Here is a 57,671-nt window from a genome sequence, read left to right as displayed (position 1 = left end):
GCGTCGACCTGCGCGACCTGCACCACAACACCCTCGACGGGCTGCACATCGCCTCGCTGGCGGGCACCTGGATGGCCCTGGTGCAGGGTTTCGGGGGGTTGCGCGACACCGCCGGGGAGCTGTCCCTGGACCCCGGCCTGCCCAGCGGGATCTCCCGGCTGCGGTTCTCGGTGCGCTGGCGCGGCTGCACCCTGCGGGTGGACGTGCGCGGGCACGAGGCGACCTACGAGGTGGACGGGGGCCCGCAGGCGCGGGTGCGGCTGCGGCACGCCGGCGAGCAGGTCGTCGTCACCGGCGGCGGGGGGCCGGTGACCCGTCCCCTGCGCGAGCGGGCGCCGCTGCTGCCGCGCCCGCAGCAGCCGCCCGGGCGCGAGCCGGCGTCCCGCACCCCCGCGAGCCGCTGAGGCGGGAGGGGCCTCAGCCCCGCCCGGCGCGCAGCTTGACCGCGTGCCGGGCGGCGGCCCGACCGCGCCGGCGGTCGCCGGCGGCGTCGTAGGCCAGCGCCAGCCGGTACCAGGCGCCGGGGTCGTCCGGCGCAGCCTCGACCTCGGCGCGGTGGCGCTCGAACACCTCCTGCCCCGCGGCGCGGTCCACGCGGCCGGTGGCGGTGCGCTCCAGGTCGTCCTCGGGCAGCTCGCCGCGCTCGGCCAGCTCCCGGCCCAGGCGCTCCGTGGCCCGCCCGAACATCAGCTCGCGCACCACGGCCCACGCCCCCACCAGCGGCAGCACGATCACCGCGGCGCCCAGCAGGACCCCGGCCCAGCGCCCGGTGCCGATGAGATCCACCCCGAGGCGGCCGAGCAGCACGAAGTAGAACAGCAGCGCCGCGCAGGAGACCGCGACGACGACCTTGGTGCGCACGCCCGCCCCTCAGCCGAGGTCGAGGTAGTGCTCGAGCCCCACGGTCACGCCGGGGCGGGAGGCGACCTGCCGCACGCCCAGCAGCAGCCCGGGCATGTACGCGGCGCGGTCGTAGGTGTCGTCGCGCAGGGTCAGGGTCTCCCCCGGACCGCCGAGCACGACCTCCTGGTGCGCGGTCATGCCGCGCATGCGCACCGCGTGCACGTGCACGCCGTCGACCACCGCGCCGCGCGCCCCGGGCAGGGACTGCTCGGTGGCGTCCGGGGACGGGCCCAGCCCGGCCTCGGCGCGGGCGGCGGCGATGAGCTGCGCCGTGCGCACCGCCGAGCCCGAGGGGGCGTCGACCTTGCCGGGGTGGTGCAGCTCGACGACCTCGACGGACTCGAAGAAGCGCGCCGCCCGCCGGGCGAACTGCATGACGAGCACGGCGCCCAGGCCGAAGTTCGTCGCGATGAGCACGTTGCGCCCTGCCTCGCGCTGCCACGCCTCGACCTGCGCGACGCGCTCGTCGGTGAACCCGGTGGTGCCGGTGACGACGTGCAGCCCCATGCCCAGGGCGCGCTGGACGTTGCCCATGACGGAGCCGGGGACCGTCAGGTCCACCAGCACGTCCGCCCCGGCCGCGGCGGCGAGGTCGTCGCCGCGGCCCAGGGCCGCCACCAGCTCCAGGTCGGCGGCGGCCTCCACGGCCGCGCACGCCTGCGAGCCCATGCGCCCGCGGGCGCCGGCGACCGCCACGCGCAGCGGCGGGCGCGCCTCGCTCACCGCACCACCGAGCGGAACGGGGCGTCGTCGGTGAAGGGCCCCACGACCGTCACCGAGCGCGGGCGCGCCAGCAGGTCCGCCGCCATCTCGCGCACGTCCTCGGCGGTGACCGCGCGCAGGCGGGCCAGGACGCCGTCGACGTCGAGGAACTGCCCGTGCACCAGCTCCGCCTTGCCCAGGCGGTTCATCCGCGACCCGGAGTCCTCCAGGCCCAGCACCATCCCGCCGGCGAGCTGGCCGATGCCGCGCTCGAGCTCCTCCGCCTCCAGCGGCGCCCCGGCCAGCTTCACCAGCTCCTCGAGCATCAGCTCGGTGACCTGGCCGGCCTTGGCCGGCGAGCAGCCCGCGTACAGGCCCACGTAGCCGGAGTCGGCGTAGTTGGCGTTGAAGGAGTACACCGAGTACGCCAGGCCGCGCTTCTCGCGCACCTCCTGGAACAGCCGGCTGCTCATCCCGCCGCCCAGGACGGCGTTGAGCACGCTCAGGGTGAAGCGGCGCTCGTCGGTGGCGGTGATGCCGGTGGTGCCCAGCAGCACGTGCGCCTGCTCGGTGGCGCGCTCCACGACCAGCGCGCGACCGGTCCGCAGGCCGCCGGAGACCTCGCCCGCCACCCGGCGCGGGGCCGGCGCGGCGTCGTGCAGGTCGCCCGCGGCGCGCGACAGCTCGCGCTGCACCGCCTCCACGACCTCGTCGTGGTCCAGGCCGCCGGCGGCGGTGAACACCAGCGTGGCGGGGCGGTAGTGCTCGCGGTAGTGCGCCCAGACGTCGTCGCGGCCCACGGCGCGGATGGTCTCCGGGGTGCCGCCGATGGGGCGCGCCAGCGGGTGCTCGCCCAGGACGAGCTCGGCGAAGCGCTCGTGCGCGACGTCGCCGGGGTCGTCGTCGTTCATCGCCAGCTCCTCGAGGATGACCTCGCGCTCGGAGCTGAAGTCGTCCTCGTCGAGCACCGCGGAGGTGACCATGTCGGTCACCACGTCGATCGCCATCGGCAGGTCGGTGTCGAGCACGCGCGCGTAGTACGTCGTGTGCTCCTTGCCGGTGGCGGCGTTGGCCTCGCCGCCCACGGCGTCGAACGCCGTGGCGATGTCCATCGCGTCGCGGCGCTCGGTGCCCTTGAAGAGCAGGTGCTCCAGGAAGTGGGTGGAGCCGAAGTGACCGCTGGTCTCGTCGCGCGAGCCGACGCCAACCCAGCAGCCGATGCTCGCCGAGCGCTGCCCGGGCATCGCCTCGGTCAGCACCCGCGCGCCGCACGGCAGCACCGTGCGGCGCACCAGCGCCCCGTCCGCCTCGGACAGGGTGGTCGTGACGGGGCCCGACCCCGCCGCCTCCGTGGGGAGGTCGACGGGGCCGGGCGCGCCGTGGGGGACCGGCACGTCAGGCGTCGGTCGCGGCGGCGTCGGCGGTCTCCGCGGTCGCGGACTCCTCCTCGGCCACGACGGGCACCAGCGACAGCTTGCCGCGCGGGTCGATCTCGGCGATCTCGACCTGGACCTTCTGGCCGACCGAGACGACGTCCTCGACGTTGTCGACGCGCTTGCCGCCGGAGAGCTTGCGCAGCTGCGAGATGTGCAGCAGGCCGTCCTTGCCGGGCAGCAGCGAGACGAACGCGCCGAAGGTGGTCGTCTTCACGACGGTGCCGAGGTAGCGCTCGCCGACCTCGGGCATCGTCGGGTTGGCGATCGCGTTGACCGCCGCGCGCGCCGCCTCGGCCGAGGGGCCGTCGACCGCGCCGATGAACACCGTGCCGTCGTCCTCGATGGAGATGTCGGCGCCGGTGTCCTCCTGGATCTGGTTGATCATCTTGCCCTTGGGCCCGATGACCTCGCCGATCTTGTCGACCGGGACCTTCACCGTGATGATGCGCGGCGCGGTGGGCGACATCTCGTCCGGCGCGTCGATGGCCTCGGCCATGACGTCCAGGATGTGCAGGCGCGCGTCGCGGGCCTGGGTCAGCGCACCGGCCAGCACCGAGGCGGGGATGCCGTCCAGCTTGGTGTCCAGCTGGATGGCGGTGACGAACTCCTTGGTGCCGGCGACCTTGAAGTCCATGTCGCCGAAGGCGTCCTCGGCGCCGAGGATGTCGGTCAGCGCCGCGTAGCGCGTCTCGCCCTCGACGGTGTCGGAGACCAGGCCCATCGCGATGCCGGCCACGGGCGCGCGCAGCGGCACGCCGGCGTTCAGCAGCGACAGGGTCGAGGCGCACACCGAGCCCATCGAGGTGGACCCGTTGGAGCCCAGCGCCTCGGAGACCTGGCGGATCGCGTAGGGGAACTCCTCGCGGGCCGGCAGCACCGGCACCAGCGCGCGCTCGGCCAGCGCGCCGTGGCCGATCTCGCGGCGCTTGGGCGAGCCCACCCGGCCGGTCTCACCGGTGGAGTACGGCGGGAAGTTGTAGTTGTGCATGTACCTCTTGCGCGTCACCGGCGAGAGGGTGTCGAGCTGCTGCTCCATGCGCAGCATGTTCAGCGTGGTCACGCCGAGGATCTGCGTCTCGCCGCGCTCGAACAGCGCCGAGCCGTGCACCCGCGGCAGGACCTCGACCTCGGCGGACAGCGTCCGGATGTCGGCCAGGCCGCGGCCGTCGATGCGGACCTGCTCGGTGAGGATGCGCTGGCGGACCAGCTTCTTCTGCAGCGAGCGGTAGGCCGCGGAGACCTCCTTCTCGCGGCCGGCGAACCGCTCCGCGAGGGACTCGCGCAGCTGCGCCTTGATCTCGTCGATCCGGCCCTCGCGCTCCTGCTTGCCGCCGATGGCCAGCGCGCCCGCGAGGTCCGCGGAGGCGGCCTGCTCGACGGCGGCGTAGACGTCGTCGGCGTAGTCGGGGAACAGCGGGAACTCGGCGGTCGGCTTGGCGGCCTGGGCGGCGACCTGGGCCTGGGCCTTGACCAGCGCGGCGATGTGCGGCTTGGCGGCCTCCAGGCCCTGGGCCACGACCTCCTCGGTGGGGGCGGTCGCGCCCTGCTCCTTGATGAGGTTCCAGGAGCCCTCGGTCGCCTCGGCCTCGACCATCATGATCGCGACGTCCTCGGAACCGTCCGCGCCGGTGACGACGCGGCCGGCGACGACCATGTCGAAGACGGCGCGCTCGACCTCGGAGTAGCGCGGGAACGCCACCCACTGGCCGTCGATCAGGGCGATGCGCACGCCGCCGACCGGGCCGGAGAACGGCAGGCCCGCGAGCTGGGTGGACATCGAGGCGGCGTTGATGGCGACGACGTCGTACGCGTCGTCCGGGTGCAGCGCCATCACCGTGACGACGACCTGGACCTCGTTGCGCAGGCCCTTGACGAAGCTGGGGCGCAGCGGGCGGTCGATCAGGCGGCACGCCAGGATCGCCTCGGTCGAGGGGCGGCCCTCGCGGCGGAAGAACGAGCCGGGGATCTTGCCGGCGGCGTAGCTGCGCTCCTCGACGTCCACCGTCAGGGGGAAGAAGTCGAACTGGTCCTTGGGGGACTTGCCGGCGGTGGTCGCGCTCAGCAGGAACGACTCGCCGTCCAGGTACACGGCGGCGGAGCCGGCGGCCTGGCGGGCCAGGCGGCCGGTCTCGAAGCGGACGGTGCGGGTGCCGAACGAGCCGTTGTCGATGACGGCTTCGGCGGCGGTGATCTCAGGACCCTCCACGGGTTCCCTCCTCTTTCCGTCTGTGGTGCGGTGCCCGCCGCACCGGCGCGTGCCCGGCGGGGGTCTCCCCCGCCGGTCCGGCCTTCGATCGAGGCCCACGGGCGCTGAGCGCCCGGAGGCCACTACCGAGGACCGGCACGACGCTGCGCGGTACGGCGGCCGGGTGCTGCGGTCAGCACCCCGAGTCTGCCCGGAGTCGGGCGGTCGTGCGCGGCAGCGGCCCGCCGGGGCGGACGGCCGCGCACGAGCAGCAGGGGCGGCCCCGGGAGGGACCGCCCCTGCGCCGCGTCAGCGGCGGATGCCGAGCCGCTCGATGATCGAGCGGTAGCGGTTGATGTCCTTCTTGGCCATGTACTGCAGCAGGCGGCGGCGCTGGCCGACCAGCAGCAGCAGCCCGCGGCGGCTGTGGTGGTCGTGCTGGTGCGTCTTCAGGTGCTCCGTCAGGTCGCGGATGCGCTGCGTGAGCATGGCCACCTGCACCTCGGGCGAGCCGGTGTCGCCCTCGCTGGTGGCGTACTCGGCCATGATCTTCTGCTTGGTCTCGGCGTCGAGGGGCACGGTGCTCTCCTGGGTCTCGTTGCGCGGTGCTCCGGGGCTGATCCACCCGGGCTCTCTGTGTCCGCGGCCGTTCGGACGGCTCGTTCAGGCTACCAGCCGGGCCCGCGCCCCCCGTGACCGCACGGTGCGCGGACCGGTGCCGCGGGGAGCCGAGCGCTCAGGCGACGCCGAGGAGCTCGCGGCAGCGCTGCACGTCGCGCTCCATCTGCTCCACGAGCGCCTCGACCCCGTCGAAGCGCAGGGTGGGGCGCAGGTGGTGCAGGAAGTCCAGGGAGACGCGCTCGCCGTAGAGGTCCAGGCCGGGGCTGTCGATGCAGTGCGCCTCGACGCGGTGCTCGAGGCCGTCGAAGGTGGGGTTGGTGCCCACCGAGACCGCCGCGGGCAGCCGCTGGCCGGAGGGGCGGTGCAGCCAGCCGGCGTAGACGCCGTCGGCGGGCACCAGGCCCTCGGCGTCGTGCGGGGACAGGTTGGCCGTGGGGTAGCCCAGCTCGCGGCCGCGGTGGTCGCCGTGCACGACGGTGGCGCTGACGCGGTGCGGGTGCCCCAGCACGGCGGCGGCGCGCTCGACGTCCCCGGCCGCCAGGGCCCGGCGCACCGCGGTGGACGACCAGCGGGGCGCGCCGTCGGCGCCGGTGCCGTCGCCGAGGTCGTCCAGCGCCGTCACCGCGAAGCCGTGCCGCTCGCCCAGCTCGCGCAGGGTGGCCAGGTCGCCGCTGTTGCCGCTGCCGAAGCGCACGTCGTGGCCGACGACGACCTCCACGGCGCCCAGGGCGCGCACGAAGACGTCCTCGACGAAGCGCTCGGGGCTCCAGGCGGCCAGCTCCCGGGTGAACGGCACGACGAGCACGGCGTCCACGCCGCAGGCGGCGACCAGGTCCAGGCGGTGCTCCAGGCCGGTGAGCAGGCCGGGGGCGCGCTCGGGCTGCAGCACCTGCAGCGGGTGCGGGTCGAAGGTGACGGCCACGGCGGCCGCGCCGCGCTCGCGGGCGGCGCGCACCACGCGGTCCAGCACCGCCACGTGGCCGCGGTGGACCCCGTCGAAGTTGCCGATGGTGACCACCGACGGACCGAAACCGGGGTCCACGTCTGCCAGGTCGTCCCACCGCTGCACCCGGACACTGTGCCAGCCGCCCGCCGGGCGCGCGGCGCGCGGGTGCCTGGGGCCCCCGTCCGGGCCGCGCGGCGGGCGGCGCGGCGGGCCGCTCGCGGGCCGCGCGGTGGCCGCCCGCGCGGCGGCGCGCGCACGTGGCTAACGTCTCGTGCGGCACCAGACCGATGACGACCCGGGCCGGGAGCGCCCGGCCGCACGAGCGCTGGAGGCGACGCGTGAGCGAAGGACCCGTGGACCCGACGAGGACGAGCGCGTGGGAGGCCCTGGCCGCGCACCGCGCCGCCACGACCCCCGACCTGCGCGGCTGGTTCGCCGACGACCCGCAGCGCGCCGAGCGGCTGACGTTCGAGGCGGCCGACCTGCACGTGGACCTGTCGAAGAACCTCCTCACCGAGGAGACGGTGCGGCTGCTGCTGCAGCTGGCCGAGGAGACCGGGGTGCTGGCCCGCCGGGACGCCATGCTCACCGGCGAGCACATCAACGTCACCGAGGACCGCGCGGTGCTGCACACCGCGCTGCGCCGCCCGCCGGGGGCGCGGCCGGCGCTGGTCGTCGACGGCCAGGACGTCGACGCCGACGTGCAGCGCGAGCTGGGCAAGGTGCTGGACTTCGCCGAGTCGGTGCGCTCGGGGCGCTGGACGGGCGTGACGGGCAAGGCGATCCGCACGGTGGTCAACATCGGCATCGGCGGCTCGGACCTGGGCCCGGTGATGGCGTACGAGGCGCTCAAGCCGTACGTGCAGCAGGGCCTGGAGTGCCGCTTCGTCTCCAACATCGACCCCACCGACGTCGCCGAGACGACGGCGGACCTGGACCCGGAGACGACGCTGTTCATCGTCGCCTCCAAGACCTTCGGGACGCTGGAGACGCTGACCAACGCGCGCCTGGCGCGCGCCTGGCTGTGGGAGCGCCTGGGTGCGGCCGGCGTGCTCGCCGACGACGACGCGGCCCGCCGCGACGCGGTGGCCAAGCACTTCGTGGCCGTGTCCACCGCCCTGGAGAAGGTCGAGGCGTTCGGCATCGACCCGGGCAACGCGTTCGGCTTCTGGGACTGGGTCGGCGGGCGCTACTCGGTGGACTCCGCCATCGGCACCTCGCTGGCCGTGGCGATCGGCCCGGAGCGCTTCCGGGAGTTCCTGGCCGGCTTCCACGCCGTCGACGAGCACTTCCGCACCGCGGAGCCGGCCGCGAACGTGCCGCTGCTGATGGGGCTGCTCAACGTCTTCTACGTCAACCACTGCGACGCGCACACCCACGCGGTGCTGCCGTACTCGCAGCACCTGCACCGCTTCCCGGCGTACCTGCAGCAGCTGACCATGGAGTCCAACGGCAAGTCGGTGCGCTACGACGGCTCGCCGGTGACCACCGCCACCGGCGAGGTGTTCTGGGGCGAGCCGGGCACCAACGGCCAGCACGCGTTCTACCAGCTCATCCACCAGGGCACCCGGGTGATCCCCAGCGACTTCATCGCCTTCGCCACGCCGGCGCACCCGCTGGTCGACCGCGACGGCGGCGAGGCCGACGTGCACGCGCTGTTCATGGCGAACTTCTTCGCCCAGACCAAGGCGCTGGCCTTCGGCAAGACGGCCGAGGAGGTGCGCGCGGAGGGCACCGCCGAGGAGGTCGTGCCGGCGCGGGTGTTCTCCGGCAACCGGCCCACCACCTCGATCATGGCGCCGGCGCTGACGCCGTCGGTGCTGGGCCAGCTCATCGCGCTGTACGAGCACGTCACGTTCGTCGAGGGCGCGGTGTGGGGCATCGACAGCTTCGACCAGTGGGGCGTGGAGCTCGGCAAGAAGCTGGCGCTGGAGATCGCGCCGGCGCTGACCGGCGACGCCGCGGCCCTGGACGCGCAGGACCCCTCCACCGCCGCGCTGATCCGCTACTACCTGGAGCGGCGCAGCAGCTGACGCGCGCCGGGGCCCGGCGGGGGGCGGGTGGCGCGCACCCGCCCCCCGCCGGGCACTCTGGTCCCCCGCAGCCCCGGCTCCGCGCCGGGGCGCCACCGCGTGGAGGAGAGAACGTGAGCACCGACACCGCCGTCGAGGGCGTCGACACCACCGTCCCCGCGACCATGCGCGCCAGCGTCCTGGTGCGGCAGGGCGTCATCGAGGTGCAGGAGCGGCCGGTCCCCGTGCCCGCCGAGGACGAGGTGCTCGTGCGCGTCGCCTCGGTCGGCGTGTGCGGCTCGGACGTGCACTACTACCAGCACGGGCGCATCGGCGACTTCGTCGTCGAGCAGCCCCTCGTGCTGGGCCACGAGGTCTCCGGCCGCGTCGTGGCCGTCGGGCGCGACGTGCCGGCCTCGCGCGTCGGCGAGCGCGTCGCGGTCGAGCCGCAGCGCCCCTGCCGGCGCTGCCGGCAGTGCAAGGCCGGGCGGCTGAACCTGTGCCCGCACATGCGCTTCTACGCCACCCCGCCGGTGGACGGCGCGTTCTGCGACTACGTCACCGCCCCCGCCGACATGGCCCACGAGGTGCCGGACACGATGTCCGACGACGCCGCGGCGCTGCTGGAGCCGTTCTCGGTGGGCCTGTGGGCCGCGCACAAGGCGGGCACCACCCCCGGCGACCGGGTGCTCGTCGCCGGTGCCGGGCCCATCGGCGCGATGGTCGCGCAGGCGGTGCGCGCGCGCGGGGCCGCCGACGTCGTCGTCACCGACTTCGTGGACTCGCGCCGCGAGCGCATCACCTCCTTCGGCGCCACGCGCGCGCTGCACCCCGTGGACGACGCCGACGAGATCGCCGCGCTGGGCGCCGACGCGTTCGTGGACTGCTCCGGCGCCACCCCGGCGGTGCTGGCCGGCATCCGCGCGGTGCGCCCGGGCGGCGCGGCGGTGCTGGTGGGGATGGGCGCCGACGAGATGCCGGTGCCGGTGTCCCTGGTGGCCGCCCGCGAGATCACCCTGACCGGCGTCTTCCGCTACGTGGACACCTGGCCGCGCGGCGTGGAGCTCTTCCGGGCCGGTGCGGTGGACCTGGACGGGATGGTCACCGCCCGCTACCCGCTGGAGCGGGTGGAGGACGCCCTCAACGCCGACTCCGACCCGCTGAGCATGAAGGCCGTCGTCGTGGTGAACCCGACCGCCGGGGCCGCCGCGTGAGCGGGGTGCTGGAGCGCTTCGCGCTCGAGGGGCGGGTCGCGCTGGTCACCGGCGGCTACCGCGGCCTGGGCCGCGCGTTCGCGCAGGCGCTGGCCGAGGCCGGCGCGGACGTGGTCGTCGCCGCCCGCGACGAGGCCGCGTGCGTGGCCGCGGCGCGCGAGGTCGCCGGCTCCACGGGGCGGCGGGCGCTGGGCCTGCGCATGGACGTCACCTCCCGCGCGGAGGTGCAGGCCGCCGTCGAGCGCACCACCGCCGAGCTGGGCGGGCTGCACGTGCTGGTGAACAACGCCGGCACCTGCGTGCACCGGCCGGCGCTGGAGGTCACCGACGAGGAGTACGACGACGTCCTGACCACCAACCTCAAGGGTGTGTGGCTGCCCAGCCAGGTGGCCGCCCGGTGGATGGCGGAGCACGGCGGCGGCAGCATCGTCAACATCGGCTCCATGAGCGGGCAGGTCGTCAACCGCCCGCAGATGCAGCCGGTCTACAACGCCTCCAAGGCCGCGGTGCACCACCTGACGCGCTCGCTGGCGGCGGAGTGGGCGCCGCTGGGCATCCGCGTCAACGCCCTGGCCCCCGGCTACGTGCGCACCGACATGTCCCCCGTGGACGAGCCGCGGTTCCAGCGCATGTGGATCGAGGACGCGCCGATGCAGCGCGTGGCCACGCCCGAGGAGATCGCCGCGAGCGTGGTGTACCTGGCCTCGGAGGCCTCCAGCTTCTCCACCGGCGCCGTGGTCGTGACCGACGGCGGGTACTCGCTCTTCTGAGCGCAGCTCGCGAGCCGGGCCGGGCGGTGCGGGGACGGGCGGCGGGCGGTGGCCGCCGCCCGTCCGGGGGACGGCGGGAACAGACGCGGCCGGCGCGGGCTTGACGCCTGCGGCATGGACACCGGACGAGACCTCACCGAGCGGCTGCACATCGACCTGGGCCGGACGGCGAGCGCGGTCTAGGGGCGCTGCACCGCCCCCACCGCGCCACCCACCCCCACCCAGGAGACCCCCGTGTTCCGCACCCTGAAGCGGACGCCCTTCGGCGTCCAGGTGCTCGTCGGCCTCGTCCTCGGCGTCGCGCTCGGCGCGCTGGCGCGCTCGATGGGCGGCACCGACGAGGACCCGAACTGGCTGACCACCACCCTCGCCACGATCGGCTCCACGTTCGTCACGCTGCTGCGCACCCTGGTGCCGCCGCTGGTCGTCCTCGCCGTCGTCACCTCCATCGCCAACCTGCGGCAGGTCACCAACGCCGCCCGCCTGGCCTGGCGGACCCTGCTGTGGTTCGCGATCACGGCGCTGGTCTCGGTCGGCATCGGCATCGGCATCGGCGTGCTCACCGACCCCGGTGAGCGCACCTCCGTGGCCGCCTCCGCCGCCGCCGAGCCCAGCCGCACCGGCTCGTGGCTGGACTTCCTGCAGGGCGTCGTGCCCGACAACGTCCTGGGCCTGCAGGCCTCGGCCTCCGCGGACGGCGGCGTGTCGCTGTCCTTCAACGTGCTGCAGCTGCTCGTGCTGTCCATCGCCGCGGGCGTGGCGGTCCTCAAGGTCGGTGAGAAGGCCGAGCCCGTGCTGGCCGTGGCCCGCTCGGGCCTGGCGGTCGTGCAGACGGTGCTGTGGTGGGTCATCCGCCTGGCCCCGCTGGGCACCGTGGGCCTGCTGGGCGGGGCGGTGGCCACCTACGGCTGGGACGCGCTGAGCCCGCTGGCGGTGTTCGTCGCCGACGTCTACGCCGGCCTGGCGCTGGTGCTGCTCGTGCTGTACCCGGTGCTGCTGCGCGCCCACGGGCTGAGCGTGCGCCGCTTCGCCGCGAGCGTGTGGCCCGCCACCCAGCTGGCCTTCGTCTCCCGCTCCTCCATCGGCACCCTGCCGGTGACCCAGCGGGTCACCGAGGAGATGGGCGTGCCGCGCGAGTACGCCTCGTTCGCGGTGCCGCTGGGCGCCACGACGAAGATGGACGGCTGCGCCGCGATCTACCCGGCCCTGGCGGCGATCTTCGTGGCCGGGTTCTTCGGCGTGGACCTGTCGATCACCGACTACCTGCTCATCGCCTTCGTCTCCGTCGTCGGCTCCGCGGCCACCGCGGGCCTGACCGGCGCCACCGTCATGCTGACCCTGACGCTGTCCACGCTGGGCCTGCCGCTGGCCGGGGTCGGGCTGCTGCTGGCGATCGACCCGGTCCTGGACATGGGCCGCACCGCCGTGAACGTCACCGGCCAGGCGCTCGTGCCGGTCCTGGTCGCCAAGCGCGAGGGGATCCTGGACCTGGCGCGCTTCCGCTCCGGCGCGGAGGAGCGCGAGCTCGTCGGCGCCTGAGCCCCGCGAGCACCGTGAGTACCCGGACGCCCGCCGCCCCGCACCACGGGGCGGCGGGCGTCCGCGCGTGCACCGGCCGGCGACGGCCGCGCTGCCGCGGCCGGGGTGCCGCAGCCGCGGTGCCGCCCCGCCGCCGGGCTCAGCCGGCGGCGGCCAGGTTGAGCGCGGGCTTGGCCCCGCGGGCGGTGTCCTCCAGCAGCGCCACGAGCGCGCCCTCCGGGGAGAACGCCGCCACGACCCCCGGCGCGCCGGAGGCGGCGACGAACCCGCCGTGGCGCAGGGTCGCGCTCTCGGCGGCGTCGAGGTCGCGCACGGGGAAGAGCCGGCGGGCGACCTGCGCCAGGGGCGTCACCGACGGCTCCTGCTCCACCTGCTCCAGGGTGCGGGCCTCGGCGAGCGCGAAGGGGCCCGAGCGGGTGCGCCGCAGCGCCGTCAGGTGCCCGCCCACGCCCAGCGCGGCGCCGAGGTCGCGGGCCAGCGCGCGCACGTACGTGCCGCTGGAGACCTCCACCTCCACGTCGAGGTCCACGAACGGGCCCTGCTCGCGGCGGGCCAGCACCGCGAAGCGGGAGACGGTGACCGGCCGCGGCGGCAGGTCGACGGCCTCCCCGCCGCGCACCCGCGCGTAGGAGCGCTTGCCGTCGACCTTGATCGCGCTGACGGAGCTGGGCACCTGCTGCAGCTCGCCGGTCAGCGCCGCCACCGCGGCGGCGACGGCGGGTGCCGCCAGCCCCGTCGCGTCCGCGGGCTCACCCAGCGGCTCGCCCTCGGCGTCGTCGGTGCTCGTGGCCAGGCCCAGGCGCACGGTGGCGGTGTACGCCTTGTCGTGGGCGACCAGGTGCGTGAGGAACTTCGTGCCGCGGTTGGCGCCGAGGACCAGCACGCCCGTGGCGGCGGGGTCCAGCGTGCCGGCGTGCCCGACGCGGCGGGTGCCCAGCAGGCGCCGGCAGCGGCCCACGACGTCGTGGCTGGTCCAGCCCGCCGGCTTGTCGACGACGAGGACCCCGTCGCCCACGTCCGGGCGCCGCCCGTCCTGCGTGGCCATCCCCGCTCCCCCGCTGCCCGTCCCGCGGCCCGGTGCCGCGGGGACCGGCCCACCGTAGGGGGCGCCGGTGCGCCCGGGCGGCGGGGGTGGCGCGGGCGCGACGAGGCCCCGCGACCGTGCGGTCACGGGGCCTGGTGCGCGCTCCTCAGGCGACCGGGCGGTCCTGGCGGGCCGTGCCGTCGCCGTCGAGGTCGTCCCGCGCGGGGACGTCGTCGTCGAGGTCGTCGAGGTCGTCGTCCTCGTCGACCACGAACTCGCCGTCGTCCTCCTCGTCCTCGTCGTCCTCGAACTCGTCGTCGTCCTCGTCGAGGTCGTGCTCGACGGGCTTCTTGTACGGGTCCGCCTCGCCCGCCGGCTGCGCCGAGGCGGCCAGCGCGGCCACGCGCGCGTCCTGCTCGGCGGCCGCGCGCAGCAGGTCCTCGATCTGGGTGGCGGTCTGCGGCACCTCGTCGGCGGTGAACGTCAGCGTCGGGGTCAGCCGCACGCCGGTGCGCCTGCCGACCTCCGAGCGCAGCACGCCGGTGGCGCTCTTGAGGGCGATCGCGGTGCCGGCGCGCTCCTCGTCGCTGCCGAGGACCGTGTAGTACAGCGTCGCGTGCTGCAGGTCGTTGGTGACGCGCGCGTCGGTGATGGTGACGAACCCCAGCCGGGGGTCCTTCACGCGCTTCTCGAGCGCCTCGGCCACGACGACCTTGATGCGGTCGGCGAGCTTGCGGGCGCGGGTGGGGTCCGCCACGGGACTTCCCTCCTGGAGGTGCTCAGTCGTCCGACGACAGGAACTGCCGCCGGGTGGAGAGGATCTGGAACTCGGGGTGCGCCGCGACGAGGCGCTCGCAGCGGTCCAGCACGTCGCTGCAGCGGGCCGCGTCGGGGGCGACGACGGCCACGGCCACCTCGGCGCGCCGGTGCAGGTCGAGGGACCCGGTCTCGGCGGCGGCCACGTCGAAGGAGCGGCGCAGCTCGGCGACCAGGGGCCGCACGGTGCTGCGCTTGCCCTTGAGCGAGTGCACGTCGCCGAGGAGGAGGTCGAACGTCAGGGTGCCTGTGAACACGTGGAGGGGTGCGGCCTCCCCCGCGGGTGCTCGACGCCCCGTCCGCGGGTGCGGACGGGGACGGCCGGGGCGGGAGGGAGGTCCCGCCCCGGCCGTCGCTCACCGCGTCAGCCGCGCGGCTTCTCCCGCATCTCGAACGTCTCGATGACGTCGTCGATCTGGAGGTCGTTGTACGAGCCCAGGCCGATGCCGCACTCGAAGCCCTCGCGGACCTCGGTCGCGTCGTCCTTGAACCGCCGCAGCGACTCGATGGTGAGGTTGTCACCGTGCACGACACCGTTGCGCAGCACGCGCGCCTTGGTGTTGCGGCGGATGAGACCGGAGCGCACGAGGCAGCCGGCGATGTTGCCGAACTTGGAGGAGCGGAAGATCTCGCGGATCTCCGCGGTCCCGAGCTGGACCTCCTCGAACTCCGGCTTGAGCATCCCCCTGAGGGCGTTCTCCACGTCCTCGATCGCCTGGTAGATGACCGAGTAGTAGCGGATGTCGACGCCCTCGCGCTCGGCGTACTCCCGCGTCTGGCTCTCGGGACGCACGCTGAAGCCCAGGATGATCGCGTTGGAGGCCACCGCGAGGTTGACGTTGTTCTTGGTGATCGCGCCGACGCCGCGGTCGATGACCCGCAGCTCGACCTCCTCGCCCACGTCGATCTTCAGCAGGGCGTCCTCGAGAGCCTCGACCGAGCCCGCACCGTCACCCTTGAGGATGAGGTTGAGGGTCTCGACCTTGCCCTGCTCGAGCGCCTTGGTGAAGTCCTCCAGGCTGATGCGCTTGCGCGACTTGGCCAGCATGGCGCTGCGCTCGGCCGCGTCGCGCTTCTCCGCGATCTGGCGGGCGGTGCGGTCGTCCGGAGCGACGAGGAACGTGTCCCCGGCGCCCGGCACGGACGTCAGGCCCAGCACCTGCACCGGACGCGACGGGGTCGCCTCCGAGAGCTGGTTGCCGTGCTCGTCGAGCATCGCGCGCACGCGGCCGTAGCCGGTGCCCGCGACGATCGCGTCGCCGACGTGCAGGGTGCCGGACTGCACCAGCACCGTGGCGACCGGACCGCGGCCCTTGTCGAGGTTGGCCTCGATGGCCACGCCGCGGGCGTCCTTGTGGGGGTTCGCCCGCAGGTCCAGCGCCGCGTCCGCGGTGAGCAGGACGGCCTCGAGGAGGTCGTCCAGGCCCGAGCCCTGCTTGGCGGAGACGTCGACGAACATCGTGTCGCCGCCGTACTCCTCGGCCACCAGGTTGTACTCGGTGAGCTGCTGGCGGACCTTGGCCGGGTTCGCGCCGTCCTTGTCGACCTTGTTGACCGCCACGACGATCGGGACGTCCGCCGCCTGGGCGTGGTTGAGCGCCTCGATGGTCTGGGGCATCACGCCGTCGTCGGCCGCGACCACGAGGATCGCGATGTCGGTCACCTTCGCACCGCGGGCGCGCATGGCCGTGAAGGCCTCGTGACCCGGGGTGTCGATGAAGGTGATCGGCCGCTCGACGCCCTCGTGCTCCTTGGTGATCTGGTAGGCGCCGATGGTCTGGGTGATGCCGCCGGCCTCCTTCGCGACCACGTCGGTGGAGCGGATGGCGTCCAGCAGCTTCGTCTTGCCGTGGTCGACGTGACCCATGACGGTCACGACCGGCGGACGGGCCTCGAGCTCCTCGTCGCCCTCGGCCTCGAGCTCGGCGTCCAGGTCGATGGAGAACCCGGCGAGCAGCTCGCGCTCCTCGTCCTCCGGGGAGACGACCTCGATGACGTAGCCCAGCTCGGTGCCCAGCAGCTGGAAGGTGTCCTCGTCCAGCGACTGCGTCGCGGTGGCCATCTCACCGAGGTGGAACAGCACCGTGACCAGCGACGCGGGGTTCGCGTCGATGCGCTCGGCGAAGTCGGTCAGCGAGGCGCCGCGGCGGATGCGGACGACCGTCGAGCCGTCACCGCGCGGGACCTGCACACCCCCGACCGAGGGGGCCTGCATCGCCTCGTACTCCTGGCGCTTGGCGCGCTTGGACTTGCGCCCGCGCACCGGGCGGCCACCGGCGCGACCGAACGCGCCCTGCGTGCCGCCGCGGCCACCGCGGCCGGGACCACCGGGACGGCCGGCGAAGCCGCCGCCGCCACCGGCACCGGCACCGCCGGGACCACCGGGACGACCGGCGCCGAAGCCGCCGCGACCGCCGCCGGGACCACCGCGGCCGGGAGCACCCGGACGACCCGCCGGAGCACCCGGACGGCCGACCGTCGGGCGCGCCGGCATCATGCCGGGGTTCGGGCGGGGACCACCCGGGCGCGGGCCGCCGGGGCCGGGCGCACCGGGGCGCGGGCCGCCGGCACCGGGCGCACCCGGACGGGGACCGCCCTGCGGGCGCGGCATGCCCTGGCTGTTCGCGAACGGGTTGTTGCCCGGGCGCGGGGCACCGCCCTGCGGGCGGGGCATGCCCTGGCTCGTGGCGAACGGGTTGTTGCCCGGGCGCGGAGCACCCGGACGCGCACCGCCGGCGCCGGCGCCGGCGCCCGGACGGGCACCGCCCGGCGCACCGGGACGCCCGCCCTGACCGGGGCGCTCGCCGCGGTCGGGACGGTCGCCGCGCTCGGGACGCTCGGCGCGCTCGAAGCGCTCCGGGCGGTCGCCGCGCGGGCGGTCGCCGCCGGGGGCGGGGCGCTCGCCGCGCTCCGGCGGACCGGGACGACGCGCACCGGGGCCCGCGGGGGCACCGGGACGGGCGCCGGGAGCGGCCGGGCCGCCCGGACGCGCACCGGGGCGCGCGCCGGCACCGGGACCGCCGGCGGCGGGCGGGGTGGACGGGCGCGGGCCGCCGGGGACCGGGCGCGCCGGACCGGACGCCGCCGGCCGCTGCTGCGGCGAGGCGGGCGAGGCCGGGGACGGCGCGGCCGCGGGGGGCGCCTGGAAGGCGGGCGTCGCCGGCGCGGCCGGGGCCTGGGCCGCCGGGGCCACCGGGGACGGCGCGGGGGCGGGCGACGGCGCGGGGGCCGGCGCGGAGGGCTGCGGACCGCGCGCCGCGGGGGCGGCGGGGGGAGCAGCGGGGGCCGGCGCCGGGGCGGGCGCGGCGGGCGCCGCCGGGCGGGGGCCCGGACGGGCACCCTGCGGCAGGCGCGGACCCGGCTTCGCCGCCGGGGTGGGACGCGCGCCGGAGGCGCCGTCCGCGGGGAACCTGTCCTTCAGCCGTCGGATGACCGGCGGCTCGACGGTCGAGCTCGCCGACCGGACGAACTCGCCCATCTCCTTGAGCGTGGCCAGCACGACCTTGCTCTCGACTCCGAACTCCTTGGCGAGTTCGTAGACCCGGACCTTTGCCACATCTCTCCTGTCTCGGTCCGGGCTACCACTACCGGGCGCGGACCGTCGTCAGTCGTCGGGGTTCATCTGCACGAGCTCATCGGGTGCTCATCAGCTGTTCGACCCGTTCTCATCGGTGGTGGTGGACACGACCGCCCGGGCGGACCGGACCAGGAAGGACCGTACGCCCGAGGTGTCGAGGGGACCGGGGCGGCGCAGCGCGCGGGGGAAGGCCCGCCGCTTCTCCGCCAGGTCCAGGCACGCGCTGCTCAGGTGCAGCCACGCACCCCTGCCGGGGAGGCGCCGCTGCTCGTCGACGAGGAGCACGTCCCCGCCGCTCGCCGCGACGACCCTGAGCAGGGTGGACCGGGAGTCCCTCTGACGACAACCCACGCACGTCCTGGCGTGTTCCACGCCCGCGCTGCGAGGAGCGGGGTGGACGGCAGGGGTGGAGGATCGCCGAGCGGGACGACCGGCCTCAACGAGTGTCACGATGACGACAGTGTAGCGCCGCCACGCGCTCGGGCGGGTCGCGGGACGCCGGGGGCGCCCCGCACCACCCGCCTCAGGCGCCCTGCGGGCCGGAGGCGGCCGCCGGCTCCTGACGCTGCTCGGTGTCGGGGTGGATGTCGATGCGCCAGCCGGTCAGCTTGGCGGCCAGGCGGGCGTTCTGCCCCTCCTTGCCGATGGCCAGCGACAGCTGGTAGTCCGGCACCACGACGCGCGCCGATCGGGTGACCTCGTCGACGACCTCCACCGAGGTGACCCGCGCCGGCGACAGGGCGCTGGCCACGAAGCGCGCCGGGTCGTCGCTGTGGTCGACGATGTCGATCTTCTCGCCGCGCAGCTCGGCCATGACGGCCCGCACCCGCTGGCCCACCGGGCCGATGCAGGCGCCCTTGGCGTTGACCCCCGCGCGCGTGGCGCGCACCGCCATCTTCGTGCGGTGCCCCGCCTCCCGCGAGAGCGCGGTGATCTGCACCGTGCCGTCGGCGATCTCGGGCACCTCCAGCGCGAACAGCCGGCGCACCAGGTTCGGGTGCGAGCGCGAGAGCACCACCTGCGGGCCCTTGGGGCCCTTCTTGACGCTCACCACGTAGCAGCGCAGCCGGCTGCCGTGGCGGTACTCCTCGCCGGGGACCTGCTCGGCCGGCGGCAGCACGCCCTCCAGCGCCCCCAGGTCCACCTGCACCACGCGCGGGTCGCGGCCCTGCTGCACCACGCCGGAGACGATGTCGCCCTCGGTGCCGGCGTACTCGCCCAGCACCTGCTCGTCGGCCGCGTCGCGCAGGCGCTGCAGGATCACCTGCCGGGCCGTCGTGGCGGCGATGCGCCCGAAGCCGGCCGGGGTGTCGTCGTACTCGCGCACGACGGCGCCCTCGGCGTCGCGCTCGGCCGCCAGCACGCGCACCTCGCCGCTGGTGCGGTCCAGCTCCACGCGGGCGTGCTGCTGCGAGCCCTCGGTGTGGTGGTAGGCGATGAGCAGCGCCTGCTCGATCGCGCGCACCAGCGCCTCGAACGGGATCTCCCGCTCCCGCTCCAGCAGCCGGAGCGCCGCCATGTCGATGTTCACTGCTCGCCCTCGCGTCCCGCGTCGTCCTGCACGTCCGGCTCGTCGTCGTCCAGGTCCAGCTCGTCGTCCAGCTCGTCGTCGTCCAGCTCGTCGTCCTGCGCGCCCGCCCCGTGCGCGTCCGCGTCGGCGTCGGCGCGGCGGAACTCCACCTGCACCTCGCCGCGCACCAGCTCCGCGAACGGCACCTCGCGCGGCGCGCCGACGTCCCTGGCGCGCGGCGGGCGGCCCTTGACCGGCTGCGGCTCCAGCCGCAGCAGCACGCCGTCGGCGTCCACCGACTCCACCCGCCCCAGCAGGGCGGTGCCGTCGGCCAGCACCGCGCGCACCAGCCGGCCGCGGGCGCGCGCCCAGTGCCGCCGGGTCGTCAGCGGGCGGTCCACCCCCGGGGAGGTGACCTCCAGCGTGTACGGGGCCGCGCCGAGGACGTCGGAGGAGTCCAGCGCCTCGGAGACCAGGGTCGAGGCGACGGCCACCGCCTCCAGGTCGACCTCGCCGGGCTCCTCGCCCGCCAGGTCCACCACCACGCGCACCACGCGCCGGCGGCCGGCCGTGGAGACGGCCACGGACTCCAGCGCCAGGCCCGCCGAGCGGCTCCCGTCGGTGAAGACCGCGTCCAGCACGCCGGTCACGGCCTCGTCCAGCGACGGCACGACCGCCCCTCCCCTGCTCTCGAGCTCACGCGCCCGCCGGCCGGGGGCGGCAGCTGCACGGCCCCGCCCGCCGCTCGGCACGACGACTGCCCAGGGTATCCCGGCGCGCCACCGGTGCCCGACCACGCGCGTGGCACCATCCCGGGGTGCCCGCGCTCCCCGGTCCGCGTCCCGGCGTCCCCGCCCCGGCCGGTCGGCGCCCGCGCCGGCGCACCGCCCTGGCCGCGCTGGCGCTCCTGGCGTGCGCCCCCGCCACCGGGTGCGGCGTGCGCTGGGTGAGCGGCCCGGAGACCACCCCGACGGCGCGGCGGGGACCGGACGACGACGCCCGCGAGCGGGCCGCGGCCGACGCCCGGGCGCTGCTCGGGCTGGCGCTGCCGGTGGCCGGGGCGGCGACCGCCGCGAGCGGCACCGCGGACGCGCCCTCCGCGGCGGCGCAGCAGGCCGCCGCCGCGGTCGTGGACGCGTGCACCGCGCACCTGCGCGCCCTGGGCGAGGACCCGGCGGCCCCCGTGAGCGCGACGGTGACCGCGCAGGCGACCGGGGACGGCGCGGCGGGCGGCGAGGCGGGCGGGGGCGCCGCGGCGCTGGTGGGGGCCCTGGCCGGCGCGGCCGGGCGCGCCCTGGCCGCGACCGCGACGACCGGCGGCGGGCTGGCGCGGCTGCTGTGCTCGCTGGCGGCCTCCCGGGCGCTGCTGCTGGACGCGGCGGCCACCGCCGCCGGCGTCCCCGCCCCGGCGCTGGAGCCGCCCGCACCCGCCGCACCCACCGCACCGTCGACCCCGTCGGCCACCGGCGGCCCGGCCGGCGCCGGGGCCCCCGCCGACGCCCCCGCCGTGGCCGCGCTGCAGGCGGCGCTGGCCGGCGAGCACGCCGCCGCGTGGTGCTTCGGCCTGGTCGCCGCGCGCCTGGACGGGGACCGGCGCGCGCAGGCCCTGGCGGCCCTGGCGGCCCACCGCACCGCCCGCGACGACCTCGCCGCCGCCGTGGTGGCGCGCGGGGAGCGCCCGGTGGGCGCGCGGGCCGCCTACGACGCCGCCGCGGGCACCGCCGAGGCCGCCGTCCAGCTCGCCGCCGCCGCGGAGGAGCGCCTGGCCGCCGTCTACGCCGACCTGGCCGCCGCCTCCCGCGCCGACCGCGCCCCGGCGGCCGCCGGCGTGGTGCGCGCCGCCCGCGCCGCGCGCGCCTGGGGCGGCACCACCACCGGCTTCCCTGGGCTGCCCGAGCTGGGCGAGGACGGCCTGGCGGTGCCCACCGCGACCGGCACCGGCACGGCCACCGGGAGCACCGCCGCCCCCTCCGGCGGGTGAGCCGGCGCCCGGGCGGGGGCGCGCCCCCGCCGCCACGGGCGGCGGCGGACCCCCGCTGGCGGCCGGCGGGGCGGCTGGGAGGATGAGCGCGAGATGAGCGCACCCCTGGCACCGGCGGCCGCGGACGGACCGCTGCGGATCATGACGTGGAACGTCTGGTGGCGCTTCGGCGACTGGCGCGCGCGCCGCGAGGCCATCCTGGCCGTCCTCGCCGAGCACCGCCCGGACGTGGTGGGCCTGCAGGAGGTGTGGGCCACGCACGGCCCGGACGGGGAGAACCTCGCGCACTGGCTCGCCGAGCGCCTCGGGATGCGGGCCGCCTGGTCGCCCTCGCCGCGGCCGGAGCGCTGGCAGCGGCGCCTGGCCCCGCACGACCCCGGCTCCGGGGAGGTCGACTTCGGCAACGCGGTGCTCAGCCGGTACCCGCTGCTGGAGGAGCGCGTGCTGCCGCTGCCGGCCGGCGGGCAGCAGGACGAGGGCCGCACGGCCCTGCAGGTGCTCGTGGACGCCCCCCGGCGACCGCTGCCGTTCACCACCACGCACCTGAACTCCTCCCCCGCCGAGTCGGCGGTGCGCACCGCGCAGGTGCGCGCGCTGGTGCCGTTCGTGGCCGCCGGCGCGCGGCGCGGCGCGCACTACCCGCCGGTGCTGACCGGCGACTTCAACGCGCTGGCGACCTCCGACGAGATGCGCCTGGCGCGCGGGTACGAGACCCCCGGGCCCGTGGAGGGCTTCGTGCTCGTCGACTCCTGGCTGTTCGCCGAGCCCGGCGACCCCGGGCTGACGTGGGACCGGCGCAACCCGTGGGTGGCGCGGGTGCACCAGCCCAGCGCGCGCATCGACCACGTCCTGGTGGGCCTGGCCCCCTTCACCGGCGAGGGTTCCGTGCGCGACGTGCGCCTGGTGGCCACCGAGCCGGTGGACGGCGTGTGGGCCTCCGACCACGCGGCGGTGCTGGTCGACCTGGAGCCCTAGGGCCCGCGGCCCCGCAGGACCCCCCCGGGCGCGGGGCCGCGGGGCGCGCGTGCGTACGCCGGGGCCCGGCCCGACGATGGCGGGGTGAGCACCGCGACCCCCTCCCTCGGCTCCGCCGGCCGCGCCGGCTCCCGCGACGGCCTGCGCCGCGCCGCGCTGGCGGCGAGCGCCGTGCTGGCCGTGGCCGGCTCGGCGGTCGGCTCGGGGGCGCTGGGGGGTACGCCGATCGCGCAGGCGGCCGGCGGGGCGCTGTCGGCCTCGGCCACGCTCGTGGCGCCGGACGGGCCGGCGTTCGCGATCTGGGGCGTCGTCTACACCGGGCTGCTGGCGCTGGCGGTGTGGCAGCTGCTGCCCGCCCGGACGCACGACGCGCGCCAGCGCGCCACCGGGTGGTGGGTCACCGCCTCGCTGCTGCTGAACCTCGCGTGGGTGCTCACCGTGCAGGCGGGGTGGGTGGCCGCCTCGGTGGTGGTGATCGCGGCGCTGCTGGTGGTGCTCGTGGTCGCCTTCGGCCGCCTGCTGGCCGGCCGGCCCGCCGGCCCGCTCGAGGCCGTCGTCGTGGACGGCACCGTGGGGCTGTACCTGGGGTGGGTCGGCGTGGCGACGGTGGCCGACGCCGCGGCGGCGCTGAAGCAGGCCGGGCTGGACGCCGCCGAGCCGGCGTGGGCGGTGGCCGTGCTCGCCCTGACGGGCGCGGTGGGGGTGTTCACCGCGGTGCGCTCGCGCGGGCGCCTGGCGCCCGGGGCGGCGCTGACGTGGGGGCTGGCGTGGGTGTGCGCCGGCCGGCTGTCCGGGCCGGACGCCTCGAGCGCGGCGGCCGCGGCCGCCGGTGCGGCCGCGGCGGTGGTCGCGGGGACCACCGCCGCGGTGCGCCTGCGGGTCCTCAGCCGCGCACGGCGGCGGTGACGGCCGGCACGGCCTCGGCCAGCTGCACCTGGCGGGCCTCGCCGGTGCGGCGGTCGCGCAGCTCCACGACCCCCTCGGCCAGGCCCTTGCCGACCACGAGGACGGTGGGCACGCCGATGAGCTCGGCGTCCTTGAACTTCACGCCGGGCGAGACCTTCGGGCGGTCGTCGAGCAGGACCTCCACGCCGTCGGCCTGCAGCTGCGAGGCGAGGCGCTCGGCGGTGGTGAACACCTCGGGGTCCTTGCCGGTGGCCACGACGTGCACGTCCGCCGGGGCCAGGCCCCGCGGCCACACCAGGCCCTTGTCGTCGTGGTTGCCCTCGGCGATGGCGGCCAGGGCGCGGGTGACGCCGATGCCGTACGAGCCCATCGTGACGACGACCTGCTTGCCGTTCTCATCGAGCACCTTCAGGTCCAGCGCCTGCGCGTAGCGGCGGCCCAGGGCGAAGATGTGCCCGATCTCGATGCCGCGCGCCAGCTCCAGCGGGCCGGAGCCGTCCGGGGCGGGGTCGCCGGCGCGCACCTCGGCGGCCTCCACGAACCCGTCGCCGGTGAAGTCGCGGCCGGCGACGAGGTCGAAGACGTGCTTGCCGGGCAGGTCGGCGCCGGTGATCCACCGGGTGCCCTCCACCACGCGCGGGTCGAGCAGGTAGCGGATGCCGGAGGCCGACTCCGCGCCCAGGGCGCCGGGGCCGATGTAGCCCTTGACCAGCGCCGGGTGGGCGGCGAAGTCCTTCTCCTCGAACGCCTCCAGCTCCGCGGGGGCCAGCGAGGCCTCCAGGCGCTTGAGGTCGACCTCGCGGTCGCCGGGCACGCCCACGGCCAGCGGCTCGCGGGTGCCGTCGGGGTGGCGCAGCACGACCAGGACGTTCTTCAGGGTGTCCGCGGCCGTCCAGGGCCGGTCCGGGCGCGGGTGCGAGGCGTTGGCGGCGGCCACCAGCGTCTCGATGGTAGGGGTGTCGGGGGTGTCCTCCACGTGCGCGGCGGGGGCGTCGTCGTAGGGCAGGGCCGGGGGCACGGCGGTGGTGACGGCCTCGACGTTCGCGGCGTACCCGCCGGGCGAGCGCACGAAGGTGTCCTCGCCGATCGCGGTGGGGTGCAGGAACTCCTCGCTGCGCGAGCCGCCCATGGCGCCGGAGACGGCGGAGACGATGACGAAGTCCAGCCCGAGACGCGTGAAGACGCGCACGTAGGCCTCGCGGTGCTTCTCGTAGGAGACCTCCAGGCCGGCGTCGTCGACGTCGAAGCTGTAGGAGTCCTTCATGACGAACTCGCGCCCGCGCAGGACGCCGGCGCGCGGGCGGGCCTCGTCGCGGTACTTCGTCTGGATCTGGTAGATCGCCAGCGGCAGGTCCTTGTACGAGGAGTACAGGTCCTTCACCAGGAGGGTGAACATCTCCTCGTGGGTGGGGGCCAGCAGGTAGTCCGCGCCCTTGCGGTCCTTCAGGCGGAACATGCCCTCGCCGTACTCGGTCCAGCGGTTCGTGGCCTCGTAGGGCTCGCGCGGCAGCAGCGCCGGGAAGTGGACCTCCTGGAAGCCGGCGGCGTCCATCTCCTCGCGCACGACGGCCTCGACCTTGCGCAGGACCTTCAGGCCCAGCGGCAGCCAGGTGTAGATGCCGGGCGCGGCGCGGCGGATGTAGCCCGCCCGCACCAGGAGCTTGTGGCTGGCGACCTCGGCCTCGACCGGGTCCTCCCGCAGGGTCCGCAGGAACAGCGTCGACATCCGCATGAGCACCCCGAGAGCCTATCCGCGCGCCGGCGGCTCCCGCGCCGACCGCGCGGGGGCGCCGTCACCGGGGCGGCGCGGGCGTCAGAACAGCACGGTGGCGAAGGTGCCGACCTCGCGGAAGCCCACGCGGCGGTAGGCCGCCATGGCGCGGGTGTTGTAGTCGTTGACGTACAGGGAGACGACCTCCACGCCGTCGGCGCGGGCGGCGCGCACGACGGCGGCCATGCCCGGGGAGGCCAGGCCCTCCCCGCGCCGGTGCGGCGGCACCCACACCCCCTGCACCTGCACCACCTTGGGCGAGACGGCGCCCAGCTCGGCCTTGAAGACCACCTCGGGCCCGGAGGCGCCGGGGTCCACGCGCACGAAGGAGCGGCCGGTGGAGACCAGCTCGGCCACGCGCGCGCGGTAGGCGCCGCCGCCGTCCGGCGGGGCGGGCGCGTAGCCGATCTCCTCGGTGAACATCGCCACGCAGGCCGGCACCACGATGTCCAGCTCGCGCAGCGTCGCCCGGCGCACCGCCGGGTCGGCCGGCACGGCGGGCTCGCCGTCGCAGACCATCAGCGGCTGGCGGGCGCGCACCTCGCGCACGCCGCGCCAGTGCGGCTCCAGGCGCTGCCACAGCGCCAGGACCGCCTCGGCGGGCCCGACGAGCGAGGAGCACCGCCGCCCCTGGGCGCGGGCCTGCGCGGCGAAGGCGTCCAGCGCCGCGGGGGTGGCCTCCACGGGCACGAGGTTGGCGCCGGCCCAGCACGCCGAGACCAGCTCGCCGCCGACGAACCAGCCCCACACCTGCCCGCCCAGGTCGGTGCCGGGGCGGGCGAGCAGGCCCAGCACGCGGGCGGAGACGAAGAGGTTGGCGACCGGGTCCCGCTCGCACAGCCGCAGCAGCGCGGGGGCGTCGGCGCCGGTGAGGACGCGCAGGCTCCCGGGCCCGGCGGGTCCCCGGGAGGTGGCCGCGGAGGGGGTCAGGTGCACCCCGGCATCCTGTCGCGTGCGCGGCGGGCCGTCCACGCGGCCCCGCCCGCGGCGCGCCGCGCCCCACCGCACGCGCGTCAGCCGACGGTGACGGTGGGGCTGCCCGCGGCGGACTCGTCCTCCGGCTCGCCCATCTCGGCGGCCAGCCGGTTGGCCTCCTCGATGAGCGTCTCCACGATCGCGTGCTCGGGGACGGTCTTGATGACCTCGCCCTTGACGAAGATCTGGCCCTTGCCGTTGCCGGAGGCCACGCCGAGGTCGGCCTCGCGCGCCTCGCCGGGGCCGTTGACGACGCAGCCCATGACGGCCACGCGCAGCGGCACGCTCATGCCCTCCAGGCCCTCGGTGACGGCCTCGGCCAGGGAGTAGACGTCCACCTGGGCGCGCCCGCACGAGGGGCACGAGACGATCTCCAGCTTGCGCGGGCGCAGGTTCAGCGACTGCAGGATCTGGATGCCGACCTTGACCTCCTCGGCCGGCGGGGCGGACAGCGAGACGCGGATGGTGTCGCCGATGCCCTTGCTCAGCAGCGCGCCGAAGGCGGTCGCGGACTTGATGGTGCCCTGGAAGGCGGGGCCGGCCTCGGTGACGCCGAGGTGCAGCGGCCAGTCGCCGCGCTCGGAGAGCAGCTCGTAGGCGCGCACCATGACGACCGGGTCGTTGTGCTTGACCGAGATCTTGAAGTCGTGGAAGTCGTGCTCCTCGAAGAGGGAGGCCTCCCAGACCGCGGACTCCACCAGGGCCTCGGGGGTGGCCTTGCCGTGCTTGGCGAGCAGGCGCGGGTCGAGGGAGCCGGCGTTGACGCCGATGCGGATCGAGACGCCCGCGTCCTTGGCGGCCTGCGCGATCTGCTTGACCTGGTCGTCGAACCTGCGGATGTTGCCCGGGTTCACGCGCACCGCCGCGCAGCCGGCGTCGATGGCCGCGAAGACGTACTTGGGCTGGAAGTGGATGTCGGCGATGACCGGGATCTGCGACTTCTTCGCGATGATCGGCAGGGCCTCGGCGTCGTCGTTGGTGGGGCACGCCACGCGCACGATGTCGCACCCGGTCGCGGTCAGCTCCGCGATCTGCTGCAGCGTGGCGTTGATGTCCGTCGTCTGGGTCGTCGTCATCGACTGCACCGAGATGGGCGCGTCGCCGCCGACGTCCACCGAGCCGACCTTGATCCTGCGCGTCTTGCGGCGCGGGGCCAGGACGGGCGGCGGCAGGGCGGGCAGACCGAGGCTCACAGTCACGCCCCCCAGTATCCGCCCCCGCGCGGGCGCCCACGACCGCGGGGCGCCGCGTCCACCGCAGCGCCGCCGGGTGTTCACGCCCGGCGGACCCGGCGGACCCGGCGGTCCGGCGGCGGCGCGCGGCGGGGGCGCTCAGCCCAGGGTGACCGGTCGCACGATGTCCGCGTACAGCAGCAGCGCGCTCATCCCGATGAGCACCAGCGAGACCCCGTAGGCCAGCGGCATCGCCTTGGCCACGTCCACCGGGCCGGGGTCGGGCCGGCCGCGCAGCCGGAAGGCCGCCCTCTTGACGACCTCCCACAGCGCGCCGGCGATGTGCCCGCCGTCGAAGGGCAGCAGCGGGATCAGGTTGAAGACGAACAGCGCCACGTTCAGCCCCGCCAGCAGCGAGACCAGCCGGGAGGTGCGCTCGGCCAGCTCGTCGCCGGGGATGATCGCCGGGCGGGCGTTGAGCTCCCCGGCCAGGCGGCCGATGCCCACCACCCCGATCGGGCCGTTCGGGTCGCGCGCCTCGCTGCCGAACGCCGCCTGCGCCACGTCCACCAGCCGCTGCGGCAGCCGCAGCACGATGCCCGCCACGCCCTCGACCTGCTCGGCCACCACGCCCGGCACCTCGCGCAACGGGGTGCGCACCACCGCGATGCTCGGCGAGACGCCCAGGAAGCCGACCTCCTCGACCCGACCGGTGGGCTCGCCGGTGCGCTCGTCGAGCACGGCGCGCTGCGTGAGCACCGGGGTCGCCGTCAGCGGCACCCGCCGCCCGTCGCGCTCGACGACGACCTCGACGGTGCGCCCGCCGGAGGTGCGGATGGCCCCGGAGAGCTCCTCCCAGCCGGTGACCGGCTCGCCGTCGAAGGAGAGCACCACGTCGCCCGGGCGCAGCCCGGCCGCCGCACCGGGCGCCGGCGGGTCGCCGGGGCCGCACTCGGTGGCGGTGGTGCCCGCGGGCAGCACGCACTGCGAGACGGAGGAGACGGTGGGCACCAGGCCGGGGGTGCCGATGGCGCTGGAGGCCACCGCGGTCAGCAGCAGCGCCAGCAGCAGGTTCACGAACGGGCCGCCGGACATGATGACGATGCGCTTGGCGACGGGCAGCCGGTAGAACGTGCGGCGCTCCTCGCCGGGGCCGACCTCGACGAAGCTGGCCTGCCGGGCCTCCTCGGCCATCAGGGCCCAGCGCCCCGTGGCGGAGGCGCGCACCCGTCCCGGCGCGTCGCCCGGCTGCGGGGGGAACATGCCGATCATGCGCACGTAGCCGCCCAGCGGGACCGCCTTGAGCCCGTACTCGGTCTCCCCGCGCCGGCGGGAGAACAGGGTGGGCCCGAAGCCGACCATGTACTGCGTCACCTTCACGCCGAAGCGCTTGGCGGGCAGCAGGTGGCCCACCTCGTGCAGGGCGATGGACAGCGCCACCCCCGCGGCCGCGGCGAGGATCCCGACGGCCCACAGCAGCACCTCGCTCACGCGCGCGCCCCCGCCGTCAGCTCCCGGGCCCGGGCGCGGGCCCAGTCCTCCGCGGCCAGCACGTCCTCCACGTCGCGCGGGTCGCCGGCCGGGGAGTGCTCGCCCACGACGCGGGCCAGGGTGTCGACGATGCCCAGGAAGGGCAGGCGGCCGGCGTGGAAGGCCGCCACGCACTCCTCGTTGGCGGCGTTGAAGACCGCCGGGACCGTGGAGCCGCGCCGGCCGGCCTCGCGGGCCAGGTCCACCGCGGGGAAGGCCTGCGCGTCCAGCGGCTCGAACGTCCAGCTCGCCGCGCGGGTCCAGTCCACCGCCGGCGCCGCGCCGGGCACCCGCCGCGGCCAGCCCAGCCCCAGCGCGATGGGCAGGCGCATGTCCGGCGGGGAGCACTGCGCGAGCGTGGAGCCGTCGGTGAACTCCACCATCGAGTGCACCACCGACTGCGGGTGCACCACGACCTCGATGCGCTCGTAGCCGATGCCGAACAGCAGGGACGCCTCGATGACCTCCAGGCCCTTGTTGACCAGGGTCGCGGAGTTCGTGGTGACCACCGGGCCCATGGACCAGGTGGGGTGCGCCAGGGCCTGCGCGGGGGTCACCCCGGTCAGCTCCTCGCGGCGGCGGCCGCGGAAGGGGCCGCCGCTGGCGGTGAGCACCAGGCGCGCGACCTCCCCGGCGTCCCCGCCGCGCAGGCACTGCGCCAGCGCCGAGTGCTCGGAGTCCACCGGCACCACCTGCCCGGGCGCGGCGGCGCGGGTGACCAGCGGCCCGCCGGCGACCAGGGACTCCTTGTTCGCCAGCGCCAGGGTGCTGCCGGCCGCCAGCGCCGCCAGCGTCGGGCGCAGCCCCACCGAGCCGGTCATGCCGTTGAGCACGACGTCGCACGGGTGCGCGGCGGCCTCGGCGGCCGCGTCCGGCCCAGCCACCACGCGCGGGGACCACCCGGCGCGCCCGGCCTCGCGCGCCCGCGCGGCCAGCGCCTCGCGCAGCGGCGCCTCCGCCCCCGGCCGGGCGACGGCGACCAGCGCCACCGAGTGCTCGACGGCCTGGCGGGCCAGGGCGTCCACGTCCGCGCCGCCGGCGGCCAGCGCGGTGACGCGGAAGCGCCCGCCGGCCGCGGCGACGACGTCCAGGGCCTGGGTGCCGATCGAGCCGGTGCTGCCCAGCAGCACCACCTCGCGCACGGCCCCGCCGCCGTCGGCGGACGGGCCCGGCGCGCCGGGCTGCGGGGCGGGGGCGGCGCGCAGGACGTCGGTGCTCACCGGGACATTCTGACGGCCGCGCCCGCGCCGGGGGGCACCGGTGGCGGCGCCGGGCCGCTCGATCGGCCAGGATGGGCCGAGCCCACCGCTCCCCGGGAGGACAGCCGACATGCCCGCCACCCACCGCCGCCGCCGGACCGGCGGCCTCGCCCTCGCCGTCCTCGCGGCGCTCGCCACCGCGGCCCCCGCCGGGGCCGCGACCGGTCCGGCCGCGCCCGCGGGCCGCGGCGCGCACCTGCTGTCCGAGGTCGCCGGCGCCGAGCAGCGCTCGGCGCTGGAGTACTGGACGCCGGAGCGGATGGCGGCCGCGCGCCCGGCCTCGGCCGACGCCCCCGCCGCGCAGGGCACCGCGCAGGACGCCCCCGAGGGCACCCCCGCCGGCGGGAGCGCCGCACCGGCCGCCGGCGCGGCGCGCATGCTGGCCGCCGGGGGCGCCCCGGTGCTGCAGCGGCGGCTGCGCGGGGCCGCGGGCGTCGTCGACGGCGCCGTCGGCGTCGCCACGCCGTGGACCGGGCCCGCGGCGGTGACCCCGAAGGTGGGGCGGCTGTACTTCACGCAGGGCGGCGTGCCGTACGAGTGCTCCGCCAGCAGCGTGCGCGCGGGCAACGAGAGCGTGGTGGTCACCGCCGGCCACTGCCTGACGGAGAAGGGCCGCACCTCCACCAACGTGATCTTCGTGCCGGGCCTGGCGGGCAGCGCGGAGCCGTTCGGCCGGTGGAGCGCCACGCGCACCTTCACCACGCAGCAGTGGCGCGACGGCGACCAGGACACCGCCGCGGCGCTGAACTTCGACGTCGGCTTCGTCGTCGTCGGCAGGCAGGGCGGGGCCACCCTCGCCGACCGCGTCGGCGCGTTCGACCTCGGCTTCGACGCGGCCCTGGAGCGGGTGACGGTGTTCGGCTACCCGGCCGCCAGCCGCACCAGCGACGGGTACACGCTGCAGCACTGCACCGGCCTGCGCTTCCCCGACGACGGCGGCACCACCGACCAGGGCACCCTGTGCGACATGGGCGGCGGCTCCAGCGGCGGGCCGTGGCTCTCGCGCTTCGACCCGGCCGCCGGCACCGGCGTGGTCACCTCGGTGGTCAGCTTCAGCTACGGCCGCGCGCCGGACCGGCTCTACGGCCCGCGCCTGGGCAGCGCGGTGCGCGCGGTGTACAAGCGGGCCGCCGCGGCCTGAGCGCCCGGCGCCGGCGGTCCCCGCCGCAACGCCGCGCCCGCCGCGGTGGTATCTTGACGTCGAGATAAATGGTCGCGGTCCCGGTGGGGCGCCGCCGCGCGCGCGGCGCGCGGGTGGCAGCATCGGACGTGACGCCCGACCCGCGACGACGTCGAAGCGGACGACGAGTGAGGAGCTCACGGTGAGCAGCCAGAACAGCTTCCAAGCGAAGGCTACCCTAACAGTCGGCGGCACCGACTACACGATCTTCCGCCTGGGGGCGGTGGAGGGCGCGCAGAAGCTGCCCTTCAGCCTCAAGGTGCTGCTGGAGAACCTGCTGCGCACCGAGGACGGCGCGAACATCACCGCCGACCACATCCGGGCCCTGGCCGGCTGGGACCCCGACGCCCAGCCCGACACCGAGATCCAGTTCACGCCCGCCCGCGTGATCATGCAGGACTTCACCGGCGTGCCCTGCATCGTCGACCTGGCCACCATGCGCGAGGCCGTGGCCGACCTGGGCGGGGACCCCACCAAGGTCAACCCGCTGTCCCCGGCCGAGCTGGTCATCGACCACTCCGTCATCGCCGACGTCTTCGGCCGCCCCGACGCCTTCGAGCAGAACGTCGAGATCGAGTACGGGCGCAACCGCGAGCGCTACCAGTTCCTGCGCTGGGGCCAGACCGCCTTCGACGACTTCAAGGTCGTCCCGCCGGGCACCGGCATCGTCCACCAGGTCAACATCGAGCACCTGGCCCGCGTGGTCTTCCCCCGCGAGGTCGGCGGCGAGCTGCAGGCCTACCCCGACACCCTGGTGGGCACCGACTCGCACACCACGATGGTCAACGGCCTGGGCGTGCTGGGCTGGGGCGTGGGCGGCATCGAGGCCGAGGCCGCCATGCTGGGCCAGCCGGTGTCGATGCTCATCCCGCGCGTGGTGGGCTTCAAGCTCTCCGGCTCCATCCCGGCCGGCGCGACCGCCACCGACGTCGTGCTGACGATCACCGAGGTGCTGCGCAAGCACGGCGTGGTCGGCAAGTTCGTGGAGTTCTACGGCGAGGGCGTCGGCGCCGTGCCGCTGGCCAACCGCGCCACCATCGGCAACATGAGCCCGGAGTTCGGCTCCACCGCGGCGATCTTCCCGATCGACGACGTCACCCTGGACTACCTGCGCCTGACCGGCCGCAGCGACGAGCAGGTCGCGCTCGTCGAGGCGTACACCAAGGAGCAGGGCCTCTGGCACGACCCCTCGCGCGAGGCGAAGTACTCCGAGTACCTCGAGCTGGACCTGTCCACCGTCGTGCCCAGCATCGCCGGCCCCAAGCGCCCGCAGGACCGCATCGTGCTGACGGAGGCCAAGGAGGCGTTCCGCGCCGCGCTGGGCGACTACGTCACCGACGAGCTGCCCGCCGACGCGCCCTCCTCGGCGATGAGCACCACCATCGACGACACCGTCGGCGCCACCCAGGACGAGGCCAGCGCCGAGAGCTTCCCGGCCTCCGACCCGCCGGCGGCCTCCGCCAGCGACGGCAGCGACGCCCCGGCCGAGCCCGGCCACGCCGCCGGCCGCCCCTCCAGGCGCGTGCCCGTGACGATGGCCGACGGCACCCGCACCGAGATCGACCACGGCGCCGTCGCCATCGCCTCGATCACCAGCTGCACCAACACCTCCAACCCCTCGGTGATGGTGGCCGCGGCGCTGCTGGCCAAGAACGCGGTCGAGCGCGGCCTGACCCGCAAGCCGTGGGTGAAGACCTCCCTGGCGCCCGGCTCCAAGGTCGTCACCGACTACTACGAGAAGGCCGGGCTCACCCCGTACCTGGAGAAGCTGGGCTTCCACCTCGTCGGGTACGGCTGCGTGACCTGCATCGGCAACTCCGGCCCGCTGCCCGAGGAGGTCTCCGCCGCGATCCAGGAGAACGACCTGGCCGTGACCGCGGTGCTCTCCGGCAACCGCAACTTCGAGGGCCGGATCAACCCGGACATCAAGATGAACTACCTCGCCTCCCCGCCGCTGGTCATCGCCTACGCGATCGCCGGCACCATGGACTGGGACGTGGAGAACGACCCGATCGGCCAGGACGAGTCCGGCGCCGACGTCTTCCTGCGCGACATCTGGCCCGACGCCGCCGAGGTCGAGCGGGTCATCGGCGAGGCCATCAGCAAGGACATGTTCGTCAAGGACTACGCCGACGTCTTCGCCGGCGACGAGCGCTGGCAGGGCCTGCCCACCCCCGAGGGCGACACCTTCGCGTGGGACGCGGAGTCCACCTACGTGCGCAAGCCCCCGTACTTCGAGGGCATGCGGGCCGAGCCGGCCCCGGTCACCGACATCTCCGGCGCGCGCGTGCTGGCGCTGCTGGGCGACTCGGTCACCACCGACCACATCTCGCCCGCCGGCTCCATCAAGCCCGACAGCCCGGCCGGCACGTACCTCTCCGAGCACGGCGTGCAGCGAGCGGACTTCAACTCCTACGGCTCGCGCCGCGGCAACCACGAGGTGATGATCCGCGGCACCTTCGCCAACATCCGGCTGCGCAACCTGCTGCTGGACGGCGTCTCGGGCGGCTTCACCCGCGACTTCACCGCCGGCGGCGAGCAGAGCACCATCTACGACGCCGCGCAGAACTACGCCGCGGCCGGCACCCCGCTCGTCGTCCTGGGCGGCAAGGAGTACGGCTCGGGCTCCTCGCGCGACTGGGCCGCCAAGGGCACCGCGCTGCTGGGCGTCAAGGCCGTCATCACCGAGAGCTTCGAGCGCATCCACCGCTCGAACCTCATCGGCATGGGCGTCGTGCCGCTGCAGTTCCCGGCGGGGGAGTCCGCGGCGAGCCTGGGCCTGGACGGCACCGAGACGTTCGACGTCGCCGGCCTGACCGAGCTGAACTCCGGGACCACCCCGCGCACCGTGCGGGTGACCGCCACGAAGGAGGACGGCTCCACCGTGGGCTTCGACGCCGTCGTGCGCATCGACACCCCCGGCGAGGCGGACTACTACCGCAACGGCGGCATCCTGCAGTACGTGCTGCGCTCGCTCACGAACGCCTGACGAGCCGGCGACCGGCGCCCGGGGGCGCCGCGCCGACGGGCGGTCACCCCGCGGGGTGGCCGCCCGTCGGCGTCCCCGGGCCCGGTGCGCAGCGTCGCGACCCTCACCCGCTCGGGTGCGCCCGGCGGGGTCAACTCCGCGCCCCGTCGTGCCGATGGAGGTCCCGGGCGACGTCACGCGGGCGGTCGCGGGGAGGACGGGGCGAGACGTGTTCGACGAGGTGTGGCGCAGCCAGGGCGAGGACGTCGCCCCCGGGGTGGTCGCCGCCCTCCTGCACCTGGCCGCCGCCGGCGACCAGCCCGTCCTGGTCGTCTCCCGCCCCCGCCCGCCCGAGGCGCCCGAGCGCCCCCGCGTGCGCTGGGCCAACGCCCCCGTCGCCGACCTGCTGGGCGCCGCGCCCGCCGACCTGCTCGACGTCGCCGCCGGCCGCGTGCTGCGCGGCGCCGAGGAGCCCGGGGCCCTGGTGCGCGAGCGCTGCACCCGCTTCACCGCCCGCGCCGTCACCGCGGCCGGGGAGGAGCGCACCACCGAGGTCGTGGCCTGGCCGGTGCCCGAGCGCGTCAGCGGCTTCGGCGCCGTCTCCGAGCGGCTGCGCGTGGACCTCGCGCTCGCCGCGGAGGACCACTGGGTGCTCCAGCTCGTCAGCCCCGACGACGAGCGCTCCCGCGCCGCGCTGCGCGCCGCCGAGGAGCGCTTCGCCACCCTGGCGCAGGACTCCCCGGTGCCCACCCTGGTCTCCGACGTCGGCGCGCGCCTGTCCCGCGTCAACGACGCCTTCGCCTCCCTGCTGGGCGTGCCCGCGCAGGAGCTGTGCGGCACCGGCTGGCTCTCGCACGTCCTGGACGACGAGCACCCCCGCGTCGTGCAGGCCGTCGCCGACGTCCTGGCCGGCGAGCGCGTCGCCTTCGACACGCGGCTGCGCACCGCCGCCGGCCACGTCCGGTGGGTCACGGTGCGCCTGGCGCCCAGCCGCACCCCCGGTCACGGCGCGGGGTTCATCGGCACCGTGGAGGACGTCACCGACCGCCGCGCCCGCGAGAACCGCCTGGCCTACCAGGCCCAGCACGACCTGCTCACGGGCCTGCCCAACCGGCTGGCGCTGCTGGAGCACCTCGGCGAGCTGCTGCCCGAGGGGCCCTGCGGCACGCCCACCGCTCCCGCCCCGGCCACCGCCACCGCCCCCGGCGGCGGGGGCGCGGCCCCGGAGCCCTGCCCGGTGGGGGTGCTCATGGTGGACCTGGACGACTTCAAGACCGTCAACGACGGCCTGGGCCCGGAGGCCGGCGACGCGGTGCTCGTGGAGGTCGCGCGCCGGCTCGTGCGCACCGTGCGCGCCGGGGACCTGGTGGCCCGCCCCGGCGGCGACGAGTTCGTGCTGGTGTGCCACGACCTGTCCGGCGCGGGCGCCGTGGAGGCCACCGCCCGGCGCGTGCTGGACTGCCTGGTGCCGCCGGTGGAGGTCAACGGCCTGCGCCTGCGGGTCGGCGCCAGCGTGGGCGTGGTGCTGCTGGCCGGCGCGCCCGGCGGCGCGGAGGAGGTCGTGCGCGACGTCGGCATCGCCACCCACGAGGCCAAGGCCGCCGGCGGGGGGCGCTGGGCGCTGCTGGACGAGGGGGTGCGCCGGCGCGCGCGCCGCTCCCTGCGCCTGGTCGCCGACCTGCGCGAGGCGCTGGCGCGCGGCGCGATCGACGTGCACTACCAACCGGTGGTGCGCCCGGGCACCCCCACCCGCCCCGGCGCGCAGCTGCTGTCGGTGGAGGCGCTGGCCCGCTGGCGCCACCCCGAGCTGGGCCCGATCGACCCGGGCACGTTCATCGAGGTCGCCGAGCGCGCCAACCTCGTGCCGCTGCTGGACGCCCACGTGCTGCGCGTGGCGTGCCGGGACCTGGCCGCCTGGCGCGCCGACGCCACCGCCGCCGGCCTGCCCCACGTGCCGCGCCGCGTCGCGGTGAACGTCTCGGCGGTCTCGCTGTCCGCGGACGGCTTCGCCGAGGGGGTGCGCCGCACCGTCGCCGAGGCCGGCCTGCAGCTGGACGACGTGTGCCTGGAGGTCACCGAGACCGCCCTGGCCAGCGACCTGCGCGCCTGCCGCGCGGTGCTGGAGGAGCTGCGCCGCGACGGCGCCCGCGTGGCCATCGACGACTTCGGCACCGGCTACTCCTCGCTGTCGTACCTGGTGGGCCTGCCCGCCGACCACCTGAAGGTGGACCGCTCCTTCGTGCGCGACCTGCGCGACCCGCGCGGGGGGCGCGGCGCGCGCGGCGGGCCCGCGCGGGCCGTGGCCGCGGCCGTGGTCTCCCTGGCGCGCACGCTGGGCCTGGACGTGGTCGCCGAGGGCGTGGAGACCCTGGAGCAGAACGCCGTGCTGGTGGAGCTGGGCTGCGAGGCCGTGCAGGGCTACCTCTACGCGCGCCCGATGAGCCGCGACGACCTGTGGGACGTCCTCGTCGGCGGCGGCGTGCTCACCCCCGACCCGGCCACGGGCGCCCTGCCCGCCCCCCGGGAGGTGCCCGCGTGATCCTGCCCCGTCCCCGCGGCGGCGTCGTCGTCGGCCCCCCGCGCCCCGCGCGCCGCCCGCAGCCGCCGGCCGCGGCCCCCGGCACCTCCGCGGCGCCCGGGGCGGCGGTGGACGTCCTCGGGCGCATCAGCGCCGCCCTGGACGACCTGCCGGCGCACCGCCCCGTCGCGGCCCGCGTCATCGCCCAGGCCGACGACCACCGCTCCGACGCGCGCTCGCTGGGGCACACCCTCAGCCACGACCCCGCGCTGACCGCCAAGGTGCTGCGGCTGGCGAACTCGGCGTACTTCGGCCTCAGCGGGCGCGTGTCCGCGCCGGCGTTCGCGGTCACCGTCGTGGGCTTCTCCACCGTGCGCAGCCTGGCGGTGGCGGCCGTGGCCGGCCTGGAGGACGTTCCCGAGGCGTTGGAGGGCTTCTGGGAGCGCAGCGTGCTGACCGCCGTCGCCGCCGGCGAGGTCGCCGCGCGCCTGGGCGTGCAGGCCCCCGAGGCGTTCAGCCTCGGGCTGCTGGCGCGCCTGGGGCAGGCGCTGCTCGTGCGCTGCGACCCGGTGCGCTACCCGCAGCTCATGGCGCAGGCCGCCACCCGCGAGGACCTGCTGGCCGCCGAGACGCGCCTGTACGGCTCCACCCACACCCGCGTCTCCGCCGAGGCGCTGGCGGCGTGGTCCTTCCCCGACGACCTGCCGGCCGCCCTGGCGCAGGTCGACGCGCCCGGCTGGGCCTCCCCGCTGGCCGTGTGCGTGCGCCTGGGCGTGGAGCTGTCCGAGCGGCTGCTGGACCCCGACCGCCAGCCCCGCCCGGCCGGTCACCTCAGCGGCGGGCGCGTCGACGACGGCGAGCTGGACGCCCTCGGCGGGCGGGTGCGGCAGTCCGCGGCGGAGGTGCTGCGCCTGCTGACCGGCTGAGCACCGGCGGGTCGACGGGGCCCGTCGCGCACCGACGGGCCGGGACGGGCAGGATGGGCGCGTGTGCGAGGCGACCCCCGATGCTGAGATCACCCTCCCGGATCACGAGCACTCGGCGCGACGGGCCCGCACGTTCCTCTCCGACGCCTACTGCGCCGTGCACCACGCCCGCGTCCTGGACGAGGCGGAGCTGCTCGTCTCCGAGCTGGTGACCAACGCGGTGCGCCACGGCGGCCCGCCCGTGCGGGTGCGCGTGCACTGCGACGGCACCGCCGGCCTGCAGGTCTCCGTCTCCGACGGCGACCCCCACCCGCCGGTGCGCCGCGACGCCTCCCCGGACGCCGAGGGCGGGCGCGGGGTGGCCCTCGTCGACATCCTCTCCGACCGCTGGGGCGTGGAGAGGGAGGCGTCGGGCAAGACCGTCTGGTTCGTGCTCTCGTGAGCCCGGCCGCACCCGGCGCCCGCCGCACCCGCGCGCGCACCGCGGTGCGCCTGCTCACCCCCGCCGACGCCGAGCCCCTGGCCCGCCTGCTGGTCGCCAACTGGGACTTCCTGGCCCCCTTCGAGCCCGAGCGCGAGCCCGCGCACTTCACCGCCGCCGGGCAGGCCGCGCTCGTGGAGCACCTGCTCGCCGAGCACGCCGCCGGCCGGGTCGTGCCCCTGGCGATCGTCCACGAGGGCGAGCTGGTCGGCCGGATCACCCTGAGCAACGTCGTCCGCGGCCCGGCCCAGTCCGCCGACCTGGGCTACTTCGTCGCCGAGGCCGTCAACGGCCGGGGCGTGGCCACGGAGGCGGTGGCCCGCACCGCGGAGAGCGCCTTCGGGGAGCTGGGCCTGCACCGCCTGCAGGCGGGCACCCTGCTGTCCAACTCCGCCTCCCAGGCCGTGCTGCAGCGCAACGGCTTCGAGCGCATCGGCGTCGCCCGCCGCTACCTGCGCATCGCGGGCAGCTGGCAGGACCACGTGCTGTACCAGCGCACGGCCTGAAGCCGCCCGCACTCCCGGGTCGCCCCACCGCCCGAGCGCCCGCTCGGGTGGGCACGGACCCCCCGCCCCCTGCGTGCGGGGGCGCGGGTGCCGGTCAGCCCGGCGGGGGAGGCGCGACGCGGCGCACGAGGTCCGCCCAGCCGTCGCCCAGCCGGTCCACGCCGAGGCCGCCCGCGCCCGGCCCGCCCACCCCGGCCAGGTGGGCGGACAGCGGCGCCTCCAGGCAGGCGAGCAGGTAGAACGCCAGGACGTCCAGGTCGCCGGTGGTGCCCGCGGCGCGCAGCAGGACCCGCAGGTGGGTGCGGGCGAAGTCCGCCGGCGGGGTGGCGCCGGCGCGCAGGTCGGCCTCGGCGGCGCGCAGCAGGTCGCCGCGCTCGGCGAGGAAGCGCAGGCGGTGCCGGCCGAACGCCTCCAGGCGCTGCAGGGGGGTGGCGCCGGGCCCGAGCGGGGGCGGGCCGGAGAGGACCTGCTCCTGGAAGGAGCGCTCGAACTCGTCGAGCAGCGCGGTGAAGAGCCCGGAGCGGGAGCCGAAGCGGCGGAAGACGGTGCCCTTGCCGACGCCGGCGCGGGCGGCCAGGCAGTCCATGCTGAAGCCGGCCACGCCGACCTCCTCGACGAGGCGCCGGGCGGCGCACAGCAGCGCCTGCCGGTTGCGCGAGGCGTCGGCGCGCACCGGGGAGGGTGCGGGGCCGAGGACCGGCAGGGGGCGTGCCACACGGCGAGGGTAGGCCCGCCGGCTGCTCCGCGCGGGGGTGCGGGGGTGGCGGTGGCGGGACGGGGCGGACTACAGTCCGGGAACAAGCGGACCGTGGTCCGCATTGATGCCGGGGAGTCGCGGGCACCGCGACCCCGTGACCCACCGCCTCCCGAGGAGTTCCCCGTGACCGACGTCCTGGTCCTGGTCGGCAGCCTGCGCGCCGCCTCCGTCAACCGCCAGATCGCCGAGACCGCCGTCCACCTCGCGCCCGAGGGCGCGACCCTGCGCGTGCACGAGGGCCTGGGCGACCTGCCCTTCTACAACGAGGACGTCGACGTGGAGGGCTCGGTGCCGCAGGCCGTCACCGACCTGCGCGAGGCCGTCGCCGCCGCCGACGCCCTGCTGGTCGTCACCCCCGAGCACAACGGCACCATCCCCGCCGTGCTGAAGAACGCCGTCGACTGGGCCTCGCGCCCCTACGGCGCCAGCTCCCTGTCCGGCAAGCCGCTCGCCGTCGTCGGCAGCGCCTTCGGCCAGTACGGCGGCGTGTGGGCGCAGGACGACGCCCGCAAGGTGTTCGGCATCGCCGGCGCGCGCGTGCTCGCCGAGGCCACCATGGCCATCCCCGGCTCCGTGGTGCGCTTCGCCGAGCTGCACCCCAAGGACGACGCCGAGGTCACCGAGAAGCTCACCGCCGTGCTGGAGGCCCTCGTCGGCGCCGTCGAGCCCGCCGCGGCCTGAGCCCGCGCGCGGGGCCCCGGCGCCGCCGGGGCCCCGCGGGGAACGGGGTCCCTCGGGTGACGGGGCCGGTCCGGCGGGCGCGTACCGTTGACCGGTGCCAAGTTGCCCGGGAGAACCACGTCCGGGTCGCGTGCGCATGACCCGGAGCACGTCCGCGACCACCGCGAGGACCACCGCGAGGGGGTGCGCGGCGTGAGCGGTGTGCTGCAGCGGCCGCGCACCGACCGCGGCTTCCTCGGCCAGCCGCGCGCGCTGGCGAACCTGTTCGGCGTGGAGGCGTGGGAGCGCTTCTCCTTCTACGGGATGCAGGGCATCCTGCTGATCTACCTGTACCACTCCGTGGCCCGCGGCGGCCTCGGGCTGGACCAGGGCACCGCCACCAGCGTCGTCGGCGCCTACGGCGGGACCGTCTACCTCTCCACCGTGGTCGGCGCCTGGCTGGCCGACCGCGTCCTGGGCCCCGAGCGGGTGCTCTTCGCCGGCGGCGTCGTCGTCCTGGCCGGGCACGTCGCGCTGGCGGTGCTGCCCGGGGTGGCCGGCGTCGGCGTCGGCCTGGTGCTCGTCGCCCTGGGCAGCGGCGGCGTCAAGGCCAACGCCACCACCCTCGTCGGGACCCTCTACGCCGAGGGCGACGAGCGGCGCGACGCGGGCTTCTCGCTGTTCTACCTCGGCATCAACCTCGGCGGCCTCGTCGGCCCGCTGCTGACCGGCCTGCTGCGCGACACCGCCGGCTTCCACTGGGGCTTCGGCCTGGCCGCGCTGGGCATGGCCGCCGGCCTGGTGCAGTACGCCGCGGGCCGGCGCCACCTGCCCGCGCACGCGCGCAGCGTCCCGGACCCGCTGCCCGCCGGGCGGGGACGGCGCACCGCGCTGGGCGCCCTCGCCGCCGCGGCGGTGCTGGCCGTGCTGTGCCTGCTCGGCGTGGTGACCGCCGAGCGCCTGGACGAGCTCGTCGTGGCCCTGACGGTCGCCGCCTCGGTGGCCCTGTTCGCCCTCGTGCTGGGCAGCGCGCGCACCACCGCCGCCGAGCGGCGCCGGGTGCTGGGCTTCGTGCCGCTGTTCCTGTCCAGCGTCGCGTTCTGGGCGCTGTTCCAGCAGCAGTTCACCGTGGTGGCGGTGTACTCCGACCAGCGCCTGGACCGCTCGGTCCTGGGCTGGCAGGTGCCGGTGGCGTGGGTGCAGTCGGTCAACCCGGTGTTCATCGTCCTGCTCGCCCCGGTGTTCGCGGCGCTGTGGACCAGGCTCGGCCCGCGCCAGCCCTCCACGCCCGTGAAGTTCGCCCTGGGCACCGCCCTGATGGGCGTGGCGTTCCTGCTGTTCCTGCCGATGGCCGGCGGCGGCCCGGGCAGCGCCCCCCTGGCGGGCCTGGTCGGCATCCTGCTCGTCTTCACCCTGGCCGAGCTGTCGCTGTCGCCCGTGGGGCTCTCGGTCACCACCAAGCTGGCGCCCGCGGCGTTCCGGGCGCAGCTGGTGGCGCTGTTCTTCCTGTCCACCGCGCTGGGCACCGCGCTGTCCGGGACGCTGGCCGGGTACTACTCGCCCGAGGCCGAGCACGGCTACTTCGGGGTGCTGGGCGGCACCGCCGTCGCGCTCGGGGTGCTGCTGGCGCTGGCGAGCCCGTGGGTGCGCCGGCTCACGCACCCGGTGCGCTGACGCGGCCCGCCGGCGCCGGGGTCGGTACGTTGCCCCCGTGAGCACCGAGCGAGGTCCCGAGCTGCACCCCGAGCTGCTGGCCGCCCTGGCTGGGGACGGCGCCGCGGCCGCCGCGCTGCGCGGGCGGACCGCCGCCCCGCCCGTGGACGGCGGCGAGGGCCCCGAGCCGCTGCCCGCGACCGCCACCTCCGCGCACGGCCGCGCGCTCGCCGCCGCCCTGGCCGGCGAGCCGGTCCTGGTCGACGCCCCCGCCGACCCGGCCGGCGGCGCCGCCGCCCTCGTCGCGGGCCTGCTCGCCGCCCTGGCCGGGCGCGGGCGGCGCGTGGTGCACCTGAGCGGGCCCGGCACCTCCGGCGCGGTGCGCGCCGAGCTGGAGCGGCTCGGCCTCGGCGCGCTGACCGGCGGCGCGGACCCCGCTGACGCGCCCGGCGGGGACGGGCTCGGCGCGGCCGGCGGGAGCGGCGTCCCCGGGGAGGCCGGGCAGGACCGCTGGGCGGAGCTGAGCGCCCGCCTGCAGCAGCACGCCGAGGCCCTGCACGCCCGCCCCGCCGGCGGCGGGCCCACCCCCTTCGAGGCCCTCGCCGAGCTGAGCGCGCTGCGCGCCGGGCACCTGCACCCGCCCCTGCTGCCCGGCGCCGAGCGCTGGGACGAGCAGCGCCGCGCCGACGTCACCGCCCTGCTGCGCGACACCGCCCGCCCCGCCCCCGCCGCACCGGTGCCCGCCGTGCCCGACGTGCCCGGCGAGGACGCCGACGGCCTGCTCGACGCCCTGGACCGGCTGCCCGCCGCCCTCACCGCGCTCGGCGAGCTGACCGACCGGCTGGCGGGCGAGCTGAGCTGGCAGCCGCTGCGCACCCTCGCCGACGCCGCGGCGGCCCTGCCGCTGCTCGAGCGCGCCGAGACCGCCGCGCGCACCTACATCCCGCTGGCCCTGACCGCCGACCTGGACCAGGTGCGCGCCGTCCTCACCCAGCAGCAGCGCTCCTTCCTCAGCGCCGAGGAGCGCACCCGGCGCCGCGAGGTCAAGCGCCTGGCCGGCCTGCGCCACGACGGGCAGTTCGGCCTGCGCGACGTCGAGGCCCTGCAGGACCTGCGCGCGCAGTGGTCCGCCCGCGCCGCCGGCCCGCTGCGCGCCTGGCCCGGCGCGCCCGACCTGGCGCCCCGGGTCGAGACCGCCCGCCGCCTGCTCGCCGCGGCCGCCGCGGCCGGTCTGCCGCTGCCGGGCGACCCCGCCGACGTCGTCCTCGCCGACCTGCCCGACCTGAGCGGGCGCGCCGCCGCGGTGCGCGCCGCGCTGGCCGACCGGCGCCGGCGCCGGCGCGTGGGCGAGGAGGGGCTGGACGAGCTGGCCGCCGCCGTGCCCGCGGGGGCCGGCGAGGAGGAGGTCGCCCGCCTCGTGCGCGCCACCTGGCTGCGCGCGTCCGCCGAGACGGCCGTCACCGGCCTGCTGGGCGCCGGCGCGCCCGGCGAGCTGGCCGACGCGTTCCGCGACGTGGACGCCCGCCGCCGCCTGGCCGCCGCCCACCGCCTGCGCGCCGCCCTCGCCGACCCCGCCGCCGCGCCGCGCGTCCACGTCGTCACGGGCGTCACCGGGCTCGCCGGGGACGAGGAGTTCGACGTCCTCGTCGTCGACGAGGTGCAGCGCCGCCCCGCCGAGGACGTGCTCGCCCTGGCCCGCCGCGCCCGCCAGGTCGTCGCCGTCGGCACCGCCGAGGGCACCGGCACCGGTGACGGCTCCGCGTGGAGCGCCCTCGCCGCGGCCCTCGTCCCGCTCGAGCTGCGCTGGCCCGCGGCGCCCGAGCACGCCCCCACCGCCGCCCTGCGCGAGACCGTCGCCACCGCCCTGCGCGCCGCCGGCCTGCCCGTCAGCACCGGCACCGAGGTGGCCGGGTACCCCGTCGACCTGCTCGTGGCCCGCGAGCCCGGCGGCGACGGGCCCGCGCTCGCCGTCGACCTCGACGGCGCCCCCTGGCGCGCCCTGCCCACCGCGCGCGACCGCGAGAGCGCCCGCCCCGAGCAGCTGCGGCGGGCCGGGCTCGCCGTGCACCGGGTGTGGAGCACCGCGTGGTTCCGCGACCCGCGCGGGGAGGTGCAGCGCGTCGTCGAGGCGTGGCGGCGCACCGAGCAGGAGGCCGAGCGCCTCGCGCGCGAGGAGGCCGAGCGCCTGGCTCGCGAGGAGGCGGAGCGCCTCGCGCGGGAGCAGGCTGCTCGTGAGGAGGCGGACCGGGTCGCTCGTGAGGAGGCGGACCGGGTCGCTCGTGAGGAGGCCGAGCGCCAGGCCCGCGAGCGGGCCGAGCAGCTCGCCCGTGAGGAGGCCGCTCGCGAGGAGGCCGCTCGCGAGGAGGCTGAGCGCCAGGAGGCTGAGCGCCAGGAGGCTGAGCGCCAGGAGGCTGAGCGCCAGGAGGCTGAGCGCCAGGAGGCTGAGCGCCAGGAGGCTGAGCGCCAGGAGGCTGAGCGCCAGGAGGCTGAGCGTCTCGCGCGGGAGCAAGCTACGCGGGAGGAAGCTGAGCGCCTGGCTCGCGAGGAGGCGGAGCGGCTCGCGCGGGAGCAGGCCGCTCGCGAGGAGGCGGAACGCCTCGCCCGTGAGGAGGCCGAGCGCCAGGAGGCCGAGCGTCTCGCGCGGGAGCAGGCTGCGCGGGAGGAGGCCGAGCGTCTCGCCCGTGACGAAGCGGAGCGCCTGGCTCGCGAGGAGGCGGAGCGGCAGGAGGCCGAGCGTCTCGCGCGCGAGCAGGCCGCTCGCGAGGAGGCGGAACGCCTCGCCCGTGAGGAGGCCGAGCGCCAGGAGGCCGAGCGGCTCGCGCGCGAGGAGGCCGGGCGTGCAGCGCGCGAGGAGGCCGAGCGCCTGGCCCGCGAGCGCACGGCACCGGTCGAGGCCCCGCAGGCCCCGGAGACCGGGGGAGGGGCGGAACCGGAGGCCGAACCCGCCGCCCCCGAGCTCGACGCCCCCGAACCGCCCGCGGGGCTGGGCACCGCGGCCGCCGCGCGGGCGGCCGTCGACGGCTTCACCGCCGGCCTCGGCGGCGTGCACCCGAACGTGGACCAGACGCCCGCGGAGGCCGTCGACGCGGCCGTGGCGCTCGCGTACGCGCAGCTGGGCACGAGCGCGCAGGACGCCGCGGTGCTCGACGCGGCGATGGACGTGCTGGGGTTCCGGCGCCGCGGCGTGAAGGTGCAGCGCGCCTTCAAGGAGTCCGTGCAGCGGGCGAAGAAGCGGATGCGCGGGGCGGGCGTCCGCATCCAGTAGGCCGCGCCGGCGGCCTCACCCGCCGAGGGTGCCCAGCAGGTCGCGCGCGCGCTGCGCCTCGGCGGACTCCTCCCGCTCGATCCGGGAGGCCAGCTCGACCGCCCAGGGGTCCGTGCCCCCGGTGCGCTCGGCGGCCGCCGCCGCGACCCCCGCCTCGTGGTGCGCGACCACCAGCCGCAGGAACGCGCGGTCGAACCCCGCGCCCGTCGCCCCCTCCAGCTCCTGCACCTCCTCCAGGTTCGAGGTGCCGGCCGCCGCCGGGTCCGCCGGGTCCGCCGGGTCCTCGCCCCCCATCGACGAGCCGGCGGGGACGGGCTCGCCGCGGGCGTCGAGCCAGGACGTCATCTCCTCGACCTGCGGCGCCCGCGCGGCGGAGATCGAGGCGGCGAGCTCGCGCACCTGCGCGCTGGAGGCCCGGGCGACGGCGGTGTCGGCCAGGTCCACCGCCCCGCGGTGGTGCAGGACCATCCGCTGGACGAAGACCACGTCCTGCTCGCCGGGCGCCCGCCCGGTCGCGGTGCCCGGGGCGGGCGACGACGGGGCGGGCGGCGGGGCCGACGGCGAGGGCGCCTGCGCCCCTCCCGGCCCGCCCCCGCCGCAGGCGACGAGGGCCGCGCACAGCGCGGCGCCGATCGGGGGGAGGCGGTACCGGGAGCGGTGCACGACGGGCTCCTCGCGACGGCGGTGCCGGGCCGTGCCCACGGTAGCCCCGCAGGGCCCGCCCGCGGGGGTGCTGCGCGACCCTCAGGCCGCGGTGACCCCCTCGGCCGCCGTCGCCCCGGCGTCGCGCAGGTCCAGCACGGACTCCAGCTCCAGCGGTGCGCCGTCCTCCTCCTGCGCCGTGCGCAGCCACACGGCGCCGTCCTCCACGGCCAGCGGGGTCCCGGTCACGCTGCGCCCGTCGACCAGCTGCACCGTCAGGTGCACCGGGGTCTCCGGGTGCACGCGGTGGTCCTCCGCCGCGTCCCGCAGACGCTGCACGATGCGCGGTTCGATCACGCCGGTCCTCCCTCGCACGGAACCCGTTCCGGGCGCGGCTGCGCCCGGCGGCTGCGCCCTGCTCGACAGCTCCTCCCAGGGTGCGTCGCCGTCGGCGTCCGCGGAAGCCCGGTGCCGGTCGTGCGCCGAGAGTTCACGCACCGGAAACCCGGTGGCGCCTCAGCGGGGCAGGGCGATGTCGTACTGGGCGACCTTGCGGTAGACGGTGGCGCGCGAGACGCCCAGGCGCTCGGCGGCGCGCGCCACGCTGGTGCCGGGCTCGGTGAGGGCGCGCACGATCTCGTCGCGCTCCAGCGCCTCCAGCCGGCCGAGCACGCGGGTGCCGCGGGTGAACACCTCCGCCGGCAGGTGCTGCACGTCCACCACGTCGGTGCGGGCGGCGGCCGCCTCGACCACCTCCCGGAGCCGGCGCACGTTGCCGGGCCAGGCGTGCGCGCGCAGGGCCCGCACCGCCGCCGGCGTGCACGTCACCGACCGGTGCCCGCCGCGCCGGGCGAACGCGGCGGCCAGCGCCGGGACGTCCTCGGGGCGCGCGCGCAGCGGCGGGGCCTCCACCACGGCGTCCACCAGCCCGGCCAGGGCGGCGGGCAGCCGGCCGAGGTCGTCGGCGACGAGCGCGAAGGGCTGGGGGTGCCCGTCGGTGCGCCGCGCGCCGGCCAGCGCCGTGGCGAGCTCGTCCACGGCCCACGCCGGCAGGTCCTCGGCGCCGGAGACGACCACGGTGGTGCCGTCCGCGCCCAGGTGCGGGGTCCACAGCCGCACCCACGCGGGCACGTCGTCCACGCCGGGCACCCGGGCGCGCAGCACCCGGTGCCGGCGCCCGCCGCGGCGGTGGGCCAGCGCCGCCAGCGTCGCGCGCCCCGAGCCGGGCTCGCCGACCAGCGCCAGCACCCGGCCGCGGGCCACCTCCTCGCCCGCGGCGGCCACCGCGGCCGTCCACGCCGGGGAGGAGCACACCTCCTCGTGCCCGTCGCCGCCGTGCTCGACCTGCACGTGGAAGACGTGCCCGCGCGGGGCCGTGCGCACCGGCGCCCCGCCGGCGCGCGCCCGCATGAGCGCGCTGGTGTTGCTCGCCGAGGACTGCGCCAGCGCCAGCAGCAGGCCGGAGGAGGCCTGCGACCAGGTGGTGAGGTTGATGCTGCCGGCCAGCGCGCCGGTGAGCGGGTCGAGCACGGGGGCGGCCGCGCACGTGTACCGCTTCAGGGCCTCGCACCAGTGCTCGCGCCCGCGCACCAGCGCGGGGCGGCGGTCGGCCAGCGCCAGGCCCAGGCCGTTGGTGCCGGCGTGCTGCTCGGCGTAGGAGAAGCCGGGCGCCAGGTGCACCGCGTCCAGCGAGCGGCGCATCCCGTCGTCGGGGTGCAGGCGCAGCAGCACCAGCCCCTCGCTGTCGGTGATCATCAGGCTGACCGGCTCGCCGGAGAGGGTCTGGTGCAGCGAGCGCAGCACCTCCTGCCCGCACGCGTAGAACAGGGAGCCGGTGTCCAGGGCGCCGGTGAAGACCGGCTCGACCTCCTGCTCCGAGACGCCGTAGCGCTCGCAGCGGCGCCAGGAGGCCTGCACCGTCCCGGCGACCGCGGGTTCCGCACCTGCCACGCCCGACCTCCCGGACCTCCCGGACCTCACGCACCGTCGCGTCCGGCCAGGGTAGGCGGCCCGCGGCCCGCGCGGGGGCTCCGCGCGTCTCAAAGTGAGACACCCGGCGCCTTCCGCGCCGGTGCGCCGCTGCCTACCGTCGCCGCACGGGGCGACGAGGCCCCCGGCGCGCGAGGAGGCCGCATGTACAGCAAGGACGGCGTGGACTACTTCATCGTCGACGCGCACGTGGCGCTGTGGGACGCCAGGCCCGCCAACCAGCGCAACGTGCACGGCAAGCAGTTCATCGACTGCTTCTACGACTACCACCGCAACCTCAGCCCCGACAGCGAGCTGTGGAGCTACGAGGAGTACCTCTACCAGGGCGGTGAGCGCCTGATGAAGGACCTGTTCACCGACGGGTACGTCGACCACGCGGTGTTCCAGCCGGCCCGGCTGGGGGAGTTCTACGTCAACGGGTTCGGGCAGACGGAGGAGGCGCTCGCGCTGGCCCGCGCCCACCCCGACAAGCTGACGTACAACCACTACTTCGACCCGCGCGACGGCGAGCGCGGCCTGGACCGGCTGCGCGAGGACGCCGAGCGCATGCACCTCAAGGGCGTGAAGCTCTACACCGCCGACTGGCACGGGGACTCGCGCGGCTACAAGCTCTCCGACCCGCAGACGTACCGCTACCTGGAGGTGGCGCGCGAGGTCGGCATCCGCAACGTCCACGTCCACAAGGGCCCCACGATCCGGCCGCTGGACCGCGACGCGTTCGACGTCGCCGACGTCGACCACGTCGCCACCGACTTCCCCGACGTGAACTTCGTCGTGGAGCACTGCGGCCTGCCGCGGCTGGAGGACTTCTGCTGGATCGCCACCCAGGAACCCAACGTGCACGCGGGCCTGGCGGTGGCGATCCCGTTCATGCACACCCGCCCGCGCTACTTCGCGCAGATCATCGGCGAGCTGCTGTACTGGCTGGACGAGAACCGCATCCAGTTCTCCAGCGACTACGCGCTCTGGACGCCGAAGTGGCTGGTCGAGACGTTCGTGGACTTCCAGATCCCCGAGGACATGACCGAGTACGCCCCGCTGACGGTGGAGCAGAAGAAGAAGATCCTCGGCCTGAACGCCGCGGCCATGTACGACGTCCCCGTGCCCGAGCACCTGCAGGTGGCGAACCCGCCGGCGCTGGCGCAGCCGCAGGCCGTGGCGGTGGCGTGATGACGGCCACCACCGAGCGGGCCACCGAGCGCGCCGGCGAGCGGGCCGGCGCGCGCGCGGCGCTGGCGCGCGCGGACGTCACCGCCGCGCTGGGCACCGTCGTGGACCCCGAGCTCGACGAGCCGATCACCGACCTGGGTTTCGTGCGCTCGGTGGACCTCGGTCCCGACGGCGCCGTGGAGGTGCACCTGCGCCTGCCCACCTCGTTCTGCTCGCCGAACTTCGCCTACCTCATGGCCTCCGACGCCAAGGACGCCCTGAGCGCGCTGCCCGGCGCGGAGGAGGTGGTCGTCGAGCTGGACGACCACCACGACTCCGACCTGATCAACGCGGGCCTGGCCGCCGACGCCGGGTACCGCGGCACGTTCCGGCACGAGGCCCTGGACAGCCTCGACGAGCTGCGCGCCACGTTCCGGCGCAAGGCCCACACGGCCGCGGCCGAACGCGCCCTGACGGCGCTGCTGCGCGCTCGGCCGGGGCTGCGCGAGGAGGACCTCGGCGGGGTCGTGCTGGCCGATCTGCCCGACGACGGCACCACCGCCGCGCTGCGCCGGCGCCGCGCAGCCCTGGGCCTGCCCGACGAGCCGGGCGCACCCGTGCTGCTGGACGACGACGGGCGCCCCGTCCCGCGCGAGCAGGTCCCGCTGCGCGTGCGCCGGGCGCGCTCGGTGCGCGTCTCCGTCGACGGCAACGCGCACTTCTGCCGCGGCCTGCTGCGCACCCGCTACCCCGGTTCCGGGGCCGACCAGGCGCCGCGCGCCGAGGGCGCCGGACCGGTGCCCGTCCAGCTGCTCACCACGCGACCGCACGACACCACGGAGGCCAGCGCATGAAGGCGGTACGGGTCCACGAGTACGGCAAGCCCGCGTCCATCGACGACGTCCCCGAACCCGGGATCGAGGGCCCGCTCGACGTGCTCGTGCACGTCGACGCGGCCGGGGTGTGCCGCACCGACCTGCACGTCCTGGAGGGGCAGTGGGCGCAGAAGTCCGGCGTCGCGCTGCCGTACGTCCTGGGCCACGAGAACGCCGGCACCGTCGTGGACGTCGGCGCCGCCGTCACGAACGTCGCGGTGGGCGACAAGGTGGTCCTGCACCCGCTGGTCACCTGCGGGCTGTGCCCGGCGTGCCGGCGCGGCGACGACGTGCACTGCGCGAACAACGCCTTCCCCGGCATCGACCGCGACGGCGGCATGGCGGAGCTCCTGCGCACGGGCGCGCGCTCGGTGGTCAAGCTCGCGGAGGGGCTGGAGCCGAAGGCGGTGGCCGCGCTGGCGGACGCCGGGCTGACCGCGCACCACGCGGTGCGCAGGGCCGTGCCGGAACTGCCCGCCACCGCGCGCGCCGTCGTCGTCGGCGCCGGCGGGCTGGGCCACATCGGCCTGCAGTGCCTGCTGGCGATGACCCCCGCGGAGGTCGTCGTCGTCGACCGCTCCGCCGACGTGCTCGCCCGGGCGAGCGCGCTGGGCGCGCACCGCACCGTCCTGGCCGGCGACGACGTCGTCGAGCAGGTCCTCGACCTCACCGACGGCGCCGGCGCGGAGGTGGTGCTCGACTTCGTCGGCGAGCACGGCACCGAGGCGCAGGGCGTGGCGATGACCCGCGACGCCGGCAGCTACCACGTCATCGGCTACGGCGGGAAGGTCGAGGTGCCCACCATCGACCTCATCAGCCGGGAGATCCGCGTCGTCGGCAACCTCGTCGGCTCCTACTCCGACCTGCGCGAGCTCATGGCGCTGGCCGCGCGCGGGCTGGTGACCCTCTCCACGCGGGAGTACCCGCTCGGCTCCGCGCTGGAGGCGCTGGACGACCTGGACGGCGGCCGCCTGCCGGGCACGCGGGCGATCCTGCTGCCGTGACCGCCGCCGCGGGCAGCGTGCGCACGCTGGACCGCGCGCTGGCGATCCTCGACGTGGTCGCCGCCCGCGGCGGCGCCAGCGCCAGGGAGGTCTCCGAGCTGCTGGACTGCCCGCTGCCCACGACGTACCGGCTGCTGCAGGTGCTCACCCGCGAGCGCTACCTGGTGCACCTGCGCGAGCAGAGCCGGTTCGAGCTGGGCGACGAGCTGGGCCGGCTGGGTTCCTGCCTGCACCGGCAGGTGGGGGTGCCGGCGGTGGTGCGCGGGCTGCTCGGCGCGCTGCACGAGCGCGCCGGCGCCCCCGCGCTGCTGGCCGTGCTGCGCGGCGACGACGTCGTGGTCGCCCACGTCGCGGACTGCGCCGGGCACCCGTGCCCGGCGCCGGTGCGGTTCGGCTCCCACCGCGCCCCGCACGCCACCGCGTTCGGCCGGGTGCTGCTGGCGGCGATGGACCCGGCCGAGGCGGCGGGTTTCCTGCGCCGGCACGGCGCGGCGCCGGCCGCCGGGCTCGCCCCGGTCGCCGCCTCGGGGGCGGCGACCGAGCGCGGGGAGTTCCTCGCCGGCACCACGTCGGTGGCGGTGGGGGTGCGCGACGGCGCCGGGCGGGTGGTCTCCGCGCTGGCCGTGGTGCTGGAGAGCGCGCGCGCGGACGCCGCGCGCGAGCGGGAGGTGGAGCGGCTGCTGCGCGGCTGCGCCGCCGAGGTCGCGCGCCACCACCGCCGCCCCCGCTGAGGGCGCACCCGCGGGGCCGGGCGACCCGCACCCCCCGGCCCCGCTCGCGCGCCGGTGCGCGCGGGGTTCAGGAGAACTGGATGCCGCCGTCGACGAGCAGCGTCTGCCCGGTGACGTAGTCGGAGTCCGGCGAGGCCAGGTACGAGACCATCTTGGCGACGTCGTCGGGCACCGAGACCCGGCCCAGCAGGATCGAGCGCGCGTTCTGCTCCAGCGCCTGCCCCTTGGCCAGGCCCTGCTTGGCGGCGAGCTTCTCGTCGATGAGGTCCCACATCGCGGTGCCCACGATGCCGGGGCCGTAGGCGTTGACGGTGATGCCGTGCTCGGCCCACTCCATCGCCGCGGCCTGCGTCAGCCCGCGCACCGCCCACTTCGTCGCCGAGTACGGCCCCAGCATCGCGAACGGCCGGAACGCCACGATCGAGGCCGCGCCGATGATCTTCCCCCCGCCGCCCTGGGCGATGAACCGCCGCGCGGCCGCGCGGTAGGAGAGGAACACGCCCTTGACGTTGACGTCGAAGATGCGCTGGAAGTCCTCCGCGTCGTACTCCAGCAGCTCCTCCACCTGGGCGATGCCGGCGTTGGCGACGAACACGTCCAGCCGGCCGCCGGCCTCGACGGCGGTGCGCACCAGCGCCTCGGTGGACTCCTCGTCGGTGACGTCGACCTCCGCGCCCGAGGCGAGCCCGCCGGCGCCGGTGATCGCCTGCACGGTCTCGTCGACCCCCGCCTTCGCCGACGGCAGGTCGGCCACCACGACGTGCAGGCCGTCCCGGCCCAGCCGCTCCGCGATGCCCCGCCCGATGCCCCGCGCCGCCCCCGTGACGACCGCGACGCGCGTTCCCTCAGCCATGAGTCCCTCCCCAGCTCGTCGTGCGGGTGCGCCGGACGGGCACCCGGCAGCAGCCCACCGCACCGCGCGGGCGGAGCGGCAGCGCCGTTCTCGCACGGTGAGAAGCCCGGGCAACCTTGCGCGGGGCGCGGGGTGCACGGCATGCTCTGCGCGGCCTCGCAGGAACGAGCCCGCAGCCGGGGTGCCCCACCGCCGGTGCTCGACGTCACGCAGGGAGAAACCCGTGGACCGCGCCTCGACCCGCCGCCTCCTGGCCGCCGCCGCCGCGACCGTCGCCGCGGGGGGCGGGCTGATCGCCGGCGCCGCGCCGGCCGCCGCCGCCTGCTCCGACGTGGAGGTCGTCTTCGCCCGCGGCACCGGCGAGACCCCCGGCCTGGGCGTGGTGGGCCGCCCGTTCGTCAGCGCGCTGACCGGCCAGCTGCCCGACCGCACCGTGACGTCCTACGCGGTCGACTACGCCGCCAACACCTCCCAGAGCAGCGCCGGCCCCGGCGCGACCGACATGAGCGCGCACGTGCGCGAGGTGGCCGCCAGCTGCCCCTCCACGCTCTTCGTCCTGGGCGGCTACTCGCAGGGCGCGACCGTGACCGACATCGCCGTCGGCATCCGCACCGGCACCACCACCGGCACCCCGGTCCCCGCCGAGCTCGCCGACCGGGTCGCGGCCGTCGTGGTGTTCGGCAACCCGCTGGGGCTGTCCGGGCGCACCATCGCCACCGCCAGCTCCACCTACGGGCCCCGGTCCAAGGACTACTGCAACAGCAGCGACAGCGTCTGCGGCAGCGCCCCCAAGACCGGCACCGGCGGCCACCTCAGCTACAACACCAACGGCTCCACCACCGCCGGGGCGCAGTTCGCCGCCGGCCTCGTGCGCGCCGCCGGCACCCCCGCCCCCGGCCCCACCCCCACCCCGGAGCCGACCGACCCGAGCCAGTGCGTGCGCGACAGCACCCGCGACCACGTCGAGGCCGACCGCGCGGTGAGCCTGTACGGGCGCGCCTACGCCCGCGGCAGCCGCGACAGCCTCGGCGCCACCAGCAGCTTCAACGTCGTCTCGCTGCGCGAGACGGCCACGGGCGGCTGGGAGCTGGTCGCCGCCTGCTGAGCGCGCGCCCCGCGGGCCGGCGGCGGGAGGTCGCCGGCCCGCGGGTCCGCCTCAGCGCAGGTCCACCCGCACGACCTGGTACTCCGCCGCGGCGGGGTCGGCCACCGCGAACCGGCCGTTGACCAGCCACAGCGCACCGGCGGCCAGCACGCCCGTGGTGGGGCGGTCCAGGTCGGGGTCGCTCACCTCGCCCACGACCTCGCCGCTGCGGCCGTCGGGCGACAGGCGCACCACGGCCGCGGAGTCGGTGGAGAAGCCGTACACCACGTGCAGGGTGCGCCCGCGCAGCACGAGGCCGTCGCCGGCGGTCAGGTCCCGCCCGGCGACCTCGATCCGGTCGCTGACCCCGGTGACCGGGTCGACGCGGAACAGGTCGCCGGTGCTGCTCTGGGTCACCACCAGCGCGCCGCGGTACGCGCGCACGCCGTTGGCGTTGAAGCCCTCCCCGTAGACCAGGTCCCCGGTGATCGGCAGGGTCCTGGCGCCGTCGGCCGCCGGCAGCGCGCCGTCGGCGCCCAGCGGGACCACCACGAGCCGCTGCACGGCCGAGTCGGTGACGAAGACCCCCTCGCGGGTGACCTCGACGTCGTTGAGGAAGCCGCTGCCGGGCACCACCCACCGGCCCAGCTCGGCGCCGGTGGTGCCGTCGTAGGCGGTCACCGCCCCGGTCGCGCCGCCGGCGACCCACAGCCGGTCGTTCCACCGGTCGTAGCGCACCCCCACGGCCACGCGGCCGGGGACGCCGGGGACCAGCTCGCTGCTCGCGCCGGTGCGCAGGTCCCCGCGCACGACGCTGCCGTCGGCGCGCGAGCCGGCGTAGAAGGTGGTGCCCCACCCCTCGGTGATCCCCTCCGGCAGCGAGCCCGTGGGCAGCGGGACGGTCTCGGGCAGGTCCGGGCAGCCGCCGCCCCACCAGCAGCCCCAGCCGCCCCGCTCGCCGGGCGGGCCGCCGGGGGAGCCGCCCCAGCGCCCCCACCCGCCCCGGTCGCCGTCGGGGGAGCCGCCGGGGGAGCCGTCCCAGCGCTGCCACCCGCCCCGGTCCCCGTCGGCGGCCGCCGGGCCGCTCGCGGGCCGCTCGGCGGGGCCTGCGGGGGCGGCGGCGGCGCTCGCCGGGGGTGCCAGCAGGAGGGCGGTCAGGGCGGTGGTCACGGCGGCGGGCGCGGCGCTGCGCACGGTGCGTCTCATGGTGACGACGGTAGGTGCGTCCCGGCGCCCCGGCCAGGCGCGGCGGGGCCCACGGCGCACCCCTGACACCGTCCCGCCCGCCTCCCTGACACCCGCAGGGTCACGCTGGGCCCCGGTCGGTGCCCCGGGCCGTTGAATACTGGAGGACGTGGGACGTGACCTCGCCGTGCGCGACTTCCTGCGGGTGCGCCGCTCGACGGTGCGCCCGGAGGACGTCGGGCTGCCGCCCGCGCCGGGCCCGCGCCGCGTCGACGGCCTGCGCCGCGAGGAGGTCGCCTCCCTCGCCGGCGTCAGCGTGGCCTACTACACGCGCCTGGAGCAGGGGCGCGCCATGAACGTCTCCGAGTCGGTCCTGCGCGCCGTCGGCGCCGCGCTGCGCCTGGACGAGGACGAGCTGGACCACCTGCGCGACCTCGTCGGCACCACCGCGCGCCCGGGCGGCACGAGCCAGGAGGTGCCGCGGGTGCGTCCCGGGGTGCACCGCCTGCTCGACGCCATGACCGGCGTGCCCGCGCTGGCCCTCGGCCCGCGCTCGGAGGTCCTGGCCGCCAACGCCCCCGCCCGCGCCCTGCTGCTGGACCCGCAGGCGCTGCCGGCGAAGGAGCGCAACTGGGTGCGCTGGCTGTGCACCGACCCCGCCGCGCGCTCGCTGTTCCTGGACTGGGAGGACGTCGCCTCCGACGCCGTGGCCGGCCTGCACCGGCACGTCGGGCGCGACGCGTGCGACCGGGCGGTGGCCGAGCTCGTCGGCGAGCTCAGCGTCGTCAGCGCCGACTTCGCCCGCTGGTGGGCCAGCCAGCGCGTGCGCACCCGCGACCACGCCACCCACCGCCTGCAGCACCCCCTCGTCGGCCGGCTGGACCTGGACGTGGAGACGCTGCACCTGCCCGGGGCCCGCGAGCAGACCCTGCTGACGTGGACCGCCGAACCCGGCGGCGCCTCGGCCGAGGCGCTGGGCCTGCTGCTCAGCTGGGCCGGTCCCGGTCCCGGTCCCGGTCCCGAGCGCGCGCTGCCGGCCCCGCAGCGGGCGCGGGACTGACCCGCGCCCCCGTCCCGACCCACCGTCCCCGCCCCGCGGCGCGCTCCCGCGCGCCGCGCACCGAACCGCCCGGAGGAACCGTGATCACCGAGGACCGCGCCGACCGCTCCTGGCGCCCCGACCCGGACCGCTACCGCGACGTGCCCTACCGCCGCGCCGGGCGCAGCGGCCTGCTGCTGCCGCCCGTCTCGCTGGGCCTGTGGCAGAACTTCGGCGAGGACCGCCCGCTGGAGGTGGCCCGCGCCGTGCTGCGCCGCGCCTTCGACCGGGGCGTGACGCACGTCGACCTGGCCAACAACTACGGCCCGCCCTACGGCTCGGCCGAGGAGACCTTCGGCCGGGTGCTGCGCTCGGACCTGGCCCCGTACCGCGACGAGATCGTCGTGGCCACCAAGGCCGGGTACGACATGTGGCCCGGCCCCTACGGCGACGGCGGCTCGCGCAAGTACCTCACCGCCTCCCTGGACGCGTCCCTGCGCCGCACCGGCCTGGAGTACGTGGACGTCTTCTACCACCACCGCCGCGACGTCGACACGCCGCTGGAGGAGACCGCCGGTGCCCTGGACGCCGCCGTGCGCGCCGGCAAGGCGCTGTACGTGGGCGTCTCGAACTACTCGCCCGAGGACGTCACCCGCGTCGCGGACCTGCTGCGGCAGCTGGGCACCCCGCTGACCCTGGTGCAGCCGCGGTACTCGATGTTCGACCGCCGCCCCGAGGGCGCGCTGGCCGAGGCCGTCGAGCGCGCCGGCGCCGGGCTGGCGGTGTTCTCCCCGCTGGCGCAGGGCCGGCTCACCGACCGCTACCTCGACGGCGTCCCGGAGGGCTCGCGCGCCACCCGCAGCGCGTACCTGTCCACCGACGACGTCACCGAGGACGTCGTCGAGCGCGCCCGCGCGCTCAACCGCGTGGCCGCCGCCCGCGGGCAGAGCCTGGCCCAGCTGGCGCTGCGCTGGGTGCTGCGCGACGCTCGGACCACCACCGCCCTCGTCGGGGCCAGCAGCGTCGCCCAGCTCGACGCGAACCTCGACGCCCTCGCCGGCTCGGACCTCGAGGCGGCCGAGCTCGCCGAGGTCGACCGGCACGCCGCGCCCGCGGGCGGCACGCTGCCCGTCTGAGCGGTACCGCCCGACCACCCCGACCGCCCGGGTCCGCCCGGGAGCGCCCCGGGCCACCCGGGGACGAACCCCGCACGATCGACACGGAGGACACGTGACCACCACCGTCAGCGCCTACGCCGCCCCCTCGGCCACCGAGCCGCTCGCGCCCACCACCGTCGAGCGCCGCGACGTCGGCCCCAAGGACGTGCGCATCGAGATCAAGTTCGCCGGCATCTGCCACTCCGACATCCACACCGCCCGCGGCGAGTGGGGCCCGGTGAGCTGGCCCATCGTCGTCGGCCACGAGATCGCCGGCGTCGTCGCCGAGGTCGGCTCCGAGGTCACCAAGCACGCCGTCGGCGACCGCGTCGGCGTGGGCTGCATGGTGAACTCCTGCCGCGAGTGCGAGGCCTGCCGCGACGGCGAGGAGCAGTACTGCACCGGCAACGGCACCGTGCAGGGCATGGTCGGCACCTACGGCGGCACCGACCCCGCCGACGGCCGGCCCACCGCCGGCGGCTACTCCCAGCAGGTCGTCGTGGACGAGGACTTCGTCCTGCGCATCCCCGACGGCCTGGAGCTGGACGTCGCGGCCCCGCTGCTGTGCGCGGGCATCACCACCTACTCCCCGCTGAACCACTGGAACGCCGGCGAGGGCACGAAGGTGGCCGTCATCGGCCTCGGCGGCCTGGGCCACATGGCCGTGCAGATCGCCGCCGCCAAGGGCTGCGAGGTCACCGTGCTGTCGCAGTCGCTGAAGAAGCAGGAGGACGGCCTGCGCCTGGGCGCGCACGCCTACCACGCCACCTCCGACCCCGACACGTTCGAGCAGCTGCGCGGTTCCTTCGACCTCATCATCAACACGGTCTCCGCGAACCTGGACCTCGACGCCTACATGGGCCTGCTGCGCCGCAACGGCACGCTCGTCGAGGTCGGCGCCCCGGAGAACCCGATGTCGGTGCGCGCGTTCTCGCTGATCCCCGCACGCCGCAGCCTGACCGGCTCCAACATCGGCGGCATCGCCGAGACCCAGGAGATGCTGGACTTCTGCGCCGAGCACGGCATCGCCGCGCAGGTCGAGGTCATCAGCGCCGAGCAGGTCAACGAGGCGTGGGAGCGCGTCGTGGCCTCCGACGTGCGCTACCGCTTCGTCATCGACACCTCCACGCTGCCGGCGGTCTGAGCACCGTACCCGGCACGGACCCCGGGGGGCGGGCACCGCGACGCGCGTCGTCGTGGCCCGCGCGGCGGAGCAGGACGCGCG

At 76.7% G+C, this 57,671-nt stretch carries 49 protein-coding genes (1 of these 49 running past the window's edge); 25 read left to right on the top strand and 24 right to left on the bottom strand.

Annotated features, from left to right (window positions below):
• Positions 1 to 404, top strand: partial view of a glycoside hydrolase family 65 protein gene (locus ACRYR7_RS02975; RefSeq protein ID WP_432570569.1) — the final stretch only. It extends 1,960 nt beyond the left edge of the window; the window shows 404 of its 2,364 coding nt (coding positions 1,961-2,364); the start codon falls outside the window, past its left edge; it ends in the stop codon at positions 402 to 404.
• A gap of 13 nt (positions 405 to 417) precedes the next feature.
• On the opposite strand, the gene ACRYR7_RS02970 is transcribed toward ACRYR7_RS02975, so the two are convergent.
• From ACRYR7_RS02970 to ACRYR7_RS02945, 6 genes are all read right to left on the bottom strand, one after another.
• Complete coding sequence (locus ACRYR7_RS02970) at positions 418 to 861, bottom strand: hypothetical protein (protein ID WP_432570568.1); 444 nt, start codon at positions 859 to 861, stop codon at positions 418 to 420.
• A 9-nt stretch (positions 862 to 870) separates the two neighbouring features.
• Positions 871 to 1,626: a 4-hydroxy-tetrahydrodipicolinate reductase gene (dapB, locus tag ACRYR7_RS02965; protein WP_432570567.1), complete on the bottom strand. Its 756-nt coding sequence runs from the start codon at positions 1,624 to 1,626 to the stop codon at positions 871 to 873.
• Positions 1,623 to 2,999, bottom strand: coding sequence for a M16 family metallopeptidase (locus tag ACRYR7_RS02960; protein ID WP_432570566.1), 1,377 nt, complete (start codon positions 2,997 to 2,999; stop codon positions 1,623 to 1,625). The genes dapB and ACRYR7_RS02960 overlap by 4 nt, the downstream gene beginning before the upstream one ends.
• A gap of 1 nt (position 3,000) precedes the next feature.
• On the bottom strand, positions 3,001 to 5,247 hold the full coding sequence (locus tag ACRYR7_RS02955; RefSeq protein WP_432570565.1) for a polyribonucleotide nucleotidyltransferase: 2,247 nt from the start codon (positions 5,245 to 5,247) through the stop codon (positions 3,001 to 3,003).
• Positions 5,248 to 5,535: 288 nt separating this feature from the next.
• The gene (gene rpsO / locus ACRYR7_RS02950; RefSeq protein WP_432570564.1) at positions 5,536 to 5,805 is read right to left on the bottom strand and encodes a 30S ribosomal protein S15; all 270 of its coding nucleotides are present in this window, start codon (positions 5,803 to 5,805) and stop codon (positions 5,536 to 5,538) included.
• Between the two features lie 157 nt (positions 5,806 to 5,962).
• The gene (locus tag ACRYR7_RS02945) at positions 5,963 to 6,916 is read right to left on the bottom strand and encodes a bifunctional riboflavin kinase/FAD synthetase (RefSeq protein WP_432570563.1); all 954 of its coding nucleotides are present in this window, start codon (positions 6,914 to 6,916) and stop codon (positions 5,963 to 5,965) included.
• Between the two features lie 215 nt (positions 6,917 to 7,131).
• Here ACRYR7_RS02945 and pgi point away from each other — a divergent pair, with 215 nt between their 5' ends.
• The 4 genes from pgi (at position 7,132) to ACRYR7_RS02925 (ending at position 12,328) form a co-directional block, all read left to right on the top strand.
• The gene (pgi, locus tag ACRYR7_RS02940; RefSeq protein WP_432570562.1) at positions 7,132 to 8,826 is read left to right on the top strand and encodes a glucose-6-phosphate isomerase; all 1,695 of its coding nucleotides are present in this window, start codon (positions 7,132 to 7,134) and stop codon (positions 8,824 to 8,826) included.
• Between the two features lie 164 nt (positions 8,827 to 8,990).
• Complete coding sequence (locus ACRYR7_RS02935) at positions 8,991 to 10,019, top strand: NAD(P)-dependent alcohol dehydrogenase (RefSeq protein WP_432570578.1); 1,029 nt, start codon at positions 8,991 to 8,993, stop codon at positions 10,017 to 10,019.
• Positions 10,016 to 10,789, top strand: coding sequence for an SDR family NAD(P)-dependent oxidoreductase (locus ACRYR7_RS02930; protein WP_432570561.1), 774 nt, complete (start codon positions 10,016 to 10,018; stop codon positions 10,787 to 10,789). Before ACRYR7_RS02935 ends, ACRYR7_RS02930 begins: the two co-directional genes overlap by 4 nt.
• 234 nt (positions 10,790 to 11,023) lie before the next feature.
• The gene (locus ACRYR7_RS02925) at positions 11,024 to 12,328 is read left to right on the top strand and encodes a dicarboxylate/amino acid:cation symporter (protein ID WP_432570560.1); all 1,305 of its coding nucleotides are present in this window, start codon (positions 11,024 to 11,026) and stop codon (positions 12,326 to 12,328) included.
• Positions 12,329 to 12,467: 139 nt separating this feature from the next.
• Here the strand turns inward: ACRYR7_RS02925 and truB are convergent, their stop codons facing one another.
• The 7 genes from truB to rimP form a co-directional block, all read right to left on the bottom strand.
• On the bottom strand, positions 12,468 to 13,373 hold the full coding sequence (gene truB, locus ACRYR7_RS02920) for a tRNA pseudouridine(55) synthase TruB (protein WP_432570559.1): 906 nt from the start codon (positions 13,371 to 13,373) through the stop codon (positions 12,468 to 12,470).
• Between the two features lie 145 nt (positions 13,374 to 13,518).
• Positions 13,519 to 14,109: a 30S ribosome-binding factor RbfA gene (gene rbfA, locus ACRYR7_RS02915; RefSeq protein ID WP_432570558.1), complete on the bottom strand. Its 591-nt coding sequence runs from the start codon at positions 14,107 to 14,109 to the stop codon at positions 13,519 to 13,521.
• Positions 14,110 to 14,131: 22 nt separating this feature from the next.
• Positions 14,132 to 14,425 carry a DUF503 domain-containing protein gene (locus ACRYR7_RS02910; RefSeq protein WP_432570557.1) on the bottom strand — a complete coding sequence of 98 codons (294 nt, stop codon included), beginning with the start codon at positions 14,423 to 14,425 and terminating at the stop codon, positions 14,132 to 14,134.
• A gap of 107 nt (positions 14,426 to 14,532) precedes the next feature.
• Positions 14,533 to 17,724: a translation initiation factor IF-2 gene (infB, locus tag ACRYR7_RS02905; RefSeq protein ID WP_432570556.1), complete on the bottom strand. Its 3,192-nt coding sequence runs from the start codon at positions 17,722 to 17,724 to the stop codon at positions 14,533 to 14,535.
• Between the two features lie 90 nt (positions 17,725 to 17,814).
• Positions 17,815 to 18,096 (bottom strand): YlxR family protein, encoded by a 282-nt coding sequence (locus tag ACRYR7_RS02900; protein WP_432570555.1) that lies wholly within the window; start codon positions 18,094 to 18,096, stop codon positions 17,815 to 17,817.
• Positions 18,097 to 18,268: 172 nt separating this feature from the next.
• Positions 18,269 to 19,276 carry a transcription termination factor NusA gene (gene nusA / locus ACRYR7_RS02895; RefSeq protein ID WP_432570554.1) on the bottom strand — a complete coding sequence of 336 codons (1,008 nt, stop codon included), beginning with the start codon at positions 19,274 to 19,276 and terminating at the stop codon, positions 18,269 to 18,271.
• Positions 19,273 to 19,926 carry a ribosome maturation factor RimP gene (gene rimP, locus ACRYR7_RS02890; RefSeq protein ID WP_432570553.1) on the bottom strand — a complete coding sequence of 218 codons (654 nt, stop codon included), beginning with the start codon at positions 19,924 to 19,926 and terminating at the stop codon, positions 19,273 to 19,275. Before rimP ends, nusA begins: the two co-directional genes overlap by 4 nt.
• A gap of 146 nt (positions 19,927 to 20,072) precedes the next feature.
• Between rimP and ACRYR7_RS02885 the strand changes: the two genes are divergently transcribed.
• From ACRYR7_RS02885 to ACRYR7_RS02875, 3 genes are all read left to right on the top strand, one after another.
• Entirely contained in the window at positions 20,073 to 21,236 is a 1,164-nt protein-coding gene (locus ACRYR7_RS02885; protein WP_432570552.1) for a DUF4439 domain-containing protein, read from the top strand.
• Positions 21,237 to 21,329: 93 nt separating this feature from the next.
• Positions 21,330 to 22,211 carry an endonuclease/exonuclease/phosphatase family protein gene (locus ACRYR7_RS02880; protein ID WP_432570551.1) on the top strand — a complete coding sequence of 294 codons (882 nt, stop codon included), beginning with the start codon at positions 21,330 to 21,332 and terminating at the stop codon, positions 22,209 to 22,211.
• An 84-nt stretch (positions 22,212 to 22,295) separates the two neighbouring features.
• The gene (locus ACRYR7_RS02875) at positions 22,296 to 23,117 is read left to right on the top strand and encodes a tryptophan-rich sensory protein (protein WP_432570550.1); all 822 of its coding nucleotides are present in this window, start codon (positions 22,296 to 22,298) and stop codon (positions 23,115 to 23,117) included.
• On the opposite strand, the gene ACRYR7_RS02870 is transcribed toward ACRYR7_RS02875, so the two are convergent.
• The 5 genes from ACRYR7_RS02870 to dxr form a co-directional block, all read right to left on the bottom strand.
• The gene (locus tag ACRYR7_RS02870; RefSeq protein ID WP_432570549.1) at positions 23,095 to 24,855 is read right to left on the bottom strand and encodes a proline--tRNA ligase; all 1,761 of its coding nucleotides are present in this window, start codon (positions 24,853 to 24,855) and stop codon (positions 23,095 to 23,097) included. The genes ACRYR7_RS02875 and ACRYR7_RS02870 overlap by 23 nt on opposite strands.
• Before the next feature lie 75 nt (positions 24,856 to 24,930).
• Entirely contained in the window at positions 24,931 to 25,824 is an 894-nt protein-coding gene (locus tag ACRYR7_RS02865; RefSeq protein WP_432570548.1) for a GNAT family N-acetyltransferase, read from the bottom strand.
• Between the two features lie 77 nt (positions 25,825 to 25,901).
• Positions 25,902 to 27,062, bottom strand: a complete 1,161-nt coding sequence (gene ispG / locus ACRYR7_RS02860; protein WP_432570547.1) for a flavodoxin-dependent (E)-4-hydroxy-3-methylbut-2-enyl-diphosphate synthase — start codon at positions 27,060 to 27,062, stop codon at positions 25,902 to 25,904.
• A 132-nt stretch (positions 27,063 to 27,194) separates the two neighbouring features.
• Positions 27,195 to 28,526, bottom strand: a complete 1,332-nt coding sequence (locus tag ACRYR7_RS02855; protein WP_432570546.1) for a M50 family metallopeptidase — start codon at positions 28,524 to 28,526, stop codon at positions 27,195 to 27,197.
• Complete coding sequence (gene dxr, locus ACRYR7_RS02850; RefSeq protein WP_432570545.1) at positions 28,523 to 29,785, bottom strand: 1-deoxy-D-xylulose-5-phosphate reductoisomerase; 1,263 nt, start codon at positions 29,783 to 29,785, stop codon at positions 28,523 to 28,525. The genes ACRYR7_RS02855 and dxr overlap by 4 nt, the downstream gene beginning before the upstream one ends.
• A gap of 109 nt (positions 29,786 to 29,894) precedes the next feature.
• Here dxr and ACRYR7_RS02845 point away from each other — a divergent pair, with 109 nt between their 5' ends.
• The 6 genes from ACRYR7_RS02845 to ACRYR7_RS02820 all read left to right on the top strand — a co-directional run bounded on the left by ACRYR7_RS02845 (position 29,895) and on the right by ACRYR7_RS02820 (position 38,403).
• Positions 29,895 to 30,965 carry a trypsin-like serine peptidase gene (locus ACRYR7_RS02845; RefSeq protein WP_432570544.1) on the top strand — a complete coding sequence of 357 codons (1,071 nt, stop codon included), beginning with the start codon at positions 29,895 to 29,897 and terminating at the stop codon, positions 30,963 to 30,965.
• 181 nt (positions 30,966 to 31,146) lie between these two features.
• The gene (locus tag ACRYR7_RS02840) at positions 31,147 to 33,993 is read left to right on the top strand and encodes an aconitate hydratase (RefSeq protein WP_432570543.1); all 2,847 of its coding nucleotides are present in this window, start codon (positions 31,147 to 31,149) and stop codon (positions 33,991 to 33,993) included.
• A gap of 208 nt (positions 33,994 to 34,201) precedes the next feature.
• Positions 34,202 to 36,511, top strand: coding sequence for a putative bifunctional diguanylate cyclase/phosphodiesterase (locus ACRYR7_RS02835; RefSeq protein WP_432570542.1), 2,310 nt, complete (start codon positions 34,202 to 34,204; stop codon positions 36,509 to 36,511).
• Positions 36,508 to 37,416 carry an HDOD domain-containing protein gene (locus ACRYR7_RS02830; protein WP_432570541.1) on the top strand — a complete coding sequence of 303 codons (909 nt, stop codon included), beginning with the start codon at positions 36,508 to 36,510 and terminating at the stop codon, positions 37,414 to 37,416. The genes ACRYR7_RS02835 and ACRYR7_RS02830 overlap by 4 nt, the downstream gene beginning before the upstream one ends.
• Before the next feature lie 61 nt (positions 37,417 to 37,477).
• On the top strand, positions 37,478 to 37,858 hold the full coding sequence (locus ACRYR7_RS02825) for an ATP-binding protein (RefSeq protein WP_432570540.1): 381 nt from the start codon (positions 37,478 to 37,480) through the stop codon (positions 37,856 to 37,858).
• A complete protein-coding gene (locus ACRYR7_RS02820; RefSeq protein WP_432570539.1) occupies positions 37,855 to 38,403 on the top strand; it encodes a GNAT family N-acetyltransferase in 549 nt (182 codons plus the stop codon). Before ACRYR7_RS02825 ends, ACRYR7_RS02820 begins: the two co-directional genes overlap by 4 nt.
• A 94-nt stretch (positions 38,404 to 38,497) precedes the next feature.
• Here ACRYR7_RS02820 and ACRYR7_RS02815 read toward each other — a convergent pair whose 3' ends face one another.
• Entirely contained in the window at positions 38,498 to 39,118 is a 621-nt protein-coding gene (locus ACRYR7_RS02815; protein WP_432570538.1) for a TetR/AcrR family transcriptional regulator, read from the bottom strand.
• A gap of 165 nt (positions 39,119 to 39,283) precedes the next feature.
• Here ACRYR7_RS02815 and ACRYR7_RS02810 point away from each other — a divergent pair, with 165 nt between their 5' ends.
• The 3 genes from ACRYR7_RS02810 to ACRYR7_RS02800 all read left to right on the top strand — a co-directional run bounded on the left by ACRYR7_RS02810 (position 39,284) and on the right by ACRYR7_RS02800 (position 44,738).
• Positions 39,284 to 39,841, top strand: a complete 558-nt coding sequence (locus ACRYR7_RS02810; protein WP_432570537.1) for an NAD(P)H-dependent oxidoreductase — start codon at positions 39,284 to 39,286, stop codon at positions 39,839 to 39,841.
• A gap of 192 nt (positions 39,842 to 40,033) precedes the next feature.
• Entirely contained in the window at positions 40,034 to 41,494 is a 1,461-nt protein-coding gene (locus ACRYR7_RS02805) for a peptide MFS transporter (RefSeq protein ID WP_432570536.1), read from the top strand.
• 37 nt (positions 41,495 to 41,531) lie between these two features.
• Complete coding sequence (locus ACRYR7_RS02800) at positions 41,532 to 44,738, top strand: hypothetical protein (protein WP_432570535.1); 3,207 nt, start codon at positions 41,532 to 41,534, stop codon at positions 44,736 to 44,738.
• Positions 44,739 to 44,753: 15 nt separating this feature from the next.
• Here ACRYR7_RS02800 and ACRYR7_RS02795 read toward each other — a convergent pair whose 3' ends face one another.
• From ACRYR7_RS02795 to ACRYR7_RS02785, 3 genes are all read right to left on the bottom strand, one after another.
• Entirely contained in the window at positions 44,754 to 45,401 is a 648-nt protein-coding gene (locus ACRYR7_RS02795) for a DUF305 domain-containing protein (protein ID WP_432570534.1), read from the bottom strand.
• An 81-nt stretch (positions 45,402 to 45,482) separates the two neighbouring features.
• Complete coding sequence (locus tag ACRYR7_RS02790; RefSeq protein ID WP_432570533.1) at positions 45,483 to 45,737, bottom strand: hypothetical protein; 255 nt, start codon at positions 45,735 to 45,737, stop codon at positions 45,483 to 45,485.
• Positions 45,738 to 45,896: 159 nt separating this feature from the next.
• Positions 45,897 to 47,330 (bottom strand): AAA-type ATPase lid domain-containing protein, encoded by a 1,434-nt coding sequence (locus tag ACRYR7_RS02785; RefSeq protein WP_432570532.1) that lies wholly within the window; start codon positions 47,328 to 47,330, stop codon positions 45,897 to 45,899.
• 183 nt (positions 47,331 to 47,513) lie between these two features.
• Here ACRYR7_RS02785 and ACRYR7_RS02780 point away from each other — a divergent pair, with 183 nt between their 5' ends.
• The 4 genes from ACRYR7_RS02780 to ACRYR7_RS02765 are packed head-to-tail and all read left to right on the top strand — an operon-like array spanning position 47,514 to position 51,128.
• Positions 47,514 to 48,539: an amidohydrolase family protein gene (locus ACRYR7_RS02780; RefSeq protein WP_432570531.1), complete on the top strand. Its 1,026-nt coding sequence runs from the start codon at positions 47,514 to 47,516 to the stop codon at positions 48,537 to 48,539.
• Entirely contained in the window at positions 48,539 to 49,372 is an 834-nt protein-coding gene (locus tag ACRYR7_RS02775) for a metal-sulfur cluster assembly factor (RefSeq protein WP_432570530.1), read from the top strand. Before ACRYR7_RS02780 ends, ACRYR7_RS02775 begins: the two co-directional genes overlap by 1 nt.
• Positions 49,369 to 50,397 (top strand): NAD(P)-dependent alcohol dehydrogenase, encoded by a 1,029-nt coding sequence (locus ACRYR7_RS02770; RefSeq protein ID WP_432570529.1) that lies wholly within the window; start codon positions 49,369 to 49,371, stop codon positions 50,395 to 50,397. Before ACRYR7_RS02775 ends, ACRYR7_RS02770 begins: the two co-directional genes overlap by 4 nt.
• Positions 50,394 to 51,128, top strand: a complete 735-nt coding sequence (locus ACRYR7_RS02765) for an IclR family transcriptional regulator (protein WP_432570528.1) — start codon at positions 50,394 to 50,396, stop codon at positions 51,126 to 51,128. Before ACRYR7_RS02770 ends, ACRYR7_RS02765 begins: the two co-directional genes overlap by 4 nt.
• 67 nt (positions 51,129 to 51,195) lie before the next feature.
• Here the strand turns inward: ACRYR7_RS02765 and ACRYR7_RS02760 are convergent, their stop codons facing one another.
• Positions 51,196 to 51,981 (bottom strand): SDR family oxidoreductase, encoded by a 786-nt coding sequence (locus ACRYR7_RS02760; RefSeq protein WP_432570527.1) that lies wholly within the window; start codon positions 51,979 to 51,981, stop codon positions 51,196 to 51,198.
• Positions 51,982 to 52,204: 223 nt separating this feature from the next.
• On the opposite strand from ACRYR7_RS02760, the gene ACRYR7_RS02755 reads away from it, so the two are divergent.
• The gene (locus tag ACRYR7_RS02755; RefSeq protein WP_432570526.1) at positions 52,205 to 53,086 is read left to right on the top strand and encodes a cutinase family protein; all 882 of its coding nucleotides are present in this window, start codon (positions 52,205 to 52,207) and stop codon (positions 53,084 to 53,086) included.
• Positions 53,087 to 53,137: 51 nt separating this feature from the next.
• On the opposite strand, the gene ACRYR7_RS02750 is transcribed toward ACRYR7_RS02755, so the two are convergent.
• Positions 53,138 to 54,271, bottom strand: a complete 1,134-nt coding sequence (locus ACRYR7_RS02750; protein WP_432570525.1) for an NHL repeat-containing protein — start codon at positions 54,269 to 54,271, stop codon at positions 53,138 to 53,140.
• 148 nt (positions 54,272 to 54,419) lie between these two features.
• On the opposite strand from ACRYR7_RS02750, the gene ACRYR7_RS02745 reads away from it, so the two are divergent.
• The 3 genes from ACRYR7_RS02745 to ACRYR7_RS02735 all read left to right on the top strand — a co-directional run bounded on the left by ACRYR7_RS02745 (position 54,420) and on the right by ACRYR7_RS02735 (position 57,590).
• Positions 54,420 to 55,310, top strand: coding sequence for a helix-turn-helix transcriptional regulator (locus ACRYR7_RS02745; RefSeq protein WP_432570524.1), 891 nt, complete (start codon positions 54,420 to 54,422; stop codon positions 55,308 to 55,310).
• 80 nt (positions 55,311 to 55,390) lie between these two features.
• The gene (locus tag ACRYR7_RS02740) at positions 55,391 to 56,425 is read left to right on the top strand and encodes an aldo/keto reductase (RefSeq protein WP_432570523.1); all 1,035 of its coding nucleotides are present in this window, start codon (positions 55,391 to 55,393) and stop codon (positions 56,423 to 56,425) included.
• Positions 56,426 to 56,519: 94 nt separating this feature from the next.
• Positions 56,520 to 57,590, top strand: coding sequence for an NAD(P)-dependent alcohol dehydrogenase (locus ACRYR7_RS02735; RefSeq protein WP_432570522.1), 1,071 nt, complete (start codon positions 56,520 to 56,522; stop codon positions 57,588 to 57,590).
• Positions 57,591 to 57,671: the final 81 nt, after the last annotated feature.

Source organism: Kineococcus gurbantunggutensis, from assembly GCF_050871925.1.
In the GTDB taxonomy this organism is placed as follows: Bacteria; Actinomycetota; Actinomycetes; order Actinomycetales; family Kineococcaceae; genus Kineococcus.
Note: the sequence above shows the minus strand (reverse complement) of the source record. Positions and strands in the feature narration are given on the sequence as shown.

What these genes read in the sequence shown, in the direction of transcription:
- ACRYR7_RS02760 (WP_432570527.1), bottom strand. Translation starts at nt 51,981, where the DNA reads ATGGCTGAGGGAACGCGCGTCGCGGTCGTCACGGGGGCGGCGCGGGGC.
- ACRYR7_RS02775 (WP_432570530.1), top strand. Translation starts at nt 48,539, where the DNA reads ATGACGGCCACCACCGAGCGGGCCACCGAGCGCGCCGGCGAGCGGGCC.
- truB (WP_432570559.1), bottom strand. Translation starts at nt 13,373, where the DNA reads ATGGCCACGCAGGACGGGCGGCGCCCGGACGTGGGCGACGGGGTCCTC.
- ACRYR7_RS02845 (WP_432570544.1), top strand. Translation starts at nt 29,895, where the DNA reads ATGCCCGCCACCCACCGCCGCCGCCGGACCGGCGGCCTCGCCCTCGCC.
- ACRYR7_RS02880 (WP_432570551.1), top strand. Translation starts at nt 21,330, where the DNA reads ATGAGCGCACCCCTGGCACCGGCGGCCGCGGACGGACCGCTGCGGATC.
- ACRYR7_RS02770 (WP_432570529.1), top strand. Translation starts at nt 49,369, where the DNA reads ATGAAGGCGGTACGGGTCCACGAGTACGGCAAGCCCGCGTCCATCGAC.
- ACRYR7_RS02780 (WP_432570531.1), top strand. Translation starts at nt 47,514, where the DNA reads ATGTACAGCAAGGACGGCGTGGACTACTTCATCGTCGACGCGCACGTG.
- ACRYR7_RS02935 (WP_432570578.1), top strand. Translation starts at nt 8,991, where the DNA reads ATGCGCGCCAGCGTCCTGGTGCGGCAGGGCGTCATCGAGGTGCAGGAG.
- ACRYR7_RS02750 (WP_432570525.1), bottom strand. Translation starts at nt 54,271, where the DNA reads ATGAGACGCACCGTGCGCAGCGCCGCGCCCGCCGCCGTGACCACCGCC.